The sequence below is a fragment of the Bacillus sp. UNC322MFChir4.1 genome (genome assembly GCF_000746135.1).
Lineage (GTDB): Bacteria > Bacillota > Bacilli > Bacillales > Bacillaceae_G > Bacillus_A.
In genome coordinates this window covers 57672-113786 of the sequence record NZ_JQKQ01000022.1, presented here as the reverse complement: position 1 = coordinate 113786, position 56115 = coordinate 57672, and the positions used below count along the sequence as shown (strand labels likewise).

Below are 56115 nucleotides of genomic sequence, written 5' to 3'. Positions count from 1 at the left end.
CAAACTTACATTACTGCTTTTAGAAGCTCTTGTACGAATGGGAAGATTCCGCTTAAAAATTTAAAAACTGCCATTGCGATCGCCATTTTATTTCCTCCTCTTTTTGAATAGTACGATGTGTTACGTCTTTATGCTTTTATTATAGTAAGCGCATATGCGTTTATCAATAAGTTTTAATATGCAATATTTCATATCAAAATTCTCGTTCTTGAATGAAAACGATTAAAAACAATATATATCTGTTCAGGTGAAAATCCTGTAAATATAAAAACAAGGAAAGTTACTCTCTTTCCTTGTTTTACGCTATCATCGAAATATTTCTTTATATTACATGTATTTTTTCAACTACACTCTCATCTCTTTCTTATAAGCGAAATAAGAATACAGCATTGTGACTACCACACCACCTAAAACAGCAGTCAATATGATATATGTTCTCCAAGTAACAGGCGCAAAAATACTTCCGCACATCATGATTCCTAAAACAATAAATACTTTTCCGCTAAAACGATGAGTTTTGCGCCATACTTCTTCATTGCTTAATGTCCACGGCGTACGAATACCGATGAAATAATTTGGTTTACATTGCGGTAAATAGTTGCCAATGATCAGAAATAGTAGTCCTACTATCATCCCGCCAACAGACCCTATCGGTATATCATATCCTAATCCAACAAGTAGTGCAGACATATTCATTACAAATAAAACAAATAAAATAGCATTACTCATGATAGTTACACTTTTTCTAAATTTTTCATAGTTATCTTTTTTAGGGTCAATCCTTGGAACAAGAGTAAAAACTACGTATAAAAAAATCATTATACCAATATCAAATATCATCGAGAACTGCTTAGAGGCATAATTATTTACTTTATCATCTGCACCCCAGTGAACCGGAACCTCAGCCGGTAACTTGGGCCAGACGATGATCCAAGCTATTATTGTTAAAAGAATTAGAGCACATGGAAATATGTGTTTTTTCATTCTTATCCCCCTATTCCCCTCTATTCGTAAATGTAAACACCCACGATAACAAATCTTGAAACACAGTCGTATTTAATGAATACACAACGAACTGTCCTTTTTTCTCATCTTGAATGAGCGCTGCGTTTTTGAGCGCATTTAAGTGATGAGAGATACTCGGCTTTGTCATATTGAAGTGATCAGCAATTTCTCCTGCTGTTAAGTCGCCTTCTTTTAATAAGTCTAAAATTTTGCGCCTTGTTGGGTCTGCTAATGCTTTAAATGCTTGATTCAATGCCTTTCTTCCTTTCGCTAATTAGACATTTAGATATTTATCTAAATGTCTAATTCATTTCTTACATTTGTCAATTGCTTGAATACCTAGCAAGCTAATATGTTAAAGCACCCCAAAGGAAAATTTTCTCAATATCAATCCCGAAAATCTTCCATAAAAACTATTCGAAATAATCAATCAATAATTTATAATAACTTTTAAACTCGTCATTGTAATTATAAATTCTCGTTATACCAGAAACTTCAATTTATTAAATGAAATGGGGGAGAGACAAAGTATATGAAAAAAATGCTTATTTTTGCGATCACTATCCTCTCGATACTTGTAGTGATTACCTTTCTCACAAATAAGGAAACAAACAGCGAGAAAACAACAAGTGTAGAAACAATTAATTATTATGAAAATCAAATTACACCAGAACAATTACAACAAGATATTTCGAATCACAAAGCAAAAATTGTTTATTTTTACAAGCCAGCATGTCCTCATTGCTCAAAAATTTCCCCAATTGTAGTTCCTTTGGCTAAAAGCATGAATATTGATATGCAAGTTATGAATTTAGAAGATTATCCAAACGGTTGGAATATGTTTCAAATAAAAGGGACACCTACAATTATTTCTTATAAAGATGGAAAAGAAATGAATCGAGTTTTAGGGGAACAATCTCGAGAAACATTTAAGGACTGGTTTGAAAATAATAAATAAATTCTTCAAGTCTTTATTCATGTTATGTAACTAAAAGTTAAAGTTGAGAAATAACAAATCATTACTTTTATTGTTGTTTTTACCATTTTTTATATGTATTTTATAATAGAGTCATATATTTTTAGGGGACACTCCCTCATGCTTACCAAGAAAAATTAAATATTTACCTATCTTAGTTTGATAGGCATGAGGGGGGGATCCCCTATTAAAATAAAAATATACTAGGAGGTAAGACATGTTTAAAAAGATTGCATTCTCAATAGCTTCAATAGCAGTAGCTGGTTCTGTTTTATTTGCAAATCAGGATGTCTCCCATGCTCAGGGGTACTATCCAGTTCAAAAGACTGGTGGCGCAGGTTTGGATCTTCGTAACACTCCAACAATCAATGGTACGCGGACTGAAACAGATATTCCAGATGGGAACAGCCTCTTTTTATACTGCTATGTTAATGGTGAATCCTACTATGGAAGTAAAGTTTGGGATTTGGTACATGATAATTATTGGCGCGGCGATCTAAATTATGGTTATGCTCCTGATTATTTTATTAAAACTGGTTCATCTAGTCCAGTTGTTAGCTATTGTTCATTTTAATTATAAAATAATAAAAAAGGAATGAACCAAGCCATGCAGGCTTGGTTCATTCCTTTTTTACTCACATTTTAATCTCTACGGTTTTCAGAGCGCTTACCTCATTATTGGTCGTTTTATCTCGCACTACATCTGTAGTCACTTTTACATCTTTTAGATCTTTCGGAGCTTGAGATAGAAAACAGATTAACGTAAATTTCATTTTTTCTCTTGCCTTTAAGCTCCGATCTTTCGGATCTGCATCCATTTTATACACATCTACTTGTTCTCCGTTACTTAAAACTAGTGTTTTTATGGGACCTTTCCCCAAATCGAGCGGTTGATCCGAAGTATTTTCTAAAGTGGTTGTTAGTTGAATTGCATTCATTTCCTCTGTATTCAATCCTCGTTCTTCTAAATTATACTTTCCGATATCACTTACTTCTGTGCCCCGTACGATTTTAATTCGCTCCACTTTGATATTAAGTGGTCCCAGTTCAATAGTCGTATTTGGTTCACTCAATTGGTTCAAGACAAACATTCCAAATGCATGCTGCGCTTTATCTCCTACTTGAGTTAATGGTTCTTTATAAGGCTTAACTTTTACATTTGGTTGAGACGTTGTGGAATTTTTTCCACTGTCAGATTTCATTTCTGTCTCTGATTTTGTTTGACTGGAACACGCAGATACAAATATACACACCGATACAATCATCAAGAAGGAAAATATTTTTTTCATTTATAGACTCCTCTACTATAAAATATTATTAAGGCATTTCATCTTGTTGTACAATTCATAATTAATTGTAAATTAGTAGTTTGTGTTTTTGAATATATTCATTAGAAATATATGTAATCTTTACGTTGAGAAAATTTATACATGGGGTATCGTCAACATAATGAAAACGAAGAAAACAAATGTTACACTATATATACTATATACACAAAGTTAGAGGAGGCATTTACATATGTATAAAATTTTAATCGTAGAAGATGATCCTAGTATTTCATCTTTACTACAATCTCACATTCAAAAATACGGTTACGAAGCAATTATTGCAGATAACTTTGATGATATTATGGCTTCATTTAATCATACAAAACCACATCTTGTTTTATTAGATGTAAATTTACCGAAGTTTGATGGTTTCTACTGGTGCCGCCAAATTCGTCATGAATCCACTTGTCCAATTGTTTTCATTTCTGCTCGCGCTGGTGAAATGGAGCAAATTATGGCGATTGAAAGCGGTGCTGATGATTATATTACTAAACCGTTTCATTATGATGTTGTAATGGCAAAAATTAAAGGGCAACTACGCCGCATATACGGTGACTATGCACCGAGTATGACAGAACGCATCGTTGAAGTGGACGGATTAAAACTATATCCTGAAAGACCAGAGCTTCACTTTAGAAATGAGAACGTATTGCTCACAAAAAAAGAGGCAATTCTAGCAGAGATGCTTCTTTCTAAACACCCTCGCACAGCAAACAGAGAAGATTTGTTGTCGGCACTTTGGGATGATGAAAGTTTTGTTGAAGAAAATACATTAAACGTAAATATTACGCGTCTTCGTAAAAAGTTCACTGAGCTTGGAATCGAAAATGCAATCGAAACTGTACGCGGCTTAGGCTATCGATTAAACGCAACTTGGAGCGAATAAAGTATGAAGTTATTTCTACGTGATCACATTGACTTCTTCCTTCTTTACATTTTAAACTTTGTTATCATCTTCGTTTTGTACGATACCGTTGATGGTTTTAAAAACAACAAATTTTATTTTATTGTACTAAGTTTGTACCTATTCATTTGTTTTCTCGCTTATCGCTACGTTCGAAATCGCAGATTATATAAAAGGCTAAGTCAACTGCCTGACAAAATAGAAGATGCGTTCATTGAACGAGCAACTGCCCCTATGCCGCATGGCGTAAATGAGCTGGTTCGTATACAATATCGTCTGTTTCAAAAAGAATTACAGGCATATGAAGTAAAACAGCAAGAGCATCAAATGTTTATTAACCAATGGGTACATCAAATGAAAACGCCTGTTTCTATTATGCAGTTAATGGTGCTTGAAATGGAAGATGAGCATCTTATTCCAAAATTTAAACAAGAGATTGAAAAATTAAACCAAGGACTAGATATGGCATTATATATGGCGCGGTTAAATAATTTCCATGAAGACTTTCATGTAGAAACTATTTCGTTAAAAGACGCAGTTACAAAAAATATAAATAGCTTAAAAGAACTATTTATCCGAAACGGTGTCTTCCCTGTTTTAGAAGTGCATTCTGATGTAATGGTTGCTTCTGATGCAAAGTGGCTGAAATTCATTATTTATCAGTTAATGACAAATGCGGTTCGGTATTCAGGAGAAAGAGGAAAAAAAGTATTCTTATCTGCTGTTCAAAACGGGAAAGATGTTATTTTAGAAGTGCGTGATGAAGGTGTCGGTATTCCGCAAGAAGATATTCGCCGTGTGTTTGAACCATTTTATACAGGAAAAAATGGACGAACGTTTGGAGAATCTACTGGTATGGGCTTATATATTGTAAGTAAAATTTGCTCTTATTTAGGTCATTCTGTCAAATTAGATTCTGAGGTTGGTAAAGGAACAAGTATTAAAATTATTTTCCATAATGCTGCACTAAATAAAACGGATGGAGAGTAACTTATATTGAAAAAACGACCTAAAAACCTTTTCTTTTAGATGAGCGAGAGCTTCTGCCACGGGCATGGTTTAAAACAAAGAGAGACAGACAGCAAGTGGTGGTCTTGTTTTGTTTGCATAGCCACGACAAATGGGTTTATATAGCTTTATGACAAAGTGTATGAGGAATCCTTTCCTTATACACTTTTACAACATATAAGAATGACTTTAAGACTGAGAGGATAAAAATATGACATTTTGGCAATTTGCATTTAAGAACGTAACACGTAACTCCCGTGCTTATTTTGCCTACTTTCTAAGCAGTTCCTTTTCCATTACAATTTTCTTTTCATTTGCCGTGTATTTATTTCATCCTCGTTTACAAAATGCTACCACAACTTCCGGTATCGACACCTTAATGAGAGTATCTGAGGCTGTTATTGTATTCTTTTCATTTTTCTTTTTACTATATTCTACCGGTACGTTTTTAAAAGTTCGAAAAAAACAATTTGGCATTTTAACTGTTTTAGGGATATCCAAAAAGCAATTAAAACGCCTCATTTTCATTGAGAATATGTTAATTGGACTTCTTTCTATTTTTATCGGGATTCAAGTTGGTATTGTATTTTCACAACTTTTCTTATTAGTAACAGCAAAAATTACGCACATGCCTGGATTATATTTATATTTTCCAAAAGGTGCAATTCTGTTAACAACATCAACCTTTCTTGGACTCTTTGTCTTCGTATCAGCTTTCACCCCTGTTTTAATTCGAACGAGAAAAGCTGTACGTCTTTTAAAAGAAGGAAAAATAAAGCAAAATGAAAAAAAACCATCTATCATCGTTTCCTTGTTTGGCATTTTATGCTTACTATCTGGATACACGCTAGCAGGATGTCCAAAGTACTTTCTCTCAATAAGTGATACGATTGGTATACTATACGTTCTCTCTAGCATTTTTGTCATTCCAACACTAGTGACCGTTGGGACATACTTTTTCTTTTCACAAACTAGCTTTCTGCTCATTCATCTGTTGAAAAAAAGACGGAAGTTTTATATGAAACGAATTAATATGCTGTGGATTTCTGACTTAGCAAGCCGTATTCGTACAAATATTAATATGCTCTTTGTCGTAACGATGTTGTCCACTCTCGCCTTTACGATGATTACTTTTATCTATGGATTTGGGAAATTTACAAAGGCACAAATTATGAATGATAACCCATTCGCATTCACTTATCTTTCTTATGATGCGAATCCGATCGCTTCGCCGCATATCAACTGGTTAGAACAACAACTAAAAAAGGAGAAATTTGAATACAACAAAATAAAAGTAGACTTGTATGGTGTATCGTTACAAAATGGTTCAGATTTTCCCTATCAAGATGAAGTATATGTATTAAAGCAAAGTGATTATAATCAGTTAGCTACTGCATTACATTATAAAAAGCTGGTCTTGAAAGATGATGAAACATATATACTCCCTGGGTACTCTTATGAACTTATGTTTGGGAAATGGGACCAATCGCGCCAAAAACAGCCGATTATCCTTTCTCCACAGTCCTTGAAATTACACGTGCAAGGTGTAGGTGATAAAATTGTGACACCCTCTGGGATTATTTCAAATGTAATCGTCTTATCCGACAATACGGTACAATCCCTATCCTATGCTATGAAACATATGACGTTATATAACTTTAAAGTACAGAATTGGGAAAATGCGCATACAATTGCAGAATCATTCATCAAAAAGCTTTATGCGGATCGCCAACAAATTCATTCGAAAGAGCGTTTATATGAAGCTTTTGAAAGAAGTAATTCACTATACGAAGCGAAACTCCAAAATGCTTCCTTTTTCTTTATTGGTACGTTCCTTGGTATTATATTCTTTATCGGGGCTGGAAGCGTGCTATATTTCCGAATGTATACGGATTTAACGAATGAACAAGACAAATATATTACGATTACAAAAATTGGTTTAACACAGTCAGAAATGAAATGGTCAGCTACCATTCAGCTTGCTATCTTATTTTTTGTACCCTATATAATGGCTTCTATCCATACGATATTTGCTTCAAAAATGTGGAAAGGCGTAACAACATTAACCTTGTTTACTGAAGTTAGTGTTGTCCTTATCATTTTTGGAACGGTTGAAATTCTCTTTTTCCTTTTAATTCGCTCATTATATATGAAAAAGTTGTCCAAGCATATTAAACTATAAAGAAAAGCGGAAGCGGCTCGTTCAGAACAAGAGGAGGATGGAGCTTCTGACATAGAGGCGCTTTTTGCCTCGGCGGAAGACGCGAAGCCACCGACTGTTCTAGCCGCTGGAGCTGGATCATAAAGAAAAGCGGAGCCGACTGTTTAGGCCCGTTGGCTAAGGTTCTTTCACACATAAAGTGTTTTTTACCTTCTTGTGTGGAAGGTTCTTAGACATGAGGGCCTAGGAGGTAGAGCTAGACAAAGATGTTGAAAAATTCAAGTTGATTTATAGCGTTAGAAAGGTGATTGATATATGGAGGAAGTACTGCATATTCAAAATGTATCGAAAGTATATGAGGGGAAAGTCCCTCATACTGCTTTAAAAAATATTAATTTACATGTAGATAAAGGAGAATTTGTTGCGATTATGGGCCCGTCAGGAAGCGGGAAATCAACGTTATTAAATGTTATTTCGACCATTGATTCTCCTACAGCAGGAGAAGTCTTTATTAACGGAAAGCAGCCTCATACGTTTCGCAACGAAAAGTTAGCGATCTTTCGCCGGCAAGAATTAGGATTTGTATTTCAAAGCTTTAACTTATTAGACACACTAACAATTGGGGAAAACATCGTTTTGCCCTTAACATTGGATAATGTTCCACTTGCTGAAATGGATGAAAAGCTAGCTACCATTTCAAACAAGCTCGGTATCGATCATATTTTAAATAAACGAATTTTTGAAGTTTCCGGAGGGCAAGCGCAGCGTACCGCAGTAGCCCGTGCAGTCATCCATAAACCTTCATTACTTCTTGCTGATGAACCAACTGGTAATTTAGATTCGAAAGCTGCAATTGATGTAATGGAACTATTTACAAAGTTAAATAAAGAAGAACAAGCAACAATTTTAATGGTGACACATGATCCATTTGCTGCTAGTTATTGCAACCGCGTCATTTTTATTAAAGACGGTGGGCTTTATAATGAACTGCACCGCGGTCTGCACCGTGAAAAATTTTATCAAGAAATATTAGATGTATTAGCACTGCTAGGAGGAAGACGTGGATGAAGTTTTGGCAATTTGCTTTAAAGAATGTCGTTCGCAATTCAAGAGCTTATTTTGCTTATTTTTTAAGCAGCTCATTTTCGATTACGGTATTCTTTTCATTTGCCGTGTATCGATATCATCCACGTTTGCAACATGTACAAAACTATAAAGAAACAGGACCTCTTTTCGATTTAATTGGTTTTACTCAATTTGTAATTGTCCTGTTTTCTTTTTTCTTTTTGGTGTACTCAATTGGAACATTTTTGACCGTACGCAAAAAGCAGTTTGGCATTTTAACGATTTTAGGTATTTCACACAGGCAACTTAAGCGACTTCTTTTTTTAGAAAATATGATTATTGGGCTTCTGTCTACTTTTATTGGCCTCCAAGCTGGTCTTGTATTTTCTAACTTTTTCTTATTAATTACATCAAAAATTTCAGGTATTAACGGCCTTTATTTATATTGGCCATCAAAAGCAATTCAGACAACTATAGCAACATTTCTCATACTTTTTATCATTGTCTCTATCTTTACACCTGCTTTAATCCGAACAAAAAAAATCGTCCACCTTCTAAGTGAGGGAGTTCGCAAACAGAAGGAGAAACCTCCTTCTGTTATCATTTCAATTTTTAGTTTACTATGTCTATTTTCTGGTTATATTTTTTCCGCTTATCCGCAAAGTTATATAACAGAAAAAAGTTTAACAAACGGGATTGGCCTACTCATTATTTTGGCCATTATCCCTCTCGTTACAATTGGGACGTATTTTCTATTCTCCCAAGCTAGTTTTCTTTTCATTTTGATATTAAAAAAACGGCGCCGCTTTTATATGAAAAAAGCGAACATGCTTTGGATCTCTGATTTAGCATCACGCGTTCGCATCAATATTAATATGCTTTTTATCGTAACGATACTATCTGTAATAACTTTTACGACGATCACAACATTATATGCTTTTAATAAATACACAAAAGCTTCTATACTAGAAAGATTTCCTTTTCCATTTACTTATGTATCTTACGAAGGAAATGCATTAGAAACAAAGCATATTGCAGCACTAGAAAATGAGCTACATACAGACAAATTTACATATCAAAAGCATAAATCACTCATTTATAAAGATACTGCTGCTAACCAAGATATTTGGATTATGAAGCAAAGTGACTATAATATTCTCGCTACATCCCTAGGACGTTCTCAAATTCAATTACTAGAACATGAAACATATGTTATTCCAAAATATTCACCTGCAACATTAGAATTATTAATTAATCCTTTTCTTAAACAAAGCAATATTACGTTGGAATCTAATAAAAAAGAATTTCATATAAAAGAAATGGCTAACGGACCGATGATACCGGAGGGAGCTTTCACATACTTAATCGTACTGCAAGATCATGCTGTCGATAACGAAATTCCACATCTCGAACCCATTATGCTTTATAATTTCCAGGTGGATAATTGGGAAGATACACTGCCGCTCACAAAGCGTATTTTGCATATGATTGCAGCGGATGAAAAAAGTGTATTGCCAAATGCAGATCAGCAAGCAATACATGATAAGAAAGCACCTTTCTACATTTTCACATCAAGCGATGAATTATATGTCGATAAGCGCTGGAACGTTGCGAACTTCTTTATCGGTACATTTCTTGGCGTTATTTTCTTCATGGGAGCAGGAAGCGTTCTTTATTTCCGCATGTATAGCGATTTAGCGAGAGAAACAGAAAAGTATAAAACCATTACAAAGATTGGATTAACAAAAGATGAAATGATATGTTCGGCAACCATTCAATTAGCGATCCTATTTTTTGTTCCTTATATTATCGCTTCCGTTCATACAATCTTTGCGATTAAATTTATACAAAGTACACTTTCTTTTTCTCTCTTAAAAGAAGAAATTTTAATATTAGGCCTCTTCGGCATAATTGAAATCATCTTCTTTTTCCTTATACGCTCATTTTACATTCAAAAATTGTCACAACATATAAAGCTGTGAATAAAATAGCCTTGTGCAGAGCACAAGGCTATTTTCAATAGTTTTTAACTTATTAACAACAGCCGCCGTAACCGTAGCCACCATAGCCACCAAAACCACCGTAGCCACCGTAGCCACCGTAGCCACCACCACAGAAACAGCTAGCGCCGATAATGATTAATAAAATAAACAATACGATTAAAAGCGCAAAACCATTACCGTGACGATGTCCATGTCCATGCCCATGTTCACAACTTTCATTCATTACTCTTTTCCTCCTTTAATAAAATCCTTATTCTTTGTCAGATCCTTTCAGTGGATTCCATTTATCCTATGTTTAGGAAAAAAATAAGAAGCTTGTTCTTTTTAAAAACAGGCTTGTTCTAACATAAGATCTTATAAGATTTCAAGTCGATCCCTAGGTAAAAAATCCCATGAAGAATTTCGAAAAAAGGTGAAAGTGGAACAATCCGTGGTAACGCTCAAAACAGTGCAGCAGGCTGAAAAGTAAGAAAAAGGATTTTCAACTGATCATGCTGTTTCATACAAAAAGAGCAGCGATATGAATAACGCCACTCTTTTTATCCCGCTATTCGTGGGTCAGTAAGCTCCCCACTGACAGAAGTTTCACTTTATATACGCTGTGCAATCAACCGGCCTTCTCGTAAAATATGACGCTTCAGCTCGCTATCAAACAATGTATTCAAATGAACCGCAGAAACTTTTCCCATTCCGCTTAACTCTTCCATTAATAGAAACAAAAGCCATTGAAACTCACCTACTGAAATATGCGTTGTCTCAATTGCTATCTCATAATGCGAAGAAGATGTTGCTTCTTTTTTTGCATGAGATCCGAAAATGTACGCCACTTTTACAAACGGTGCCTCTAATAAACAATTTTGGATATGGCGCAGCGCATGTTCATGCTTTTGCATCTGTTCACCTCTCACATACAATGCATTGCTTCGTTATTTCTTCTAGTCTTGCCCGGTTTATGTTATAACCAAACCCAGCTTGCTTAGGAACTATGACTTTTCCATGTTGTAATGTGACTTCCGGCGAGATAATATCTTGCTCCCAATGCCTGCTAGAAGCGGAAATATCACCGGGTATTGTAAAATTCGGAAGTGATGCGAGCGCGATATTTTGTGCCCTGGATATCCCCATTTCCACCATACCTCCGCACCAAACAGGAATGCGATGCTGCTGACAATAATCATGAATACGAATGGATTCTGTTAACCCGCCAACTCGTCCAGGTTTAATGTTAATGATGCGGCAGCTCCCAAGTCTTATCGCCATCCTTGCATCTTCTAAACTATGAATGCTTTCATCTAAGCAAATGCTTGTTTCCATTTGCTGCTGCAAATGAGCATGATCAAGAAAATCGTTATCTGCTAACGGCTGTTCAATCATCATTAACTGAAATTCGTCCAACCTTTGTAACTGCTTCACATCCGCCAATGTATAGGCAGAATTGGCATCTGCCATCAATGGAATCGTCGGAAACGCTTTGCGAATTTCGTGAAGCAAAGCATAGTCATTATCTGGTTTGATTTTCACTTTAAACCGTTTATATCCTTCTTCAGCATATGTTTCAATTCGTGTTAACATATTAGGAATGGTATCCAGACCGATCACGACACCAACTTCAATCTCCTCTTTTACACCGCCAAGTAGCGCAGCAAGCGATTGATTCTCACGCCTTGCATACAAATCCCATAATGCGGCCTCGATTCCTGCTTTTGCCATATTATTGCGCTTTATATGCTGAAAAAGAGACATAACATCAGAAGGATGAGAAAGCTTCTGCTCAAATAGTACCGGCAACAAAAAGTCTTGCAGCATATGAAACGCCGTTACGACTGTTTCTTCTGTATACCACGGTTCTGAAAAAGCAACCACTTCGCCAAAGCCGCTTCGCCCTTCTTCATCTATCAATTCAATCACAATACTTTCGCGCTTTTCATACGTCCCGTAACTTGCAGCAAACGGAATAACGAGCGGCATTTTTGTTACATAAAGAATCGCCTTTTTTATATACATTTACATTTCCTCCGCCAACTGTCGCAGTTCACGGCGCAATAATTTCTTGGAGGCACCCCGCGGCATATCAGAAAGAAAATGAACCGCTTTTGGCACTTTATACCGTGCAAGTTTCTCCGCGCAAAAAGCAAGCAATTCCTCTGCCGCTACATCTGTTGATTTCACAACAAATGCAACAGGAACTTGGCCCCATCTCTCATCACCCACTCCAACAACTCCCGCTTCCAAAACAGCAGGATGGGCTAGCAAGACTTCCTCAATTTGCGCTGGATATATGTTCTCTCCGCCGGAAATAATTAAATCACTGCGGCGATCTAGCACATAAAGAAAACCATCTTCATCTAAGTAACCAATATCCCCAGTATGTAACCAGCCATCATGAATACTCGCTTTCGTCGCCTCTTCACGTTTAAAATAACCACTCGTTACATTCGGCCCCTTCACAACAATTTCCCCGGCCGTTCCTACACTAACTTCCCTTCCATCTTGCTCAATACGAATATGACAAGGAAATAACGGTTTTCCAGCTGAACCAACTTTCGTTAACATATAATCAGCGGCCAACGTACAAATTTGCGAAGACGTCTCCGTCATACCATACGTTTGATACACTGGAAGCCCTTTTGTAACGCACGTTTCCAAAAGCGGTCTTGGAGCTGGCCCTCCGCCAAGCAATACGCAGCGAAGAGACGTCGGATACGTATCTTCTTGCAGCCGTTCTAACAAGTCTGTCAGCATTTTAGATACAACAGAAATCATCGTTACGCCTCTCGTTTGCAGCGCTTCATGAATAAAATCCGGATCATACTTCGGAACAAGTAACACCCTCATACCGTACATCATATTTTTCATTAACAGTGATAACCCGCCCACATGAAAAAGCGGTAAACATGCTAGCCAGCAATCATCATCACGAAGCCCTAAATTTAGCGAAGAACCAACTGCACTCCACCAATGATTCCCGTACGTAATCATCACGCCTTTTGGTTTTCCTGTCGTACCTGACGTATAAATAATCGTCATCGTCTCTTCTAACGCAAACTCACTTTGCACAGTTGCTTTTTCTTTCGGCAATTCTACAAGATCTGTAAATAAGTATACAGGCACCTCTGCTCCCTCAAACTCTTCATCTGTAAGCAAACAAGACACCTCTGCGTCCTCCATTTGCCAAAGTAGCTCTTCTCTTGAAAGACGTGTATTCAGCAACACAGCGACTGCCCCTACATAAGAAAGAGCATGAATCACGATCACCATCTCCATACTATTTTTCATCAGAACAGCCACTTTTGTCCCCTTTTTCACTTGCAAATAAGCAAGATGTTCACACATTGAAAGAACCTCTTCATGAAGTTGTAAAAACGTATACGTACGATCCTTCATTTCAATTGCGGTGCGATCCGGCGTTAAAAAAGCACGTTGCATAAGCCAATTCGGCATTGTTTCCATATCATGTTCTCCTTTCAAAGAATAGAAAGCTAACATATAGCTCTAATCCTTTTCCTTTACGTATAACTAGCGTTACTTTCATATTATCTATCTCTTACTCCTATAGCAAATACTAGCTCTTTGCCTAATTGTGTTCCATTCTTCTGAAGCATATTTATCATTCATAAAACATCTATATTCTTTACATGATGATTACATTAAGCCCACCTGCAAATAACAATATTTACCACAAAAACAAAATGAATAAAATTTCATTTTTCTATACAATTTTATTTTTCACTAAACAACCGTAATGTAAATTTTCGGAAAAATGACAATATTTTATTCAAAAACATCTATTCTTTTTCTACAATAGCATTTATAATAAAATATGTAATTTTACATATACATATTTTTCTATTTGCTTGTAAAGATACACTTTTATGTACCAACAGTTCTCTTTATAAACAAATACACAAAGTTTAACTTTATTCAAAAGGATGCAACTTATAATGCTATTTTAATTATTATTAACAACTGCATCTTAAATTTTCGCAAAAATGACAATTATTTAGTCAAAAAATATCTATCCTTTTTCTACAATAGCATTTATAATAAAATATGTAATTCTGCATATACATATTTTCCTATTTACTTGTAAAGTTTTACTTTTATGTACAAACAGTTCTCTGTATAAATAAATACACAAAGTTTAACTTTATTCAAGAAGATGCAACTTATCATACTAGTTTAATTTTTATCAAATACTTGCATCTTAAATTTTCAAAAAAATGACAAAATTAACCCGAAATATCTATTCTTTTTTTTTGTAATATCATTTACAATAGGGTTAAATTATTACAAATTTTCAAATTATTAAATCTTTTTCATAAAACTTTGATAAATGGTGGTGGATGAAGAAATGAAACAAAAAATGTTAGCAAAATGGATCTCTATGTTAAGTGTGCTTATTATATTGTTAGGAGTTTCTGTTCCACAAGCAAAAGCTGAAGTTGTACATAAAGAAAAATATCAAATAAAGTGGAGTTATAGTAAATCAAAAAATCGAGAAATTATAGCGGGAATGCTTAAAGGAGCATCAGGGAGTATCCAATATTGTTTATCACTAAACCTACCTTCTCCTAATGGACAGGATTTACCTGAAATGGGGAGAGCAACCGACGCGGTATATCGTGTACTACTAAACGGATATCCACAAAAAAGTCCAGCCGAATTAGGTGTATCTACACCAGAAGAAGCATATTACGCAACACAATTAGCGGTATGGATTACTCTTGGACAATTACAAATAGATGAATTAGTACCACAAAATCAACAGGTACATACTCTTATGCAACAGTTAGTCGAAAAATCTAAGAATGGGAAAGAATCCCAAGACGTATTTTTCAATGTAACTTCTCCTGATTCACAAAACGTAAAACAAAATGGAGACTATTTAGAAACAGATTTATATACAATTCAAACAAATGCTGTTTCTGGAACATATACAATTGAAGGTGAAAATGCACCTGCAGGAATTCAACTCTTAAATGAAAACGGGGAAAAGAAAACTACATTTTCTATTAATGAAAAATTCAAGATTTTGATTCCTAAAAATACAGCTAGCGGAGACTTTAAGTTCAAAATAAAATCAACACTAACAAATTTACAGGCAATTACTCTTGATGGAAAACGACGTATCCAAAATACAGCTACATTATTAGAAAGAAGTAAAGAAGAAATAAGTACAGAATTAGTAGTAAAATGGGAAACACTAGGATCTTTAAAAGTTATGAAATTCGACGAAAATAAACAACCTTTACAAGGTGCTGTATTTGAAGTGTCCAATGAAAAAGGTGATATCAAAACAAATATTACCTCTGATCATACAGGCGTTGCGGAATTACATCAACTTCCTATCGGTACTTACAACGTAAAAGAAATTCAAGCTCCAGAAGGATATGTACTAGATCCTACAGTTAAAAAAGTTGATGTACAAACAAATGAAAGCGTTTTATTAGGGGTGGAAAATAAACAAATGCAAGGTGAACTAGAAATCTCAAAAGTGGACTTTGCAGATCACAATAAGAAGCTTTCAAATGCTGAATTTACTATATACAATAAACAAGGTAATGAAGTTTCTAAAGGTAAAACAGATGTAAACGGTGTTATCACATTCAAACTACCTTACGGAACATATACATATAAAGAAACATTAGCTCCAGAAGGATACATACTCAGTAACGATACTTTCTCTTTTGAAATAAAAGAAGATGGTCAAATTATTAAACATACAGTGGAAAATAAAGAGACACCAGTACCTGAGACACAAAAAGAAGAGCTAGGATCTTTAAAAATTATGAAATTTGATGAAAATAAACTGCCTTTACAAGGTGCTGTGTTTGAAGTGTCCAATGAAAAAGGTGATATCAAAACAAATATTACCTCTGATCATACAGGCGTTGCTGAATTACATCAACTTCCTATCGGCACTTACAGCGTAAAAGAAATTCAAGCTCCAGAGGGATATGTACTAGATCCTACAATTAAAAAGGTTAACGTACAAGTGAATGAAAGCGCTTTATTAGAAGTGGAAAATAAAAAGAAACCAGTACCTGAAGTACCAAAAGAAATGCTAGGATCTTTAAAAATTATGAAGTTCGATGAAAATAAACAACCTTTACAAGGTGCTGTGTTTGAAGTGTCCAATGAAAAAGGTGATATCAAAACAAATATTATCTCTGATCATACAGGCGTTGCTGAATTACATCAACTTCCTATCGGCACTTACAGCGTAAAAGAAATTCAAGCTCCAGAGGGATATGTACTAGATCCTACAGTTAAAAAAGTGAATGTAAAAACAAATGAAAGCGCTTTATTAGAAGTGGAAAATAAACAGATGCAAGGTGAACTAGAAATCTCAAAAGTGGACTTTGCAGATCACGATAAGATGCTTTCAAATGCTGAATTTACTATATACAATAAACAAGGTAATGAAGTCGCTAAAGGTAAAACAGATGCAAACGGTGTTATCGCATTCAAACTACCTTATGGAACATATACATATAAAGAAACATTAGCTCCAGAAGGATACATACTTAGCGAAAATACTGTCTCTTTTGAAATAAATGAAGATGGGCAAATTGTTAAACATATAGTGGAAAATCAGAAGAAACCAATATCCGAAGTACCAGATCCATCAGAAACTTTGGAATACGAAATTACAGTAGACCCACAGCTTGTAGCGAAAACTGTGAGTACAATACAATCAGAAACTCTAGTTAAGAAAATTACAGCAGACCCACAGCCTGTAGCGAAAACTGTAAGTACAATAAAACAAAAGCAAGCAAAAACTCTGGTTAAGAAAATTACAGCAGACCCACAGCATATAGAGAAAACTGTGAGTAAGAACACAAAATCTCTACCATCTACTGGATCAAAGTTCCCATTCTTACCTCTTTTAGGAATTGGACTTATCATTGCTGGAGGTTACACATTAAAAATGAGATAATAAATATATTTTTTTTAACAAAGTGAGAAAAGCACCTTATTTAAGGTGCTTTTTCTGAATCTTTCGAAAATATTAAGCCGAATTTTATGGAACTTCGCTACATTACTTAAATACTTCTATTTTTGGACAGTAAGACCTCCACTGATAGAAGTTCACTTTATTGGTATCCATCATAACTTCAAAATGTTCCAATTAAAACGAATACTAGTGCTCAACCATTTGTAATTCCCATATAAATAATTGAAGCACACTATGTATAGAGGTGAAATTATGAATCCTTCTTCATTTTACTCGATTGTGATTATAGTTGCTGCGTTAGTCTTATGGCGCAGAACTAGGGCCATGTATCGTCCGATTAAAGGAAACGGAATCCGTCTTCTCATACCCATATTATTTCTACTATTACCTAGTATTCCCATAATCCTGAATCCAAATGTACATGCTGCTGCCTGGTGGTGGATTTGTGCAGCTATCTTGGGGGGCCTTTTGTCAATTCCACTTATTTGGACCACTAACTATGAACTCCGATCCGATCAGCATATTTATGCTGTAAGAAACAAGAGCTTTATCATCACCTTTCTCATCGTATTTATTATCCGATTTTTACTTCGTGATTATTTAAAATGGCTAGGTCCAGAAACAGAAGCAGCATTATTTATAACTGTAGCGCTGGGATATATTTTACCTTGGAGGATTATTTCTTTCATCAAATTTCGTCAATTATACAAAAGCCGAATCCAAACTAACGACAACATTGACCTCTGATCACACTGGTTATGTGAACGGAAAGTTCCTTCGGTTCTTCTGAAGGAACTTTTAAAGATTCTGTGATGCATTGGTTTTATGTTAACAAAAGGTGCTTTCATATACTGAAAACACTTTTTTAACAGAATACTAGGGTCATCTTCACGACATTTTCCTATTTCAGAAAATTACAAAAACTTACAAAAAAACCACCTATTCTCTTTTCCGAACAACAAGTACAATAAAAGTATAAGATTTTCTATCCATAAAATTTGATAAATGGTGGTGGAGAATGAAATGAAACAAAAAATGTTAGCAAAATGGGTTTGCATGTTCAGTGTGCTTATTATGTTGCTAGGAGTTTCTGTTCCACAAGTCAAGGCCGAAGTTATTCATCGGGAAAACTATCAAATGAATTGGAGTTATAGTAAATCAACAGGCAAAGAAGTTAAAGCGGCATTATTCAAAACTGGATCAGGAAATGTCGCCTATTGTTTAATACTAGGCTTACGTACCCCTAACGGTGAGGATTTACCAGAAATGGGGAACGCAAGTGATCCAGTATATCGTATACTCTTACACGGATATCCACAAAAAAGTCTTGCCGAATTAGGTGTATCTACCATCGCAGAAGCACATTACGCCACCCAATTAGCGATATGGATTGCTATGGGACAATTACAAGTAGATGATCTAGTACCCCAAAATCAAAACGTACATACTCTTATGAAACAATTAGTCGAAAAATCTAAAGATGAGTCAGAAACACAAAAGATTGTTTTTAATGTAACCCCCGCTGATTCCCAAACCGCAAAACAACATGGAGACTATTTAGAAACAGGTCTATATACCATTCAAACAAACGCAATTTCTGGAACATATACAGTTCAAACTGAAAATGCACCTCAAGGAACCCAAATCTTAAATGAAAAGGGGCAACAGAAAACTACATTTTCTATCAATGAAAAATTTAAAATTTTGATTCCTAAAAATACACCTAGTGGAGCTTTCAAATTCAAATTAAAATCAACATTAACGAATTTACAAGCAATTGCCTTTGATGGAGGAAAAATTGTTCAAAATATAGGCGTATTACTACAAAGAAATAGCGAAAACATGAGTACAGATTTAGTCGTAAATTGGGAAACACTAGGATCTTTACAAATTATGAAATTAGGAGAAAAGAAACAACCTTTAAAAGGTGCTGTATTTGAAGTTTCAAGTGAAAAAAGTGATATCAAAAAAAATATCACTACAAATGAGCAAGGCATCGCTGAATTGCATCAACTTCCGATTGGAACTTACATCGTAAAAGAAATTCAAGCGCCTGATGGCTATATATTAGATAATACAGCTAAAAAAATTGAAATAAAAACAGGTGAAACTGCTTTATTAGAAGTTAGAAATGAAAATATACAAGGACAACTAGAAGTATCAAAAGTCGACAGTGCAGATAACAATAAGAAACTTCCAAATGCTGAGTTCACGATCTATGATATACAAGGAAAAGAAGTGGCAAAAGGGAAAACCGATAAAAACGGTACTGCCACATTTAAACTTCCTTATGGCAAATATACCTACAAAGAAACTTTAGCTCCTGATGGCTATGTTATTAACGAGGAAACTTTCTCTTTTGAGATTAAAGAAGATGGGCAAATTATTAAACATACAGTAAACGATAAAAAGATTTCTGGAGAATTCATTATCTCAAAAGTTGACAGTGCAAATAACGACACGAAACTTCCGAATGCTGAGTTCACGATCTATGATATGCAAGGAAAAGAAGTGGCAAAAGGGAAAACCGATAAAAACGGTACTGCCACATTTAAACTTCCTTACGGCAAATACACCTTTAAAGAAACCTTAGCTCCTGATGGCTATGTCATTAACGATGAAACCTTCTCTTTTGAAATTAAAGAAGATGGGCAAATTATTAAACATACAGTGAAGAATCAGAAAAAGCAAACATCAGGAACACCAGGGACACCAAATCAACCACAAACTCCAAATAATGAAATTTCAACAAATACGCAACAATTTATAGATAAACCTATAAGTAAGAATAGAAGGTACCTCCCATCTACCGGAATGCAATTTCCGTCCTTACTTCTTTTTGGAATCGGATTTATTATTGCAGGAGGTTATCTGTTAAAAATGAGACAAAAAGTGTAATAGAAACTATGATACTATATAAAAAACAAAAGAAGATCATCAACGATATAGTAGTTGATGATCTTCTTTTCTCTTTCAATGGACTTTTTTAATGCCCTCAGATTTATCCCGCTATTCGTGGGCAGTAAGACCCACACTGATGGAAGTTTCACTTTATTAAGATGCTTTTAATCAAACTTTATTTCAAAGCAACAGTTTTATTTTTCGTATAGCCTTCATTATTAAGCAACTTTATTACCTCTACACATATTACTCGTTATAGTCGTACTTAGGATTTACTTCAATTTTCCCCTTGTATTTAATGACTTCGAATATGTCTCCCATTTCTGCTTTCTTAAACGTTCTGTCTCCTACGTATATCTCTTCCAGTTTTCCGTCTACCATGATTCTAAGACAGTTTTTCCTAAAGATTGTATCTTGGTATATTGTTTTATTTATCATGACCGCTTGTTTATGTTCACCGTTTCTAAGTAGTTGTCGGTCTATTAGCCCTTGACCTACAGTGGGAACAATGATTAAAAGAATGAATAACATTATGTATATATGTTTCTTGCTTTTCTTTTTGGTTTTTCTTTGCATACTCTCCACTGATATATTTTTCTTCTTCTTTTTCTTTTCCCTCTTTTTATACAACTTTAGCCTTTCCTGTCTTCTTTTTTCATGCTCTTCCCATGTAATATTGAATGATGGGAATTTGAATCGACAATATGCCAATAAGACAAATTCTGCCGATTCAATAGCAAATATATATAATATTATTGTTTGTATAACATAAAACTCCATGTTATCAAATGCATAATTAATGTTTATAAAAATTAATACAAGTAGAACCACTACATAGATTATCATGCCAGTCCATAAATATGATGTCGCTTTAGTAAAAAACGAGACAGCCCCTCCTTCCAACTTATATCCTCCATGTTTTGCCCGTTTAAAAACATCAATTGTTTCTACAATGTGAATACATATTGCCCCCAATAGTATTAAACCAATATAACCCAGTGTCTTATTGTTATATGGAAAATCAAATATTCCTCCAACCACCATAACCATAAATGGTAAGGTTGCTATCTGAAAAGAATAAAATAACATCACGATGGCTTGGAGTTTCTGTAATTTAAAAGCAACCTTCGGAGACATGTATAGCATTAAAAAAACGAATTCCAAAACGTATAAATTTAGCTCAGTTAGTAGAACTTTCTTCTCAAAAGGGCTTAAAAAAATCTTATCACCACTCAGCAAAAAACCTAAAAACACAATAAACATCGGTATAGAAGTATATATAAAAACCCCCAAAAAAAAGATTTGTACATTATCAGGACGAAATCGATTTCTATTTGCTATTTCGAAAAAATCTAAATCCTCTTCCTTCATTTTTAACATCCATTTACTACCTACTTTCTAATTTTGAGTGTTATTAATTTAATTTTAAAGTACAGTTAAAGCATATAAATCCATTTTATTTTTTCAACATATAAGTAGCTGCTGTGCAGAACAAAATATAAACTACACTTACCTACCTTTTCGAAACAATTATAACAAATACAACTATTATTAATTTTCTAAATCTGATAAACAAGAAAATAGATACTCACATGAGTACCTATTTTTGTGGCTATTTACCTTACATATAAAAAATTGTTCAACTTTCTTATCATCCTATTTACTAGGAAGTTGCGCCAGACGATCCTTATAATTTTTAGATAATAAAATGTTTAGAAGGCCTATCATATTATTTGTCTCTTGTCGCGCCTCCTCATATGCTTGGGAAAAGGCTGTTTTATTCTCTTTAGGGTTCTCTATGTTTGCTAACTTACTCCAACTTTTTTTCAGTTTGTCATTCTTTTGAAATAGCCCTTGGTCTACTTCACCTTGGGCGACAGGAGCCATATAATCAAACTCTCCACCTTTTCGAAGGTATGTAAGTGCCTCTGTAATCTCAGCGGTATTTGAGAAATCTCCCTTTCTCGCAGGAGTTTCCAGCACACGAAATACAGGAAGTGATGCATATACTACTTTTACAAGTGCTCTTTCTAAATTTGTTATTTCATCCCATGATTTATATTGAAAAGAAGAATCTTGTTGCACGGTTATAAATGCATATCCTTCTTTCACCAAATTTGATGATAAATTTTCAAGTGGTTCTTCTGTACGAATGTTAATAACCAAATCACCATAATTAGATATATCAGTCGTTCGATTATTTTCACTTGTAACACGGCGAATCGGATGATCAGTGTACAGTATGTAACCACGTTTATCAATATGTTGCTGGAGTTCTTCTACTGTTGTTTGTATACCAATTTGTCCTTCTTCTTTCTTTTGTACATTTTGTTTTTCTTTTTCTGTAGTGACTTTCTCTGTTTTATCAGATGCCACATGTTCTTTTTGAGACTCTTCTTTCTTCTCTACTGACTTTACTACTTCTTTTTCCTTACAAGCAGATAATGTAAATAACGAAGCTGCTAGCATTGCGCTTACTATTGTTTTTTTATAATTCATACAAATCCCCCCCTATCATTATACATAACTAACAAAAAGAGGGTAATGTTCTTTTGGAAATTGGACTTATCATTGCAGGGGATTATGTGTTACAGATGAAGCAAAAATATAAAAGAAAACACGCCTTGAATAAAGACGCGTTTTCTTTTATTCCCAACCCTTGTCTTGAGCTGGTTTATTAAATGACAAAATAACTGTTTATCATCATTCTAAGTTCTACCAATTAACTTCTGACCCCCTGGCACTTCTCTCCTTTAAATTTCCATTCAAATAAGTAGAGTAGTCAAAAGTACATCTTTAGAAAGCCATCCTTATTTTTCACCTGGATTATGGAATGGAAAAATATTATGTAATTCAAGTAACGACCGCCCTGTACGTTCTATGCTGAATGACTTCTCATTATGAGATTTACTGAATTCCTCTAACCTCCAAACCGGTAGTTCCTCTCCCTCGTTAGGTAAATCATAATCTCCACCACATGGATCAGATAAACGATAAAGAACTGCGTTAATAGCTGATCTAGCAATCCAATAAGCAAACACTCCTATTTGTTCTGGCGAAATCCCTGCATCTATCATTTCTCTCATAATCACATCGTCCAGATCCGGGTCCTTATTTTTATTGGCACGTTCAATAGAATGTTGAACCATCAATAAATAAGCATTTACAGCGTTAAAGGCATCTCATCTTATATATCAATGTCCATTAAACTACTCTCAATAATATATATTGCTAGACACACTTCTCTTATCTTCCAATGAATCACTCTTCAATTCCATAGACACTAAGGAAAATGACTTCGAAATACCGAAGTCATCTTTTTCATACATATTCTCAAAGTTCTTTTTATTAATCTATTTCTTTCATAAGATACAATTAAATATAATCTATTCTAAAAGGTTCTTTAAATAACTTCTTATATCCTTTTGTTCAATTCTAGTAAATTCTTCATCCATATCCCGGAATTTTAAGATAGGCTCCTTAATTTCTATTAGGGCATCTACTTCATCTATTGGAACCTCTTTTTTAAAAACAAACTGTTCCATCTTTTCAAATCCATAATTTCTAGCTTCTTTCTCATCATTGGTACCTAGCGAAATTTTATTTATTTCTAGTAAAAACTTACCTATTGCCCATGGAACAAATTCTTTTTCTTTATATATTACCTTGTATTTCAATTTATAAGCCATCTCTACTTCATTAATATCAACCTCTTTTATATATATCACTTTTGAAACGAATCCTTGTTCAAATTTTAATTCTTTAAATCCATATTTTATAGATTCATTTGAATTACTTATAAGCTTCAGTTTATTATCCGATACATTTAATCTATACAAATTATTTTTATAAATAGTATAGTCACTCATACTTTATTATATCTCCCTCTTAATTAGCCATAACCCATCCAAGTTTTGTTGCTACATTACCAGTTTTTGAATCAATATAACTCTCCTCTAACAATTGCATGTTCTTTTTCATTTATTATTCCCTCCAATACGCTACACTACTAGGTATTACTTTGTCGCAACCATCTACCAAATATCCTTGCCATCCATCTGGAATATACTCTTCATATGAACCCGGTTCTGTGTAAAATGAATAAAATATATTTTTATCAAAATCAATACAAAATGTAGGTAAAATTTCACGAATATCATCTTCAGGTTGTTGTGTTAATCGAAATAGTTCATAATAATCTTTCAATTCATTATAACTCACCTTATACTTCTCTATTTTATTTTTGTATATACCGTACTGTTCTCTTGTCAAAATATCAAATCCAGTTCTTTCGTCTTCAAAGCTACTTACGTTATATCCACTCTTTTTAAATGCTTCTTCTAATTTTCTTAAATCAAGAATCCATAATTCCTTGTCTGAAACATAATATTCATATTCTTCATTGTCTTTGACCAAAATAACTATATTCTCATAACCTTCAGGTTGTAGATACATATAAGTACTCCCCTCATTCAATATTTTAGAATTATATACTAGTTCTTCAAAAAATTTATCCCGCATTAACGGGTAGTAAGACCTTCACCTCAAGAGTGGGAGAGAATCGAAGAAGATAGGTGGGGAATAACTGCCCGTAAAAACCTGATTGGTTCAACTAACCATCAGTGGGGGATGAAGCCCCCCACTGATGGAAGTTTCACTTTATTTTAAATTGGTGGAAGTTCAGATGAAATGCTAGTAAATTCTGGCCATGATTTGAACAACTATTTTAGGAGCTGTTAAATCTTGATTTAACGGTGATTTCCTATATCCATAACCATTTCATGAAACCAATTATCCACTTCGAATTCTATAATGTATCCGTCTCTCTTTCTAATGTCATTAAGGAAACATTGTGAACGCTTAGCTGTCATCAAACCTAAAATCAAATTAGAACCCTTAATTAATACATGTATCATTCCATCACCACTAATTTGTACTGAATGAACCTCTCAAAAAACTGCACCGGCTTTTTCTCAGGCGCTGGTGCAGTTTCTACAGGTATTTTCTTCTCAATATTCAGTGAAATATTTTCACTCCCCCCCCCTAATCACCACTTCATTACAATTATGTAGTAGATTAGGACATAATTTTACATTGAAAAATTATTATTACCCTTCAAATTTATCCCAAATCACTGTTCCTTTTCCAAGAATGATATGATCAAATGCCTCCAAAGCATTATCTCCTACCCATCCAGTTGATTTAAATAGTCTTCCTGATTCTGATATGTATAAGTTTAATCCGAAATCAGATAGTGAACCTATAGGAATAACTTTTTCATCAATATAATCCTCTAAACCAAAACACGTACTATTTAACACACCTATTACTCCCTTAATGCAAGTGGTATGTTTAGATATTTGCTTAGACCCATCTCGCCGAATCTTTTCAACATTGATTCGTAATTCTCCAAACTCCTCCATAAATTTTTTGGCACTTTCAAAAACTTCAAATCCTCTTTCTTCAAGAAACTTTACATTTTCTGATATGTCTATTTTTCTACCCTCATACCATCCCGCTTTTTTTAATTCTTCTATTGTCTTATTTGATATTTCCATTTTCATTCCTCCTAGTAATCAATGTTATAAAATCCTATAAACATTCTATTATAATTATTACAAGTTTCAGCAAAACCACCTCGTAAGTTTTCCTTTCTAATCATAAATTTATCATGGTGGTCGTAAACAAATTGTTGGAAATGAAGATATTAATCATGTTTTCCTTTAACTTCTCATACTCTATGTCTACCTTTTCCGTTTAACTTATTTTACCATTTCCCTTTCTTCTTTTGATTTTTGACATATAAAAGACTCATTCCTCTTCACCTTCAAGTTGGAATGAGCCTTTGAAATTTCATCAAGTATGTTTATCAGTTTTCTAACGTTTTGGTTGTTAATTGTATTTAAAAATCTACATTCTAAGATGTAAACGTTTTTTATCTTTGGAAAATATCCATTAGATCCGTTTAAACAAAATTCTTGAAGGACTCGACTGGCACACTCTTTAATCAATAGAAAAATTATATCTTTCCAGAATCTTATCTAGTAATGTATCCTTATTAGATATAACATTTTCGATTTTTTTATAAGGTGTATCACCGTACTCTTCTATAATTTGTTCATTCACGTCAAGCAAAACTTGTTTAACTTCTTGATGTATGTTTTCTAGGCATCTTATCACAATTGCGTAGTACCAATCTTTTTTATTAAATTTAATCAAAATAAGGCTTTTTGGTTCTTTAAGACTCTTTATTAAACGAATCATCTCTGTTTCAGATTCATAATCTTGTATGTACCCCAGCTTATTTTCTCTTGTTAAATCAACGGGAATTCCCATTATTTCGCCTATCCGCTCTACTAGTTCATCAGTATATTCGTTAGGAAATTCATATTCGTATTGCACTAAAGAATCTTGTTTCATATATCCTCTATCCTTAATAAAATTAATCTGTAATGATCCTAACATTTCTCAATTTATATATATACCCTAGAGCATTAGTTTATTTATGTTCTTGCAGCAAGTTTCAATTAATAACTTCTATTATATGTCATTACCAAAACGTTTTAGGTACCTTAGGAAGACATAAACACTCTAGCATCTCTTCTGTATGATCGCCAAATTTAACTAAACATCCATCAGTATATCCATAGTATTTTTCGCTCGGTGTAATTAATAAAATTAAATTGCCTCTATCTGTTTCTCCAACTGGAATTACTTTTTCTCTAATTTCATCATTATGCTCTTCTACTAAATCCTGAAAATATTCACCATCTAAACAATCTCCAACGGACCATTTAGGATTAAAGTGAATGTATTCTTCCATATCAAATGATGAATTAGGATCTTGAAAAGTAATTTCTAGCATTGCAAATTCAGTTAGAAATTTTTCTGCAGTTTCAAATAAATCAATTCCTCTTTCCTTAAATAAATCTTTTATATCTTGTATATCAATCTTTCTACCTTCATACCATCCCGCATTTGTTAGTTTTTCCATTGTAATATCCGATAATTTCATAAAACCACCCCTCTTATCCTGTGGCCTTCATCAATTCTTTAACTTCTTGCTTATATATTTCCTCTAATAAACCAATTTCATTTTCAATCCAGTACCGAATAATTAATTATCATCTACCATTTTCATTATTTCTTCTTTAGTAATGGCCCCACTTTCCCAAGCACTATCAACAAGATAATTTTCTAATAAATAGTTTCTTAACTTTTCGATACATTCAACATAAAAGAAACCGGTATCAGTTGTATGTTGAATTAAATCTTCAATTAATTCATCCTTAATTATCTCAATCGCTTGAGGTACATACTTTGCATTTTCATTTTTATATGCTTGCCAAATAGTATAGGAAACAGCATCTACGAGAGCATACCAGACTTCTGCCCTATTCATATCATCTTCATCTTCTGCAAATTCAGTTATATCATAACAATCTCTGCTATCAATTAATTCATATAAATCATCTGCCAATATACCTTTACACTCAACCCATTGCCAACACTTATCTAGTGCTTCTCTACCATACGTATATTTTTCATCATTTTTATTTATTTTTCGAAACATTTTTTCTGCTATTATCAAATAAATTGTTGTTCTTGCTTCAATTGTAATTTGTTTCATAAACTTTATCATGTATAGTCTTCACCACCCTGAATGGAGTCAATATAATTTAGCTATTATTATTGACAACTTTAATATTGTAATCAAAACTAAAAACTACCCAATTAAACTCCTTGCTTTTTCAAGCTCTTTTAAGATTTCTTCTTTTTCTGACTCCTTAAATCTAGAAATCTTCTCTTCTAAACCATACTCTATTAATTTAAAAAACTCTTTATATTTTAAACATGATATCTCTTCTGGATAACCAGAAAATTCCACACTTAATACAACTTCATCCATCTCACATCTTTCAGAATCACCGTCATCATAGGTACTGTAAGTAGCTATCATACAAACATCATCAAAAATAACTTCTTCTTTTGTTAAAATTACATTTATACATTTTATTATTCTTGATTTATTAATAAAAATCCCTCTAATAAAATTCTTATTCCATTCATCATTCATAATCTTTTTTTCGTTCATAAACATTCTCCTAACATATATCTTAATCAAAACTAATTACTGGCTGGAAGTTTGTAATTTCCTCATCCCTAAAATATCCTATAAACTTCATTCCGTTTGATGCTTCACCACAAGTTAAGTACCCATCTAAATATCCATATTCTGCGAAAGATTTTCGAGTTTCTCCTCTAACTATCTTTCCACATTTTGCACCCATTCTGTCAGCAAATCCTTCGCCTGTTTTAAATTATCATCACATCAATGGTTGCTAAAGAAAATAAAACAAGAACAATGCAAGAGCACTGAAAAAATCACTCATGCGGAAAAAGAACTATTCTCATCTTCAATTATGTATGTGTTGAATTTCCTTACTATTATTATCATTACATTTATTCCTTCCTTTATTATTTTTGAGCATAAAAAAAGACTAACAAGGAAATCACCATCCAATGTTAGTCCATATTTTAGGTTGTATCTAGATCGCAGTTTGATTACATGTAAAAAAGTGCATTCCTTCTTATCGTTCAAGTTAGAATAAGCCTTTGGAAATGTATCAAGTAATTAGCAAATTGTTGAGCGTTTGGTTTGTTGGTTGTATTTTACGATCTTATTGCAAAGTCTGTAAACGTAAATCATAATCCGTTCAATTATTCTCAATATCAATATTATCTAAATTTTCATCTGAAATATCAGCCGCTTGTAACCTTACATATCGTTCCCGCCAATTATCTATAGGAAATGCTCCAAATCCATAGTCTAAATAGATACCCTTATCAATTCTAAGAGTACCTCCCCTTTCAAAGTACTTTATTAATGGTTCATAAACGTCTTGAAAATCACCGTTAAGTATCTTTCCATTCTCAACTAGGGCAACCCATTCTAAGTAACGCAGACAAATTGTTTTACATAATAAATTTGGTTTACCTGGCTCAGTAAAAATACTTGTAATAACATCCTCGAAATCCAGATTAATATCTAACACTTTTGCGGGGCTAAAAAATGGTCCACATTCAAATGGATAAACTTCTAAAAACAATGAGCCCCTTCTCAAATACTCAGCGATTAAAAGTTCACTAGATTTCTTTTTTACTTCAGAGGCTCCCCATGTAATCTGGGAAATACGAGTTATTGCCTGTTTCATTACATCATTCATATCATTCACTCCTTTTGAGATTATAAAATTAAGCAACACTTTCCTTCTATTCACTCTGCCTTTTTTTCTGTCGCTGTATCAATCTTTAATTTTACCTCTACAGGTACGTCCCAAGCTGCTAGTGGTCGTAGCTTTGAATCTAGATTTTCTGCAGTTTTTTTATGTTTGTGCATATCGTATCTATTTTTCTTGCTACATCCAAATACATTGTTATTATTCCTTTCAATTTCTTTGTATAACAATAGAACCAACGCTTCTTCCATTAGAAACATTGGTTCTATTGCTAGTTATAATATAAGTTTTTTCTTTTCATTACATCTTTCATTTAGAGCAAAAGGTGATTAAGTGGCAGAGCATTTTTAAACTATTTTTTAGTTTCATCAACTTAAAATCACTTTTTAATTTTATCTACCACTCTACCTCCTTCTCTCCTACTCACTGCTTAATTACAGTTATGCAGTAGGTTAGGGCATAATTTTGCATTGAAAAAAATATTATTACCCTTTAAATTTACTCCAAATCATTGTTCCTTTTTCAAGAATAATATTATCCAATGCTTCTAAAGCATTATCCCCTGCCCAACCTATTGCTTCAAATATTCTTCCTGATTCTGATATATATAAATTTATCTCAAAATTATAGAGTGAACCTATTGGAATAACTTTTTCATCAATATAATCTTCTAAACCAAAAAACGAACTATTTAACACACCTATCACTTCCTTAATGCAAGTGGTATGTTTACATATTTTCTTAGACCCATCTGAACGAATTTTTTTAACATTGATTCGTAATTCTCCAAACTCCTCCATAAATGTTTTTGCACTTTCAAAAACCTCAAAGCCTCTTTCTTCAAGAAACTTTACATTTTCCGATATGTCTATTTTTCTACCCTCATACCATCCCGCTTTTTTTAATTCTTCTATTGTCTTATTTGATATTTCCATTTTTATTCCTCCTAGTAATCAATATTATAGAAATCTAAAAACGTTCTACTACAATTCCTACAAGGTTTAGCAAAACCACCTTGTAAGTTTTCCGTTAATCATAAAATTATTATAGTGGTTGTAAACACATGTAACCGTCAAGGTAAATTTTACATTTTGTTACTCTCTTGGCATTCTCAGTTTGTTTATGCTTCCTTTTACATAAAAGTACACTTCGTATTTTCCTAAAAATGGTTTATCTCCTATATACTTGATGTTAGAAATACTTTGGCCATTTAAAACCATTGCGATGATTCCTTCCGCTTGTTTCCTTCATATTTTCATACATACAAATTAAGCGACATAATCTTTTTTCAGCAAAGTGAAGCATTCCTTTTCCTATATAGGAAAGGAGGAAGGCTTGCTTAATTGTTATATTGTTTTTCATACTCTAGATACTTTGTTTTCGCATTTTCAGTATTGTATTCTTTATCTCTAAAATTCACCAATATTTGTTGAATTTTTGATAACATCTTCCCCTCTTCATTTTGTTTGTCATAATTAATTACTACTGTTATTGCGGATACTTCCATAGGATTTTCTTTATAATCTTTAGCTCGATCAAAAGTTAAACTAATAGTTGCACTTCCAAATTTATTATATTGCAATTGCAGTTTATCATTAATTATTTCCTGAAATTGTGACTCTGTTAAGCTATAGTAAACCCCTTTCGGCTCATCAAATCCGGCTCTATCATGTTTAGGTTTTAGTTTTCCAATTCCTTGTAAACGATCTATAATGAATTTCACAGTTGAAACATCTAGATTTTGATTCGAGCTTATCCCTTGTCCCTTTTTATACAGAATATTTGTATTATATACATTTTCCTTTTTGTAATTTTTATTTGTCCATGCTTCCTTTTCATTCTTTATATCAGTAACAATGTTTTGCGTTGTGTCTCCATATAGACTTTTATCTTTCGTATTATACACACCTTCTGTAGTTTGATAGATTATTTTACTGTGCTCTCCATCTTCTTTTTCTTCATACGTACTGTATATACCTTGTTCTTGCACATATGCATACCCCTCATCACTCGGAGTCATTACTGTCTGCATATCCCCTTCATCTAACGCCTTTACTAATCTTTCATATTCAATTTTCGTTCCTCCTAAACTACATCCACCTAATAAAGTCGCTGTTATCGTCATAACAAGTATTGCCTTAACTTTTTTCTTCACAGATTTACCCCTTTTGTTATTTTCGTTTTATTAATATCGTAACTATTTTTTCATAGACAAACTAAGAGTAGCGCAAGGGAAAGCGTTTTCGACATTACGTATTCAGTTCATTCTTTTTTCTGTTTCTATAGTGCCTATACGCTTGTGTTGACGGGATTAAAAACAAGATGCATCTAATACACCCATGATTCTTATAATCCCTGCAATGATAAACACGATTGTCCGCCCAAAGAAACCTTTTGCCTTTGTTAAAGTTTTAAGATTTTTTACCCAAGGTATTTCATTCCACTCTATAGAAGATGAATTCATGGATAATTTTTTAATTCTATCTTCAAACGAAGTTTACAGCATGCATCAAATTAGCATTTGGTGCATGCTTGACTCAGTGTATTCCTTCATCTCTTTCGTTTTCCCTCTCTTTATAAAGCTTTATGAATTCCTGACGTTCTCTCTCATGTTCTTCCCATGAAATATAAAATGACGGAAATTTAAATTTACAATAAGCTGATAATTGGAATTCCGCTGCACTGATTGCTACTGTATACATTATAAAAGTCCCAACCACATACATAGCTAAAGTATCAAATTCATAATCATTGTGAAAATAAATTAAAACAAGAAGAACTAATGCGTATATTACACTCCCGATCATCGCATTCCATTTTGTGTTACTAAAAAACGAAGCGAATCTTTCATCCAGACTAAACGCACCTTCGCTAGCCTGCTTAAAAGTATCCAGCGTAGTCACAATATGAACAATTACTGCTCCTAAAACTAATAGTCCTACATACATTAATGTAATTTTATCAATTGAATAATCAGTCATTCCAGGAAGTATCAATATTGTAAATACTATCGTTCCTAATTGAAATGCATATAATAATACAACAAGCGTTTGTAACTTTTGAAATTTAAAACGTGCTTTCGGAAATGAATATAGAATCAAAAAGATGATTTGCAGGCTATATAGGACAAGCTCAATTTTAACAATCATTCTCTCAAAAGAAGTAGTATAATAGTTCCAACCAAATGTCACTAAAGTACCAATAAGGAAAAACATTATTAATGAAACAAAAATTATCGTTCCTATCATAAATCCCGTAACACTTTCAGGATCTAGCTGACCTCTACATTTCAGTCTAAATCCATCTAAATCTTCCTCTTGTATTTTCCACATCTAATTGTCCCACCTTTGACCACATTCTCTTAAATCATTTAAATTCATAATAAAAACCTCCTCATTTTGATGAAAAGAGAAGGTTTCCTTGCTGTGATACATGCTTATCATATTCAAAACTATCCCTTTTGCAGCAACTCATTATGTTTTGACATTTGATCACATAGTGTTTTAAACTCTAACATCCACTCTGATATTTTTTCTATCTCTTGATCAGTGGACTTTTTCTTATATATAAAACCAATTACTTTAATATCTGAAAACGGTAAGCCCCTTTCTACATCCGACGGGACAATGTAAATCAGCACTTTCGTTGTTTTTGATACTTTAATAAAAAAATTAAATCTTGCATAATCGGTCGTAATCATTGTGAATAAACCTGGCACAGGTAAAAATTCACGAATTTTTTCCCCACATTCAGGATATGATGATAAATTCGCAATCATTTCGGCGGTTATGACACAATCAGAGTCTGAAACTTTTCTCAATATTTTTTGCTTAATAAGCTCACCATTTTCATCTGCACATTTGTGCTTGAAGAACACCTTTCTTTCTCTCGAAAATAACCCCATGAAACCACTCCGAATTAAGATAATAGCAGAATTATTATTACGAAAATTAAAATAATAATCCTGATAAATTATCCTTAAATAAATACTGCACTTTTCCCGTCAATACATTGCAGGCTTTCATCACCGCTAAATATATAATAGATCCTAAAAATCATCTCAGCATATGTATACTCGGTTAATCTTTCAAATTTTATATTCAATATTAATTTAGCTCTATTTATTTCCCCTAAAAAACACCAAATATGCTAATCCTGATGAGATGAAAAGGAATACACCCGCTCCTATACTCTCATATGTTTTAAAGTAAATAGAAGCAACTATTACGAGAATCCCCATAATCATTATTAGAATCATTATATATTTCATTACAAATTCTACCACTCTATAGAGAGGTACTATTGTACTTTTAAAAAAACCTTTTTCTGTTTTTAAAGTTTTGGAATCTCTATTCAAAGTAACGCCTTCCTCTCTGTACAGATTAACTTATGAATAATTTTTAATTCTATCTTCAAAATTGTATCAGGAGATTGAGATACGCTATATGCAACTGATTAAACTTTTCAAAGTATCCAAATTACAAGACGTAACTACTGCCGATACAGCCTAATTCGAACGAAAAACCTTCTCATTCTAACGAAAAGAGAAGGCTTTCTTGATATCATATTTTATATCTTATTTGCTATTCCTTTATGTTAATAGCAAATAAGATATAACGCTCAAATCAATCTTCACTATATACCGCAATCTTCACTTCAACATACTGTAAAGACTCATCACCGCTAAACACATGATAAATCGGCGAAGCTAAATTCAGATTATTCTCCTCCATATATTGGAGCATTTCACCATACACCTGCTCTGTTAATCTTTCATAATCTCCTGTATATCGTTTCATGAGCATCTCATCAACATAGTAATAGCTTCTAAATTGAAGTGTTTCTGATGCTGGAATTTCATCTTCATTTACTGGCATAAATAATTCAATATACATATTTCCATCTTTTGGTATATTTTTTAAAGAATAAAACATTGGACCTTTTATAGTTAAATTCGCTTTTGCAATTTCTGACATAAAATCTTCAATTGCTTCTTTCATATCTGGGTAATGAAAAACATATTCTCTTGAAACAACATTTGTATATGCAATGCTTTGTTTTTCAATTAACATTTTACTGTTTCACCTACTTCTATAATAGGAGCATAAATATCTAACCATGTATCACCGTAAACATCTAAACATACGTGATAAAAACTAGTATCTAATTTCATATGATGCTGCTCTGCAACCTCATGTATTAAGTTATAAGCATCCTCAATGTCCCCATCTTCATCTGTAAATCGAACACATAGGGCATTCTTTATAATTAAAGCATCATAATACTCATATGCAGAGTTCTCATCTAAACTAACTCTTCCATTGACAGGGATACAATACGTATATTCCCCATATTCTGGTTCATTTTCTAATGGTGAATATTTATATAGAACAGGTCCTACTGCATATATTCCATTATGAACTACTTGATTTCTAAGTGCTTTAGCGGGTATCAACCAATCTTCTTTTTTTACAATTTGAGTAATACTAATTAAATTCAAAAGTGATAATGCTTTATGCTGAACTTTCACAAAATCTACCCCTTTTCATGGTATTAATTTATAAACAGTCATTAACTGTAAATGCAGTCTATTTGAATTTTTAGGATGTAAAACTTATTTTATTTCTTTGGATTTCTCTTTTTCTCTCTCTTTATAACGCTTTCTGAATTCCTGACGTTCTCTTTCATGTTCTTCCCATGAAATATAAAATGATGGAAATTTAAATCTGCAATAGGCTAATAATTGGAACTCAGCTGCACCTATAGCTACCGCGTACATTATTAGAGTCCCGCCCGCATACAACCCTAAAACCTTTGGCGTATAATCATTATGCACATAAATTAAAGTGAGGAGAGTTAACGCATAAATTACAGCACACTTAGTTGCATTCGCCTTTGTTTTACTAAAAAATGAAAACGCACTAAATGCTCCCTCACTTGCCTGTCTAAAGGTATCAATAGTCGATAAAATATGAACAATGACTGCACCTAAAAATAATAACCCAACATACATTAATGTAATTTGATCAATTGAATAATTTGATATTCCCGGGATTATCAGCATTGTAAATGTTATAGTACCAAGCTGAAATGCATATAACAGTACCACAAGTGTTTGTAGTTTCTGAAATTTAAATGGCATCTTGGGAAACAAATAAATAATTAAAAAAATTACTTGAAGACTATAAAACACTAACTCAAGGCTAACAATTATTTTATCAAAGAGAGTCGGATAGTAACCCCAACCAAATCTTATTAACCCTCCAACAAGAAAAAACATTATTAATGAAATAAAAAACATCGTTCCAAACATAAACCCTGTAGCCCAATCGGGACTTAAACGATCCTTGCATGTGCTTTTAAATTCATCTAAATCTTCTTCTTTTATGTTCCACATTTGATTCCTTCACCTTCACTCTGAATTAGTATTCTACCCCAAATAAAGATCCAAGTTTCTTAGTCACCGATTTTATACCTTTTTTTGTACTGCTAACCACACTTTCTCCTCCCAAAATGCCAAATTCAGTATTTACTGCCAATGAAGCAACTATTCCAACACCCGCTCCAACTGCAGTCCCAATAGGCGGAAGGAAAAATGAGCCCGCTACGGCACCAGCTGCAGCCGCCCCAGCAGTTGTTCCAACATCTACTGCTGAATCTGTTGCTATATCCCAAGCGTCATGTAATTGCCAACCATCTCTGCTAGCCTCTACAACATTATTTGCAACTGAAAGAACAGATCCAGCTATCCCAGCACTTTTCATTACTTTCCCTACTCCACCCAGTTCTTTGAGTGTATCCTTCCATTTCCAAGGCTTTAAATCATTAACACCTTTTCCGAGTTCTGTTTTGAGTGAACTCCAAGATTTTGTCCCAACAGCTTTTGCGAGTCCATTATTCTTCCAATCTAGTTTAAAATCTTTATACGCTTCAAATTCTGGTAATTCATTAATCTCTTTTATTGCTGATTCTATTTCTTTATTTGTTATTTTGGGATTAGTTACTCTCATCCAATCAGTTAAATACCCCTCTACCTTACCTTTGAAAAATTTAAAAATATGATCCTCATCTTTATCAGCCTTTAAAAATTCAAGAGCTTCTACCATTTGTTTCGGTTTTAATGTTTTTAATAAAAATTGTCCATCACCATCTACAATGTCAAACTTCACACCAAAACCTAAATTCTTTTTCATATAATGGAAGCGCAAGTATGAAGATATTAAGCCTTTCCCCCATTTATTCCCTTTATTAAAATAGCCTACATTAGCTTTTGCAGCAACAATTACTGATCCCAAAAATGCTCCATCTTCAGACATAATTTTCCCTATTGAATCACTAGAAAAATCTCCACTATTAGTTCGTATTCGATTCATTCCATCATCTAACCCACTCATCATTTCACGAAATGCTTGCAGGTCATTTTGTTGACTGTTATAAGTTTCTAATTTTTCTAATGTATCACTGATTTCTTTTTGACTTCTTACAGCTCCTTCCGTGATTCCTGATGATGATGGATATTGAATTGCAATGATGTCACTAATGGATCCCACCGTTTGTGTTGCTTCGTTGTTAGATTGGTTAAATCCTTCACTATATCCATTAATTTTTTTCTTTACATCATCCAAGTAAATTCCATAAATTTTCACATCAGCATCACTGTCAACCGTATTATTGAAATCATCAATTGTTTTTTGAAATTGTTCTTTTAATAAATTAGTTGCTTTTACATAAATAGAAATAACACTTTCATGAACCGTAGATAAATAATCTTTAATGCTATTAGCCGTTTCCCCTTGAAAAGAGTTAATTTCCTTAAAATCATCTATTTTTTTCATTAAAGACTCAAAATGTTGCTCCAACTCAGTGGCACTCGCTTGAAATCTACTTTGAAGTTCTTTCACTTCCTGTAACTCAATATTTTTATCCATGCTTCTCCCCCCCCTATTTTACTATTACCTATTAAGATAGACTGAATTGATGCTCATTTGTTTTTCAAATTGTTCATCTTGTTCAACAATTTTTTCCCCAGTTTGTTGAATTCTATTAATATCATTTTGTAGCACTTGTTCATACTCCTGCACCTTTTTAGATAACCGTTCTATCTCTTCACAATATTTAGTTAATCTATCCAAGTTGGTACGATTCAACTTCATATCATTAAACTTTGTTTTCCCTACATCACTCGCACCACTTTTTAGTTCACTTACTTTCGAATCAAAGACGGCCTTATTTAACTTAATTTCGCCCATTATCCATTCTCCTTCTTCTGTTTTTCAACTTGAATATTATCGTTCACAATTGAAACACTTTTATTTAATGAAGAAATCGCTGATTCACATGAAGAAATTTGTCCATCAATTTTTTGAATCTCATGTTCAATATCTTCTTTTACTCTATCTAACTCGCTTATAAATCTTCCTAAATTAGAGAGGACTTGTTCTTGATAGGTGGACTTGAAAGTAGTTGCTCTTTGTCCTTTCCACATACCATCATTAATTTCTAGTGATTTAAATTGTTGCTCGTTTTGCCGAATGGATTCAATATTATTTCCAAATTGTCCTTTTGCTTGTACTAATCGTTGTTTTTTTAGCTGCAGAGCCGCTAAATGGCTCTGCTGCTGACTAATGCTACTAAGTAAATTTGCTTTCTGACTATCAAGTTGCGATAATTCCATTAATATCCCCCCTGAATAGTTGGTACCTTAATTTTTGTCGCATATCTATCTTTTATAAAGTATCCTTCAAAAGGATTTAACTTCGTACTACTTGAATCCTTATTGGATACATCAAACGCCATTTGTCCAGATGATTTTCTTAACAAAATAATGTGCGATTGTGTTTTGACTGCTTTTGAAGCTGAATCGTAGCGGCTATCAATCGCATCGACATCACAACCAATGACAAAATGGATTCCCATATATGCACCATTCGTAATCAATTCTGCTAAGCGATATGTTTCACTATCTTCTACACTACTAACAACATCATTTAAGTCTGCGATGACGATAACAATTGGCTTGAACTTTTTAACATAGTCTGCTGGATTTATCGTGTCATTTGAAGCTTCTTGCTCTTCTTTAAATGCAGCTTCCCTTGATCTATAAGCACCTTCGATTTGCTGAATCGTTTTTTCTATTCCTGCTTTGTCAGCTACATATAAGGCTGTTTTGCCCTTAAAGTTTGAGAATGTTTGTGCTCTTGAATCTACAAGACCTACATCAAATCCCTGACTTTCAAGTAATTGGTGAGTAAATTGATAAATCATATTTTCAATTTGGTCTTTTTTTATTCCTGCTACAACAAGGTTTGAAGCTTCTACTAAATCTAATTTCATTGGTGTGACATTCTCAGTTTCAACCCCAAAGGATAGTTTACGAGCTTCCATAATTTTTCTCGTTTCTGGCCATGCAATAAATTCTTTATATTCCAAGATCTCTGGTACCATCGGAATAGCTTTTGGTTTTGGACCAGTCCAAAACTCGTTCATATCTCGCCCTTCAGCTTGTATATGCTCAATTACACCGAGCACATCCTCTCCTTCTGTTGGCATACAAGTTTGGAACACTGTTGGGTCTTCGATTTTTACTAAACCGCGCCCAGCTAATTCTTCAATTTTCAAATCAGTACGCCCTACAATTGCTCTAGGTTCTGTGTCATCGATCATGTAGAGAGCAATTTGCACCTTAATATTCGTATTCACCTGTATTCTCAATGCATTTTGACGCATAGCCGATAATAGTAAATGAATTCCTACTGCGGCGCCTTCACGAACAATTTGTGCAATCAGGCGTTCAAAGTTATCAACAAATGCGGCCTCTTTAACTCCATCATAATTATCTAATGTAATGAGTATTGTTGGCAATGTTTCACCACTAGCTCGTTCATACATTTCAAGATTAGCAACGCCATATTTACTTAACAGTCGCTTTCTTTCCTTAAGCGTTTCTTCTATACGACGGATAAATTTCTCGCATTTTTCTGCTTGGTCTAGCGTTATGATATCTGCTACGTGCGGTAGTGTTTTTAATGGCATTAATCCATTTGTTCCAAAATCAAGCAAGTACACATGCAAATGCTCCGGACTATGCTGACGCACCGCATCCATAACGACTGTTTGTAAGAAAGTTGATTTTCCGTATCCTGGACTTGAGTAAACTGCAACGTGACCGTCTTTACTTATGTCTAATGTAAGCGGTGTTTGCGCTTGTAATTCAGGCTGGTCTAGTAAACCAACTGTTGCTTGTAATGGTTTCTTTTCACCTGACCATGCTTCCTTAAAGTTTACTGGATGTAAGTCTTGCAGGAATATTTTCTCTGGAAGCGGTGGTAACCACGGTCTTGGTAGTGCTTCGATTCGGTTTTCTTCTGTGTAATCATGAATGTAATTGATAACCGCATCAAGTTCAGTTGGTACAGTTGTGATTTCTGTTTTATCTCCGAGTCCACTCAAGTCCTCACTCAAAATCTCATACTGTCCAAGCTCATTGATCGCATAAACAGTCGTATCTAGCTGTTCTTGATCATCTTTGTCTTCAATATAATCCGCCCCGCTCCATGCACTTTGGAACAGTTCATAAATTTCGTTATTTCCGACTTGTAAGTACGCTCGGCCTGGCAGTGTAATTTCTGCAGCGTCTGGCGTTTTTAAGATTTCATTACTGTCAGATGCGTTTTGTACTTTTAGTGCTAATTTGAATTTAGAGTTACTCCAAATTTGATCATTTACGACCCCGCTCGGTTTTTGCGTTGCTAGGATTAAGTGAATTCCTAGGGAACGACCGATACGTGCTGTTGATACTAATTCTTTCATAAAGTCAGGTTGCTCTGCTTTTAATTCGGCGAATTCATCCGAAATTAAGAATAGATGCGGCATTGCTTCTTTCACTTTGCCCTGTTTGTATAGTTTTTGATATTGGTTAATATGGTTTACATCATGTTCGCCAAATAAGCGTTGACGTTTTTGTAATTCTGCTTTAATCGATGCAAGGGCACGCATACTTTGGGCGCCGTCTAAGTTCGTAATTGTTCCTAATAAATGCGGTAGGTCCTTAAATAAGTTCGCCATTCCCCCGCCCTTATAGTCAATCAGTAGGAATGCTACTTCATACGGATGGAAGTTCACCGCAAGGGATAAGATGTACGATTGAATAATTTCTGATTTACCAGATCCTGTTGTACCTGCGACTAATCCGTGTGGTCCGTGCGCTTTTTCATGTAAGTTCAAGTTGACGATGTCATCTTTACCACGTAAGCCGAGCGGTACAGCTAAGCTCTTAAAGGTTTCGTTTTTCGCCCAGCGTCCCTTAATGTTTAGTTCGTGAACTTTTTCAACACCGTACATTTCAAGGAATGTAACACTTTCTGGAATACTGTTTCTTAAGTTTTGTAAGTGATTCAGCGGTGCTAATGCACGAGAGATATCTTCTTTGTTGAAGCCATCTGGGAAGTGATCAAGCGTAAAGTGGCGATTTACTAATTCCCCTTTTTCTAACATGATGTTCCCGTTTTTCGCATCGCGAATATCTATAACTGTTTTTACGTGTTCTGGTAAACTTTGCATCACATCTTCTACAAAGATGAGAGATACACCAAGTTCGCTTGGGTCTTCATTAAAGAATTCCATTACACTATGATCTAAAATTAGTTTTTCATCTGTAATCAATACAACGTAATGAGGTGCAAAATACACTTTTTCTTTGGAGTTGCCTTTCTCTTCCACAGCTAACTTACGTTCTTTCAAAATTTGATACAAACTGTTCAATACTTGATCTCGGCTTCGGTCATGATAAACGAACCCGCGAACATTAATATCTCGTAAACTCGCATGCGGTAACCAACGCATCCAATCCCAGCTTACTTTTTCTTCTTCTGGGAAAATCGTAATGAATTGTAGGTCATAATAACTATGAAACAGTGCTGTCTGCATAACGAGCATTTGCAGCTGTTCGATTACTAACTTTCGTTGTCCAATATAACCTACTGGGCCGTTTACTAAGTCGGTCACAACCGGTACATTCTTTAAACCCTCATATTGCGAACGTAGGTCTTTTGCAGCTTCTACTAATTCATCTTTGTTTTGCGTAAACTCTTCTTCGCTAAACTTAATCTCAAAACTAGAATCAACACGCCCGAGTCCAACGCGATATGTTAAGAAGTCATGGTGTAACATTGTTTTTTCATAGACTTGAGAATCTACTCTTACTGCCATATCACGAATTTGTTCAATGTTTGGATAGTGATAATCCAGAGCGTGCCTTTGTTCTTCACTTGCAGCATACAATTCTTGTGTTTTCTGCTTCAAATAATTTTGATAACTTTCGTTCCGCTCTTTCGTCTCAATTCTGTATTTCTTTAAATTCTTTAAATACGTGGTTAATGAAATAATTACCGTTACCACTGTCATCCCTAGTGAAGCGAGAATAAAAATTCCGCGCGGCTGAAAAATTGCAATGACTACAGTCAACACAATCATCACAATCGGCGGCACGATCATCTGCGCCAGTTGTTCACTTGGTTTTGACGGCAAATGAGATGGTTTTCCAATCGTTAGCTTTTCCTCTGGCTCACGGTAAATAATCCGCGGGGAACGATGATAATTTGGATATTCTTCCCCAAAATCATTATCAGCTTCGATTAAAGGTGTTAATTTTGTTGTAATGCGATTAGATGAAGCCAATATTTGAATATCTTCTTTTCCAACTTTAATTGTTACACCGTCAAAATAAAGCTGGTCACCTGGTTCAAGCATTTCCTCACCAGTCATACGGAAAAAGTTGTGATATACATAGCCGTCATTCACAATGACTTTAAAACAATCCCCTAATGTTTCACGGATGAACAGCAAGCTAGCTTTCATGTTCTTGATTATTACGTCATCGCGATCCGTTGCGCCAAACGAAATACTATATTTGGACGCTGTATCATACACATACTCTTCTTCTGCATCCGTCAAGTAAAAGTGCATTTGTTTTTCATTAGTGATATCTACTGTCACATGTTCATTTACATGTAAGGCTTCATTCTCAAGATTCCATACTTCGCCATCCCATTTCACCACTACACGCGTTTCTAAGTCCGTGTAAGTAACGGTATCGGACCATTCATTTCCGATTGTGACTAATTCACGTTTTTTCGGATTAAGATGACATTTATGCAGTTGATTGCCGTAACTAATTGTTAGTAGTTGTACCATCTCTATCTCCCGTTTCTTTTATTTTTATTTCGTATGATGTTTAGTTTGCTTTATTTCCTGATGGATTTTTATTTGATAAGTCACCTGAGGAATCCGTATTGTATTTCTTTTGGTAATCTTCCAACTCTTTTTGATATTTTTGTACTTTTTCTTCACGCGCCGAACCAGTTAATTTCGGATTGTTTTTCACTTGTTCGATTTGTTTAATTAACCCGTACATAATCAATTGCGGGTCATCTATATATTTCGCAAGATCTAAAGATTTAGAGAAATCTCCGCGCCCGTTGTAGATCCAATATAGTAAATAACTTTTATCACTTTTTAGACTCACATTCTTCATAATTGCTGCTTTTTGATCATCTGTTAATTTTTCTGCTTTCACGTATGAAGAAGCTAAAACATATTTAGAGGCATCTGGTAATTTCTCAGGATCTTGTTCCTTTAAAGTGCTAATTACTTTATCGTAGTCTGTCGCTAAGAAATTTTTATCTGCTTCTAACAATTTATTTTGATACGGCATTTTTACAAAGCTGAAATAGCCAAGCGGTACAGCAAGAACAACAGAAGCAACAATCATCGAAATAGATAATCGTTTAAATAAACGGAATCGTTTTTTCGGCACAAGTTGCATATTTTTCTCTGTAGTCGTTTGTTCTCTTCTGTACTGATCATTTAACAACTTTACAAGGTCATCAAATGTACTAACATCAACAACACTACGATCAAACGCTGTATCCTTCGCATTTTCCAATGAACCAGAATACAACTCATCAAAACTATATTTCTTCGAGAATAGCGCAACAACTAAACATTTATACTGGCGTAAAAATTTTGCATCATCTAAGCGATATGGTGGTACGATATCACGAATACCACGATAAACAAGATATGGCATATAATTGTCATCGAATACGATATTGTCTGGATGAAGAAAGAAAGTTTTTCGAGTTTGTAAACACTCTTGAAAGCGGGCAACGTTAAGCAATAGTCGCAGTTTATCGTTTTTACCTAGTTTTTGTACATCTTGCCATTCTCTTGTTTGTTCCTTAACGTTGAACTCAAATGTAAACATATCTTCATGATCTTCTACTGTAGCCGGTACAAAGAAATTAGATTTCTCCGTAATTAACTCCAATTGCCGTATATCCTTCACACGCGTCTGCGATTTTGATAACTTCAATTTCCGTACATGCTCAGTCGTTTCAAACAGATAATTCATCGAATCTAGCTGAATCGTTCTTTCTGTCATAGTCCTTTACTCCTCTTTGTCATGTTCTTTTCTATATAAATCCATTTTGATTTTCCCACATATAAGTCACTGCTATGTAGAAATGTCCTACTCTTGCCCTCTACCTTTGTTTCAAACACCGCACGTGGCAAAAACAGGCACTGACCGCTCCAACACACGGTCAGTTGCTCTTGTCCACCTAAAAGAAAGGTTTTTTTATCAATCACTTATGTTTCTATAAAACTTTCAATATATCCCCGTCCGTTACTTGATAATCACCCAACCGATCATCATCAGTTAATAACAGTTCTTTATTAACAACCTTAACAGCGCAGCGCGAAACTTCCATCACATCAAGCTTCAGCGCCTCAGCAATATTCATAAGCAGCTGCTTGATGGGCTGATGGGTAGGGATGCGCAGATCGTATAATCTGCCATCCCCTTTATTAAAGTCAATGGTGACATTAATATGTGTTTGTCCTGCCATACGTTCTTCTCCCTTATCGCCAAATTTTCCGTATTACAACATAAATGCCACAGCAAATTGCTAATACCACAGCAGCTAGGATTCCTATCATTTGCTTACTAATAGGATCCGTTTCTTGTTGATTCGTATTTTGGCTAGCGTTAACAGCTGTGCTAACCGTATAATTTTGCGCAAACAAGCTGTTCTGTCTGTCCTTCACAGTTGTATCCTTCTTGTTTGATGTCACAAATAATGAGTCATTTAATTCTTTCGCGATGCCCTCTATGTCTTTTTGCTTCTCTTTAATTGCATCTTTTGTTTGTTCTTTAAACAAGTCTGGTGCATATTTATCGAGTTCAGTTTCTTGGTTTTCCTTTTGTTCCTTTTCAATTTTTTCCTGGTTCGTCTGTTCAACACGATCCGTTTTCAAATCCATCTTCCCGTTATGTTCAAGATAGCTATCCGTCTCAGCGTGAATGGACACCGGTGTAAGAATAAGCAACAAAAAAGCGGTAATGAAACTAGCCCGCATGAGAATCAGCTTCATGTCCATCCCCTTCTTCTTTCCGGTATTTGTGTACGACAAGCAAGTTTGCCACAAGGCCAATAACAGCAAATGCAATTAAGCCATACATAATAGTCAGCCAATCTGCTCGGTCGTTTGCGAAACCAGTAAGCATACTCTCAATATATTGGAGCGGTGAAAATTCACGTATTTTAGCAGCAGTCGACATTTTATCAAGGTTCAATCCAACTGCATCTGTCAGGAACAGATACAGGCTAAATGTAGCTAGTAGAATGAACATTCCGATCATTTTCATTTGGCGTAATAAGTAGCCTGAAATGAGAACCAACACTAACATAGTGATGGTAAAAATGCTGATCCATACTAAGAATTTCGCATGACCAATTTTCAATAAATAGCCTGAAATGCCGCCAATTAGAATCCCTTCCACAATTCCAATACCAACTTGAACAGTCGTAGTTGGCACGTTTTTCAATACCAATGACAACTCTTCCTCAAAAGCGCTTTCTTCTATGCGCTTTCGTTCTTGATTTGAAATGACATAAGCTGTAAATAGAGAAACAATGAAGCAAATTAGTACTAATAAATATGGTGTAAACGTATCTGCGGCTACAACAACACCATCATTTTTTGTTTGCACTGGATTTGCAAGGAAGCTATATAAGTTTTCATTTTGTCGCTCGCCAACACGGCTATTCGCTAGAACCTTTGTGAAGTTTTTCAAGAAATCTTTATCGTCAAGCACTTTCTTACTAAAATCGATCGAAAGCCCTGTCGCCTGCTTCACTAATGTATTTCCACTATCTTGAATTGCCTTCGCTTGGTTATCGATATTATCAAACGTTTTATACACATCGTCAGCTGATATTAAGTTACCCTTCGATTGATCCGCCAGTGTTTGACTTTGTGCAAAAATAGACTTGAATGCCCCGTCTAACGCAAGCGTTGCCGTTTGCTCACCATCGCTATTTGTCACAACTTTTCCTTGCTGTTCAATTAGCTTACGGCTTGTTTCACGCCATGTTACTAAATCTTTTAGAGTCTGCGTAAGATCTGTATTTATTACACTCGCTTGCTTAGTTGTCTGCTCAATTGCATTTGTTAAGTCTTGAGATTTTTCACCTGCTTTCTCAACCAATTGACTGTAAGCATCTACTTTGGTTTTCAAATCTGTTTTTTGTTCACCTATTTTTTCTGTCGTTTGCTTAGCAACATATTCTGCTAGTAAGTTAATTGCATCACCTTTGTGGAACAGGTAGTATAATGGATATGGATATGTTTCTGGATTTTGATGTTCTTCACTAGCTATATCCGTAAGTTTTTTTTGACTAAAATCCTCTCGTAAATCACCTGATGCATCAATACCGTAATACAAGTTATACAAGCTGGATAGTTTTTGATAATTTTTAACCGTCTCTTCAACTGCTTGTATAAGTTTATTAGTAGCATTCTGATCTAACGGTGACATAACTTGGTGGGTGATGTAATTATTATTTACAGGTTTCCATTCATCTTCTGTACCCGTTTTTTTATCTTGTGTGGGAGGCGGTTCTATTTGTGTCTCGCCGTTATTTTTTCCTGGCTGACTAGTACCATTTTGCGTTTGACTGTCATTCCCCCCTGTCTGGCTATCACTTTTCTCTACCTTATTCAAGGAATTCGGATTAGCGATTGCACGTGATTGACTTAATATAGGCGGTTCAGATGGTGTTGGTTTTATGACAGGTGGTAATTGAGTTAGGACATTATCCGTATCCTCTTGTGTCAAATTCCAACTCCAAGTTACAGGTTCAAAGATAGAAATATCACTGTTAGCGTCTTTTAACCGTAATGTCACATTGATCACAAAATCACTTTTTTCTGTAGCTGGTAAAACAATTTTTTTATTTTCAAGGTACTCCTGAGTATAATCTTTTTCTTCTCCAATAGTCAGTTTCACACTTTTCACTTCATAATCGTCTGGTACATTTAATGTGATATATTGTCCTGATTTTTTCATAGCTGGTAGTACTGCTTTATCCGTTACGTCAATACCATTACTTGCCAGATTATCCTTCACATCTTTTACCATTTTCGTAAGCGGAATGCTATTCTCACTTCGGTTAGGTGTATAAGGTTTTTCCGAATTATATTTCTTCGTAATAGCAATAACATTTTCCAATTCTTTTTTAGTCCCATCTGATAAACCGATATTTCGAATATCATTTTCCTCTAGCGATGGCAACCCATCAATAAGCTCTTGGATTTTTTTATTCATATGCTCATCGGGTTTACTAAAAAAATTACCTTCAGAGTAATCTGGAATGTCCTTCTTCAGCTTTTCGGTTATTGCTGTCTCTAGGTCTGTCCCCAATTTATTGTCCAACTCTGTGCTATAATCACGAACTTTTTTACTGTTATCCTCAAAATACTTTTTAATAGCATCTGAATCCGATAAAATAGTAGGCTTATCTTCCTTCAACTGAAATTGATCATAGATTTCTTTATTCACTAATTCTAAATTAGTAAGTCGCTGCAGTATATCTGTCGTATTCATCCCTTGGTCAAACTGAGCCAGCTGCGTCGCGAAGTCCTTTAAGACAAGGCCATTCGCTTCCTTCGTTTTATTGAAATCACCAAAGGTTGTCTGATATGTTTGATTGGATTTCATACCCTCATTTAAATTGTTGCCAAACCCGTTTAAAATCTCTTGTAACCCTTTAAAACTGCCTTTCGATACACCTGTTTGATCTTGCACACTTTTAAACTGCTGTGTGTAACCAGCTAGTGGGCTCTGAACCTCATCATTGTACATATTGCTGTAAGTTTGTTCTTTTTTTACAAGAGTTGTAATGTTATCCTGTGCGTTTTGCAAGTTTCCAATAATACTAGCGAAATAAACATCGATAATTCGGCGGTTAAAATCTTCAAGAATTGAACTTGCTGTTTTTTCCGCTTCTGCTTTCACATCATTATTACCAGTTGCATTCACTTTGTAGTTAAGCGTCACTTTTTCCGGTGCATTCGACTCAATTGATAATGCTCTTTGTGAGAAATCGTTCGGAATAACGATCATCATATTATAAACGTTACGTGCTAGTCCGCTCTCCGCTACCCCGCGGCTAACTACATACCAATCATGGGTAGTATCTTTTTCAACACTCGTAATAAACTCATTACCAAATTCAATCTTTTTGCCACCCAGGTTTGCACCTTGATCTTCGTTAACTAGCGCAACCGTCATTTTTTGCGTGTCTTTATTATCCTTTCCTTTCTTCACTTGATTCAGTGCTAGAAAGGAGGTTCCGGCAGACAACGCAAGCGTCAGTATAATAAAAAATACTACGCTCCATTTTATTTTTTTCACACATCACCACTCCTGCTAGTAAAACTCTTTGTCTGTGTACTGTTATTCGTTTACTTCTAGTGGTCACTCTTTTCATGCCCACGATAAGGTAAAACTTTTATTAATAGGAGGCTTATTGTCCACAAATAGCGAGATAAATGCAGACAAACTTCAAGCTACCTTATACTTTTTTACTAAGCATTTATATTTATTTCTTAATATAATCCTAAGAAAAACTGTGGTACATACCTTTGTTTTACAAATAAATCCAAAAAAGCAAGCCACGCAGCACTTGCTGCGTGGCTCACTACTAGGAGAATTAACTCGCGCTCGTTAATATGTAAAGCATGAAAAATCCCCTAATCTACTAACATCACCGTAATTAGCTAAGTCCAAAATTACGAGATAAATCTTCATCATGTCGAGCCACAGCATCTGCTGTATCTTTCAATTGTCTTTCGATGTCATGTAGTAATTGGGCAAAGTTTTTTACCTTTGGTGCTAAGTCGATAAATTGTCGGTCAAAGCCTTCAAATGCACGACCTTCCCATTCTCCGCGTAAGTCGCTTTGTAAGCGTGTTAAATCATTTAGAATGTCCTCAATTTGATTACCACCATTACCATAACGAGCTGCTTTTGATTTCAGCTCCTCTGGGCTCATACGAATTTGTCCAGCCATTTATATTCCTCCTATCAATTTATGAAAATTGTAAAATCAACTATAATTTTACTAATACTATTATAACAATAGTCACAAAAGTATAAAACCCTTTTTGTATACAAAATATCAAATATTGGTAAAATTCTTTTATAATTATGGGACCCCATGCCCCTTATCCCCCAGCAGGAGGGATTATGTATCTTCTTCAAGAGATACTGAGCATAAATAATAGTAGGTTTATATAATCTTGTTACTTCATTATTTTAAACAAACAATCAGGAAATTATAGGATAAAGATGACTTCTCTTTTATCGGTAACGTAAACAGATTGCACTTGATTTCTTTCTGCCTTGCACACGTTTTTGATACATACGAAGTTGATTTTCATTCATGACTTCTATATATACTTGTAATGTATGGAGAATTTCTTGTTGAAGTGGTTGCAATAGTTTTTCAGTACGCATGGCCGTATATAACTAGCAAATATAGAAGTTTGTTGTATTGTAGAGATTTTTTGCGTTTTAACACATTTCTAGGAAGTAAGGGTATAACTTATAACCTTTCTTGATCTTAATTAATTAGGTTACATATTCCTTTTTTAGATTTAATTTCCACCTCCTCCTTTCCTTTATTATACCATAAAACACCAGGAACAGAACATATATTCGTATTTATTTAAAAATATTTTTACGGATATAACGGCAATTTATCCCCACCTTGTCTTACACGCTTTGAAGATAGATTTTTCTTGCTCAGTTTCCGATAAGTGAAAATTATATTGAGAACTATAGCAAAACATAACTAAATTATTGAAACTCTCAATAACTTGTTAGTTGAGACCTAACTTTCCCATCTACCTCTTCTAGCTTTTTCTTTGATTCTAATACCCCTTTTACTACTAATCTTGTTTCCCCTTTATCGTCATAACAACTTATCAACGTTACTTCATTTAGCCCATTCTTATCATCCATTACATGTGTTTCTTTTGGAGAAATAACATCTTTTGAAGTTGTTTTATACGTATATACATACTCCTTATCTGTTACATATATTAAATCTCCTTTATCCATATTTCTTGTAGGTGTAAATAATAACTCTTTATTTCTCATACTATGACTACCAAGTACATAGTTTCCCACACCCATTGTCATATTTGGTTTTAAAGTACCTGCACCTAGCATCATTGTCTCATAATTTGTACCGTATAAAATGGGGAGTTTAATATGTACATTCGGAATGTAAATCAACCCGATAATCAGATTTGTATCTAATTTACTTTTTACAGAATTAAAATCCAACTCGTCTACGCTTTGTACACTATCGTAATCAAAAGCATTTACCTTTTTACTTGAACTGTCTAAGTTCTCTTTTATCTCATTTGTAGTTATTTTGTTATAGTTTTCTTCATACGATTTTTCTAGTTGTTTAGGGATTACATAATAATTAAAAAGAGGTTGGTACACAATCAAACCAATACCAGTTACAAAGATTAATCCAATTAACACATATAAGAATTTTTTTCTCATATTAACTCTCCTATTAAAATATAGTTCACCTGTAATAAAGAAACCTTCATACTTATGCATGAAGGTTTCTTTATTACTATATTAAGTATTCTTCCTACGTCTTACAATAAAGAATGAAACTAATGCCCCACATACTAACAATGTACCAATAAGAGTAACTGTTAAATTATTAGTTTGATTCATCTTAGGAATTTCTTTTTGTGGTTGCTTAGGCTCTTGCTTAGAAGATTCTTCTTTAGTAGATTCCTCTTTTTTAGGTTCTTCTTTAGTAGATTCCTCTTTTTTAGGTTCTTCTTTAGCAGGTTCTTCTTTAGTAGGTTCCTCTTTTTTAGGTTCTTCTTTAGTAGGTTCTTCTTTAGTAGGGATTACCGTTACAACATTAGAATCTGCCGAAGCGTTATCGTTTAATTGAATAGTTGCTTTGCTACTTATAATTTCAATAGGTGCGTTTTCGTTAATCTTGGATGTAACTACAACTTTAATCTCTTTACCTTTGATAACTTCTAATTGCTCACGAGTTAATTTTAATGTTACCAACTGTTTATTAACATTAGCTTTTAATTCTGATTCTTTTCCATCAACAAGTACTTTTGTACCTACAATTGTTAAATTGCTATCTAATGTATCAGAAAGAGTTAAAGACTTATATCCCTCTAAGTTTTCTGGTACTACTGTTTTTAAATTGTAATTAAACTCTTTACCTTTTGCAATTTCTAAATGGTCTTTACCCTCAACATCTTTTGTTACTTTAGGGGGTACAGGTTCAGAAGAAACCTTAAACGATATATCATTAGCAAAAGCTAAATTTTCTTCTGTGTCTGACTGTAATGTTGCACTTAGATTTACTGTATAACCGATAGGTGCACGGTTAAAAAAATTAAACTTGACAGGAATCGTTAATTTAGTATCATTAGGTACTTTTGATAGTGAAATAATCGCTACCCTTTTACCGTTTTTTACAAAACCTTTTACGTCAGTAATATAACCTTGATGTTTTGGAATCTCAATAAGATGAGCGTTAACATCCGCTAACTCTAATCTAACTTTGTAGTCTAGAGCAACACCAGCATTAGGGGCTCCTTTAATTTCTACGTTCATATTATAAGTAACTTGTTCATCTCTTTTGAACTCTACTTTTGGAGTTCCATCTGGGTTCTTAATTACATACTCTTGATTAATCTTAGAACCATTTACATTATCGTTACCAGCACCTAAAGTTACCATTGGTTGCATAAACGCGGTTAACGAGATAAGAAATGCTACGACTAATGACAATAACTTCTTCTTTTTCAATACGACAACCCCTTTTACTTATTGCAATTTTTTGAAATTAATTGATTATATTATAACAATAATTATAAAACCTTGAGAAGAGATATTTACTTTTTTGTATATTTTTATCACATATTGTTGTTTTTTCCATTTAGACATGTGAATAAAGAAATAGGGCAACACCTCTAAATTGAGCGCTTGAAAAGTAGAGCTTACCGCCCACGAATAGCAGGATAAAAAATGATTTTGGGAACTGTAGCTACTATGCAAAAAAGAGACTTAATGAAAATTCATCAAGTCTCTTTTTGCGTTTTTATCTTATCCAGCTACAGCGGCTAGAATCTCCAGTCGTTTCGCACCCTCGGACGAGGCAAAAAGCGCCTCTCTGTCGGGTACTCCAACGCCCTGCGATTCTGAGCGAGCACTTTCGCTTTTATCCTATCCAGCTGCGCCTCCTAGACCCTTCCGTCTAAGAACCTCCCCCGCGAGAAGACAAAAAGCGCCTTCTGCGGGAGAGAACCTTAGCCAACGGGTCTAAACAGTCGGCTCCGCTTTCATCACGGAAAACGAGGGAATTGTCCAAAGTCCGGACTGCGTTTTTCTTTGAACGCATCGCGGCCTTCTTTTGCTTCGTCTGTTGTGTAGTATAGTAGCGTTGCATCGCCAGCTAGTTGCTGAATACCTGCAAGGCCGTCTGTGTCTGCATTAAATGCAGCTTTTAAGAAGCGAAGTGCCATTGGGCTGTTTGCTAAAATTTCTTCTGCCCACTTCACAGTTTCTTCTTCTAGTTGTTCTAATGGTACAACTGTGTTAATTAAGCCCATATCAAGCGCTTCTTGTGCGTTGTATTGACGGCATAGGTACCAAATTTCGCGAGCTTTTTTATGACCAACCATACGAGCTAAATAACCAGCGCCGTATCCTCCGTCAAAGCTTCCTACTTTTGGACCTGTTTGGCCAAATACTGCGTTCTCTGCTGCGATTGTTAAATCACATACGATGTGAAGTACATGTCCGCCGCCGATTGCATAACCTGCTACCATTGCGATAACTGGTTTTGGAATTGCGCGAATTAAGCGTTGTAAGTCTAATACGTTTAGGCGTGGAATTTGATCTTCCCCAACGTATCCACCATGGCCGCGAACTTTTTGGTCGCCGCCAGAACAGAATGCACGTCCACCTTCACCTGTTAAAATAATAACGCCAACATTTTGGTCATCGCGTGCATGTGCAAACGCATCGATTAACTCCATTACCGTTTTTGGACGGAATGCATTATGTACTTCAGGACGGTTAATCGAAATCTTTGCGATTCCATTGTATGTGGAGTAAATAATATCTTCGTAATTGCCTTCTTTTACCCATTCAATCGTCATGTATTTCTACCTCCTTTTATGTTTTGCAAAAAGCCCATTACTATTGTATCAAACTTTTGCGGTTGTTCCACATGAATTGCATGGCCAGATCCAATAATTTGCACAAATTCAGCATGAGGGATCTGTTTTTTCATCGTTGTTAAAATGTGAAAGAACTTTTCATCATATTCTCCGCTCATGAGTAAGACGGGCATTTGCAAGTGTTCCAGTTCATTCCACCAAGATGGCTGCGCTCCTGTTCCCATACCTCGCAGGCTATTCGCAAGGCCTCTTGGATGATTCGCTAATCTTTCTTCACGTACACTTGCTTGTACATGAAGAGGCAATTTTTTTTGCGTAGCAAAGAGCGGAATGTTTTCCCACTTTTCAACAAACGCCGCTACGCCTTCATGTTCAATCTTGTTTGCAAGCAGTTCATCCTTCTGTCTGCGCTCTTTACGTTCTTCTTCCGTTACAAGTCCTGCTGTGCAGTTTTCTAATAAAAGCGACGAGATGCGCTTTGGATATAAACAAGCAAGCGTAAGTGCCAGACGTCCCCCCATAGAATACCCTAACAAATGTGCTTTCTCAATTTGTAAATGATCAAGCACCGCAATGAGATGCGCAGCTACCGTTTCGATATGATAGTGCTGAACTTCTTTTGGACTGTCTGTTTTACCGTGCCCGATAAGATCAACTAAAATAACTTGAAACTGCTCGCTCCACGCCGGAACAAACGAACGCCACGTTTCCATACTGCCAGTGAAGCCATGAAGGACAAGAAGCGGCTCGCCGCTTCCGATCACTTCATATTCATAAGAAACTCCATGTACATGTACTTTCAATTTTCTTCACCTTGCAATGCTTGTGAAACAACTACTGCTGCTTTTGCCATCATGTCACGGTGAAGCTGCAAGTTTTCTTCACGATCTGTTTTTATTTCAATAACGTGTAGTCCCTTTTCTCTCGTCCCTTTGTTCACCTCGTGACGAAAAGCTTCCCACGTATGGACACGCTCGAATGAACCATTATACATTTTCACGACATGTTCATAATCAAGTCCGAGCGGCGTGCCAAATAGCGCTTCAAAATGTTCTTTTTGTTCATACTGTGGTAAAAATGAGAAAATACCGCCGCCATCATTATTTACAACAACAATCGTCGCATGTAAATCATGCAGTTTCGCCGCTAATAATCCGTTTAAGTCATGGTAAAATGATAAATCTCCTACAACTAATACGAGCGGCTTGCGAGCTACACTTACGCCAAGCGCTGTTGAAACAATGCCGTCAATACCGTTTACGCCGCGATTAGCTACTACTTCAATATTCTTCTCATTTGTGAAGAAAAACGTATCTGTATCGCGAATTGGCATACTGTTACTTACAAATAAAGTTGCTTCCTCCGGCAAAACATCTACAAGTTCTGTAATGACTTTTCCTTCAAAAGCATGCTCATACGATTTTATATCCGCAAGCTTTTCTTTTACTACGGCATTCATATGCTGCCACATATGGAGCCATTCTCGCTTGCTTTGCTGCTTCGTACCATTTACAAGTTGCTCACAAAATGCAGCGTCATTTGCATACACAACTTCTGTGGATATAAGCGCTGGATCTCGCCAGTTTCCGGATTCGTCAACGACAATGTGCAGTGCTCCCGTTTGCTTTTTCAAATACTGCATAAGTGCTTTGGAAACCGGCATACCGCCGAAGCGAATAATTACATCGGGCTTCCAGCTATCACGAAGCCTTTCATTTCGTAAAAAAGTATCATAGCAATCGATAATCGTCTCTTTATCATGAAGACCGCTGCGAAGACCAGAAAGCGGATCTGCAACAATTGGATAACCGTATGCTTTTGAAAACGCCACGACAGCTTCGGCAATATCCGGATGACTATCATCTCCACATATAATAAGCCCCTTTTCCATATGCGAAAGGCGCTCTCGTAAAGATGCTGCATATTCATCCGTCACCGCTATTGTGCCTTGATGAACAGTTGCTCCGTATTCTCCGCGGCCTTTTTCCCATAATTCCTCTAAAGAAAAGTCAGGAATTAGCGGCTCACGAAGTGGAAAGTTTACATGAACAGGTCCTTTTGGCGTTTGCAACGCCCCTGCTACTGCTCGCCCAGCTGTCATCCGTGCATACCGATACATTGGTTCTGCTGCTTCTGGAAGTGCCATTTCGATAAATTGTTTTGCAAACGAACCGAACAAATGAAATTGATTCATCGCTTGCGGTGCCCCAATATCTCGTAATTCATGCGGACGATCCGCTGTCAACACGAGAAGTGGCACCCGCGAATGAAATGCTTCGCATACAGCGGGATAATAGTTTGCTGCCGCTGTTCCTGACGTACATAACAAGGCAACAGGACGTTTTTTTGCCTTGGCAATGCCAAGCGCAAAAAAGGCCGCTGATCTTTCATCTACGTGTAAATATGTGCGAATTTGTTCATGCTGCGCCATTAATAAGGCAAGCGGAGTTGACCGCGAACCAGGGCTAATGACGATATCCTCTACATGAAGGCGCGCCAATTCATCAACAAACGCGCCTAAGTAATATGATAATGCTTCTATATGATTGCTCATCTAGATAGTCCCTCCAAAGCAGAAAGCATCGGCTTAAATTTCAATCTTGTTTCTTCATACTCTAAATGCGGCTTCGAATCGATGACAATACCGCAGCCGGAAAATAATGAAACATGTTTGCCAGACAATAACCCGCAGCGAAGTGCTACCGCAAACTCACCGTTCCCTTGCTCATCAATCCAGCCAATTGGTCCTCCGTATAAACCACGGTCTAACAGCTCTACTTCACGAATCAGTTTTAAAGCTTCTTCTCGCGGCGTTCCCCCAAGAGCTGGTGTTGGATGAAGCTCTTCAACAATCGACAGCAAATCACCGTTTCCCTTTGCCTCTACTGATGTATATAAATGAAGTAAATTTTTCGTCTTCAATAAACTCGGTTCATATGGAATTTCAACGGTTTCACAATGCTTTGTTAACACAC

General features: G+C 34.9%; 52 protein-coding genes and 1 pseudogene (1 of these 53 cut by a window edge). 10 read left to right on the top strand and 43 right to left on the bottom strand.

The window, feature by feature from the left end; genetic code table 11:
- Positions 1-345: 345 nt before the first annotated feature.
- Complete coding sequence (locus BR72_RS10190) at positions 346-984, bottom strand: SdpI family protein (protein WP_035432605.1); 639 nt, start codon at positions 982-984, stop codon at positions 346-348.
- A gap of 10 nt (positions 985-994) precedes the next feature.
- A complete protein-coding gene (locus BR72_RS10185) occupies positions 995-1258 on the bottom strand; it encodes an autorepressor SdpR family transcription factor (protein ID WP_035432604.1) in 264 nt (87 codons plus the stop codon).
- Positions 1259-1537: 279 nt separating this feature from the next.
- Between BR72_RS10185 and BR72_RS10180 the strand changes: the two genes are divergently transcribed.
- Positions 1538-1963, top strand: a complete 426-nt coding sequence (locus BR72_RS10180; protein ID WP_035432603.1) for a thioredoxin family protein — start codon at positions 1538-1540, stop codon at positions 1961-1963.
- A gap of 235 nt (positions 1964-2198) precedes the next feature.
- Positions 2199-2555 (top strand): hypothetical protein, encoded by a 357-nt coding sequence (locus BR72_RS10175; RefSeq protein ID WP_035432602.1) that lies wholly within the window; start codon positions 2199-2201, stop codon positions 2553-2555.
- A gap of 61 nt (positions 2556-2616) precedes the next feature.
- Here the strand turns inward: BR72_RS10175 and BR72_RS10170 are convergent, their stop codons facing one another.
- Entirely contained in the window at positions 2617-3270 is a 654-nt protein-coding gene (locus tag BR72_RS10170; protein ID WP_035432600.1) for a hypothetical protein, read from the bottom strand.
- A gap of 229 nt (positions 3271-3499) precedes the next feature.
- Between BR72_RS10170 and BR72_RS10165 the strand changes: the two genes are divergently transcribed.
- From BR72_RS10165 to BR72_RS10140, 5 genes are all read left to right on the top strand, one after another.
- A complete protein-coding gene (locus BR72_RS10165) occupies positions 3500-4195 on the top strand; it encodes a response regulator transcription factor (RefSeq protein WP_035432598.1) in 696 nt (231 codons plus the stop codon).
- A gap of 3 nt (positions 4196-4198) precedes the next feature.
- Complete coding sequence (locus BR72_RS10160) at positions 4199-5203, top strand: sensor histidine kinase (protein ID WP_035432596.1); 1005 nt, start codon at positions 4199-4201, stop codon at positions 5201-5203.
- Positions 5204-5432: 229 nt separating this feature from the next.
- The gene (locus BR72_RS10155; protein WP_035432594.1) at positions 5433-7403 is read left to right on the top strand and encodes an FtsX-like permease family protein; all 1971 of its coding nucleotides are present in this window, start codon (positions 5433-5435) and stop codon (positions 7401-7403) included.
- Positions 7404-7697: 294 nt separating this feature from the next.
- Positions 7698-8450 carry an ABC transporter ATP-binding protein gene (locus BR72_RS10145; protein ID WP_035432591.1) on the top strand — a complete coding sequence of 251 codons (753 nt, stop codon included), beginning with the start codon at positions 7698-7700 and terminating at the stop codon, positions 8448-8450.
- Entirely contained in the window at positions 8447-10429 is a 1983-nt protein-coding gene (locus BR72_RS10140) for an FtsX-like permease family protein (protein WP_035432590.1), read from the top strand. The genes BR72_RS10145 and BR72_RS10140 overlap by 4 nt, the downstream gene beginning before the upstream one ends.
- A 52-nt stretch (positions 10430-10481) precedes the next feature.
- On the opposite strand, the gene BR72_RS10135 is transcribed toward BR72_RS10140, so the two are convergent.
- From BR72_RS10135 to BR72_RS10120, 4 genes are all read right to left on the bottom strand, one after another.
- Complete coding sequence (locus BR72_RS10135; protein WP_035432587.1) at positions 10482-10673, bottom strand: YjcZ family sporulation protein; 192 nt, start codon at positions 10671-10673, stop codon at positions 10482-10484.
- A gap of 367 nt (positions 10674-11040) precedes the next feature.
- On the bottom strand, positions 11041-11343 hold the full coding sequence (locus BR72_RS10130; protein WP_035432585.1) for a nucleotidyltransferase domain-containing protein: 303 nt from the start codon (positions 11341-11343) through the stop codon (positions 11041-11043).
- Between the two features lie 4 nt (positions 11344-11347).
- Positions 11348-12454, bottom strand: coding sequence for an o-succinylbenzoate synthase (gene menC / locus BR72_RS10125; RefSeq protein ID WP_035432583.1), 1107 nt, complete (start codon positions 12452-12454; stop codon positions 11348-11350).
- On the bottom strand, positions 12455-13900 hold the full coding sequence (locus tag BR72_RS10120; protein WP_035432581.1) for an o-succinylbenzoate--CoA ligase: 1446 nt from the start codon (positions 13898-13900) through the stop codon (positions 12455-12457).
- A 901-nt stretch (positions 13901-14801) separates the two neighbouring features.
- On the opposite strand from BR72_RS10120, the gene BR72_RS10115 reads away from it, so the two are divergent.
- The 3 genes from BR72_RS10115 (at position 14802) to BR72_RS10105 (ending at position 20306) form a co-directional block, all read left to right on the top strand.
- Positions 14802-17390, top strand: coding sequence for a SpaA isopeptide-forming pilin-related protein (locus BR72_RS10115; protein ID WP_051957285.1), 2589 nt, complete (start codon positions 14802-14804; stop codon positions 17388-17390).
- 270 nt (positions 17391-17660) lie between these two features.
- On the top strand, positions 17661-18155 hold the full coding sequence (locus BR72_RS10110) for a CcdC protein domain-containing protein (protein ID WP_035432579.1): 495 nt from the start codon (positions 17661-17663) through the stop codon (positions 18153-18155).
- Positions 18156-18431: 276 nt separating this feature from the next.
- Complete coding sequence (locus BR72_RS10105; RefSeq protein WP_035432577.1) at positions 18432-20306, top strand: thioester domain-containing protein; 1875 nt, start codon at positions 18432-18434, stop codon at positions 20304-20306.
- 594 nt (positions 20307-20900) lie between these two features.
- Here BR72_RS10105 and BR72_RS10100 read toward each other — a convergent pair.
- From BR72_RS10100 to BR72_RS09915, 36 genes and pseudogenes are all read right to left on the bottom strand, one after another.
- Positions 20901-21689: pseudogene (locus tag BR72_RS10100) on the bottom strand (hypothetical protein); the annotation flags it as partial.
- A 276-nt stretch (positions 21690-21965) separates the two neighbouring features.
- The gene (locus tag BR72_RS10095) at positions 21966-22808 is read right to left on the bottom strand and encodes a hypothetical protein (RefSeq protein ID WP_035432575.1); all 843 of its coding nucleotides are present in this window, start codon (positions 22806-22808) and stop codon (positions 21966-21968) included.
- Between the two features lie 311 nt (positions 22809-23119).
- On the bottom strand, positions 23120-23395 hold the full coding sequence (locus BR72_RS10090) for a hypothetical protein (RefSeq protein ID WP_231559701.1): 276 nt from the start codon (positions 23393-23395) through the stop codon (positions 23120-23122).
- Between the two features lie 300 nt (positions 23396-23695).
- Positions 23696-24178 carry a hypothetical protein gene (locus BR72_RS10085; RefSeq protein WP_035432574.1) on the bottom strand — a complete coding sequence of 161 codons (483 nt, stop codon included), beginning with the start codon at positions 24176-24178 and terminating at the stop codon, positions 23696-23698.
- Positions 24179-24293: 115 nt separating this feature from the next.
- On the bottom strand, positions 24294-24764 hold the full coding sequence (locus tag BR72_RS10080) for a hypothetical protein (RefSeq protein WP_051957284.1): 471 nt from the start codon (positions 24762-24764) through the stop codon (positions 24294-24296).
- Between the two features lie 653 nt (positions 24765-25417).
- Positions 25418-25867 (bottom strand): SUKH-3 domain-containing protein, encoded by a 450-nt coding sequence (locus BR72_RS10075; RefSeq protein WP_035432572.1) that lies wholly within the window; start codon positions 25865-25867, stop codon positions 25418-25420.
- 445 nt (positions 25868-26312) lie between these two features.
- Positions 26313-26729 (bottom strand): hypothetical protein, encoded by a 417-nt coding sequence (locus BR72_RS10070; protein WP_035432569.1) that lies wholly within the window; start codon positions 26727-26729, stop codon positions 26313-26315.
- A gap of 130 nt (positions 26730-26859) precedes the next feature.
- Positions 26860-27324, bottom strand: coding sequence for an SUKH-3 domain-containing protein (locus tag BR72_RS10065; RefSeq protein WP_035432567.1), 465 nt, complete (start codon positions 27322-27324; stop codon positions 26860-26862).
- 102 nt (positions 27325-27426) lie between these two features.
- Entirely contained in the window at positions 27427-27939 is a 513-nt protein-coding gene (locus BR72_RS10060; protein ID WP_197059938.1) for an Imm6 family immunity protein, read from the bottom strand.
- A gap of 96 nt (positions 27940-28035) precedes the next feature.
- A complete protein-coding gene (locus BR72_RS10055; RefSeq protein ID WP_035432562.1) occupies positions 28036-28404 on the bottom strand; it encodes a hypothetical protein in 369 nt (122 codons plus the stop codon).
- Between the two features lie 22 nt (positions 28405-28426).
- Complete coding sequence (locus BR72_RS26380) at positions 28427-28600, bottom strand: hypothetical protein (protein ID WP_156107932.1); 174 nt, start codon at positions 28598-28600, stop codon at positions 28427-28429.
- Positions 28601-29026: 426 nt separating this feature from the next.
- Positions 29027-29536, bottom strand: coding sequence for a hypothetical protein (locus BR72_RS27065; RefSeq protein WP_231559700.1), 510 nt, complete (start codon positions 29534-29536; stop codon positions 29027-29029).
- A 50-nt stretch (positions 29537-29586) separates the two neighbouring features.
- Entirely contained in the window at positions 29587-29799 is a 213-nt protein-coding gene (locus BR72_RS10040; protein ID WP_156107931.1) for a hypothetical protein, read from the bottom strand.
- Between the two features lie 234 nt (positions 29800-30033).
- On the bottom strand, positions 30034-30483 hold the full coding sequence (locus BR72_RS10035) for an SUKH-3 domain-containing protein (protein WP_035432558.1): 450 nt from the start codon (positions 30481-30483) through the stop codon (positions 30034-30036).
- Positions 30484-30887: 404 nt separating this feature from the next.
- The gene (locus BR72_RS10030; RefSeq protein ID WP_035432624.1) at positions 30888-31673 is read right to left on the bottom strand and encodes a DUF3952 domain-containing protein; all 786 of its coding nucleotides are present in this window, start codon (positions 31671-31673) and stop codon (positions 30888-30890) included.
- Between the two features lie 412 nt (positions 31674-32085).
- A complete protein-coding gene (locus BR72_RS10025; protein WP_035432556.1) occupies positions 32086-32880 on the bottom strand; it encodes a hypothetical protein in 795 nt (264 codons plus the stop codon).
- Between the two features lie 119 nt (positions 32881-32999).
- Positions 33000-33452 (bottom strand): hypothetical protein, encoded by a 453-nt coding sequence (locus BR72_RS10020; protein WP_035432554.1) that lies wholly within the window; start codon positions 33450-33452, stop codon positions 33000-33002.
- Positions 33453-34173: 721 nt separating this feature from the next.
- Positions 34174-34620, bottom strand: coding sequence for a DUF5085 family protein (locus BR72_RS10010; RefSeq protein WP_035432549.1), 447 nt, complete (start codon positions 34618-34620; stop codon positions 34174-34176).
- On the bottom strand, positions 34614-35078 hold the full coding sequence (locus BR72_RS10005; RefSeq protein ID WP_035432547.1) for a DUF5085 family protein: 465 nt from the start codon (positions 35076-35078) through the stop codon (positions 34614-34616). Before BR72_RS10005 ends, BR72_RS10010 begins: the two co-directional genes overlap by 7 nt.
- Positions 35079-35162: 84 nt before the next feature.
- On the bottom strand, positions 35163-35945 hold the full coding sequence (locus tag BR72_RS10000; RefSeq protein ID WP_035432545.1) for a hypothetical protein: 783 nt from the start codon (positions 35943-35945) through the stop codon (positions 35163-35165).
- A 25-nt stretch (positions 35946-35970) separates the two neighbouring features.
- The gene (locus BR72_RS09995) at positions 35971-37476 is read right to left on the bottom strand and encodes a T7SS effector LXG polymorphic toxin (protein WP_035432542.1); all 1506 of its coding nucleotides are present in this window, start codon (positions 37474-37476) and stop codon (positions 35971-35973) included.
- 24 nt (positions 37477-37500) lie between these two features.
- Positions 37501-37797, bottom strand: coding sequence for a TIGR04197 family type VII secretion effector (locus tag BR72_RS09990; protein ID WP_035432540.1), 297 nt, complete (start codon positions 37795-37797; stop codon positions 37501-37503).
- On the bottom strand, positions 37797-38222 hold the full coding sequence (locus BR72_RS09985; protein WP_035432538.1) for a YwqH-like family protein: 426 nt from the start codon (positions 38220-38222) through the stop codon (positions 37797-37799). Before BR72_RS09985 ends, BR72_RS09990 begins: the two co-directional genes overlap by 1 nt.
- Positions 38222-42739, bottom strand: coding sequence for a type VII secretion protein EssC (gene essC / locus BR72_RS09980; protein WP_035432536.1), 4518 nt, complete (start codon positions 42737-42739; stop codon positions 38222-38224). Before essC ends, BR72_RS09985 begins: the two co-directional genes overlap by 1 nt.
- Before the next feature lie 40 nt (positions 42740-42779).
- The gene (essB, locus tag BR72_RS09975) at positions 42780-43988 is read right to left on the bottom strand and encodes a type VII secretion protein EssB (protein ID WP_035432533.1); all 1209 of its coding nucleotides are present in this window, start codon (positions 43986-43988) and stop codon (positions 42780-42782) included.
- Positions 43989-44202: 214 nt separating this feature from the next.
- Complete coding sequence (locus tag BR72_RS09965; RefSeq protein ID WP_035432530.1) at positions 44203-44454, bottom strand: EsaB/YukD family protein; 252 nt, start codon at positions 44452-44454, stop codon at positions 44203-44205.
- 13 nt (positions 44455-44467) lie between these two features.
- Positions 44468-44980 carry a type VII secretion protein EssA gene (gene essA / locus BR72_RS09960; protein WP_035432528.1) on the bottom strand — a complete coding sequence of 171 codons (513 nt, stop codon included), beginning with the start codon at positions 44978-44980 and terminating at the stop codon, positions 44468-44470.
- Entirely contained in the window at positions 44955-48305 is a 3351-nt protein-coding gene (gene esaA, locus BR72_RS25525) for a type VII secretion protein EsaA (protein ID WP_035432526.1), read from the bottom strand. The genes essA and esaA overlap by 26 nt, the downstream gene beginning before the upstream one ends.
- 361 nt (positions 48306-48666) lie before the next feature.
- The gene (locus tag BR72_RS09945) at positions 48667-48963 is read right to left on the bottom strand and encodes a WXG100 family type VII secretion target (protein ID WP_035432522.1); all 297 of its coding nucleotides are present in this window, start codon (positions 48961-48963) and stop codon (positions 48667-48669) included.
- 290 nt (positions 48964-49253) lie between these two features.
- Complete coding sequence (locus BR72_RS26375) at positions 49254-49409, bottom strand: hypothetical protein (protein ID WP_156107930.1); 156 nt, start codon at positions 49407-49409, stop codon at positions 49254-49256.
- A 354-nt stretch (positions 49410-49763) separates the two neighbouring features.
- On the bottom strand, positions 49764-50471 hold the full coding sequence (locus BR72_RS24950) for a class A sortase (protein ID WP_051957283.1): 708 nt from the start codon (positions 50469-50471) through the stop codon (positions 49764-49766).
- Between the two features lie 81 nt (positions 50472-50552).
- Positions 50553-51764: an isopeptide-forming domain-containing fimbrial protein gene (locus BR72_RS24945; protein ID WP_051957282.1), complete on the bottom strand. Its 1212-nt coding sequence runs from the start codon at positions 51762-51764 to the stop codon at positions 50553-50555.
- Between the two features lie 536 nt (positions 51765-52300).
- Positions 52301-53119: a 1,4-dihydroxy-2-naphthoyl-CoA synthase gene (gene menB / locus BR72_RS09930; protein ID WP_035432520.1), complete on the bottom strand. Its 819-nt coding sequence runs from the start codon at positions 53117-53119 to the stop codon at positions 52301-52303.
- Positions 53116-53943 carry a 2-succinyl-6-hydroxy-2,4-cyclohexadiene-1-carboxylate synthase gene (gene menH, locus BR72_RS09925; protein WP_035432518.1) on the bottom strand — a complete coding sequence of 276 codons (828 nt, stop codon included), beginning with the start codon at positions 53941-53943 and terminating at the stop codon, positions 53116-53118. The genes menB and menH overlap by 4 nt, the downstream gene beginning before the upstream one ends.
- Positions 53940-55694 carry a 2-succinyl-5-enolpyruvyl-6-hydroxy-3-cyclohexene-1-carboxylic-acid synthase gene (menD, locus tag BR72_RS09920; RefSeq protein WP_035432516.1) on the bottom strand — a complete coding sequence of 585 codons (1755 nt, stop codon included), beginning with the start codon at positions 55692-55694 and terminating at the stop codon, positions 53940-53942. Before menD ends, menH begins: the two co-directional genes overlap by 4 nt.
- Positions 55691-56115 carry the 3' end of an isochorismate synthase gene (locus BR72_RS09915; RefSeq protein WP_035432514.1) on the bottom strand. It continues 970 nt past the right edge of the window, so the window shows 425 of its 1395 coding nt (coding positions 971-1395); its start codon lies beyond the right edge, outside the window; it ends in the stop codon at positions 55691-55693. Before BR72_RS09915 ends, menD begins: the two co-directional genes overlap by 4 nt.

What these genes read in the sequence shown, in the direction of transcription:
- BR72_RS10190 (WP_035432605.1), bottom strand. Translation starts at nt 984, where the DNA reads ATGAAAAAACACATATTTCCATGTGCTCTAATTCTTTTAACAATAATA.
- BR72_RS10180 (WP_035432603.1), top strand. Translation starts at nt 1,538, where the DNA reads ATGAAAAAAATGCTTATTTTTGCGATCACTATCCTCTCGATACTTGTA.
- BR72_RS10175 (WP_035432602.1), top strand. Translation starts at nt 2,199, where the DNA reads ATGTTTAAAAAGATTGCATTCTCAATAGCTTCAATAGCAGTAGCTGGT.
- BR72_RS10170 (WP_035432600.1), bottom strand. Translation starts at nt 3,270, where the DNA reads ATGAAAAAAATATTTTCCTTCTTGATGATTGTATCGGTGTGTATATTT.
- BR72_RS10165 (WP_035432598.1), top strand. Translation starts at nt 3,500, where the DNA reads ATGTATAAAATTTTAATCGTAGAAGATGATCCTAGTATTTCATCTTTA.
- BR72_RS10160 (WP_035432596.1), top strand. Translation starts at nt 4,199, where the DNA reads ATGAAGTTATTTCTACGTGATCACATTGACTTCTTCCTTCTTTACATT.
- BR72_RS10155 (WP_035432594.1), top strand. Translation starts at nt 5,433, where the DNA reads ATGACATTTTGGCAATTTGCATTTAAGAACGTAACACGTAACTCCCGT.
- BR72_RS10145 (WP_035432591.1), top strand. Translation starts at nt 7,698, where the DNA reads ATGGAGGAAGTACTGCATATTCAAAATGTATCGAAAGTATATGAGGGG.
- BR72_RS10140 (WP_035432590.1), top strand. Translation starts at nt 8,447, where the DNA reads ATGAAGTTTTGGCAATTTGCTTTAAAGAATGTCGTTCGCAATTCAAGA.
- BR72_RS10135 (WP_035432587.1), bottom strand. Translation starts at nt 10,673, where the DNA reads ATGAATGAAAGTTGTGAACATGGGCATGGACATGGACATCGTCACGGT.
- BR72_RS10130 (WP_035432585.1), bottom strand. Translation starts at nt 11,343, where the DNA reads ATGCAAAAGCATGAACATGCGCTGCGCCATATCCAAAATTGTTTATTA.
- menC (WP_035432583.1), bottom strand. Translation starts at nt 12,454, where the DNA reads ATGTATATAAAAAAGGCGATTCTTTATGTAACAAAAATGCCGCTCGTT.
- BR72_RS10120 (WP_035432581.1), bottom strand. Translation starts at nt 13,900, where the DNA reads ATGGAAACAATGCCGAATTGGCTTATGCAACGTGCTTTTTTAACGCCG.
- BR72_RS10115 (WP_051957285.1), top strand. Translation starts at nt 14,802, where the DNA reads ATGAAACAAAAAATGTTAGCAAAATGGATCTCTATGTTAAGTGTGCTT.
- BR72_RS10110 (WP_035432579.1), top strand. Translation starts at nt 17,661, where the DNA reads ATGAATCCTTCTTCATTTTACTCGATTGTGATTATAGTTGCTGCGTTA.
- BR72_RS10105 (WP_035432577.1), top strand. Translation starts at nt 18,432, where the DNA reads ATGAAACAAAAAATGTTAGCAAAATGGGTTTGCATGTTCAGTGTGCTT.
- BR72_RS10095 (WP_035432575.1), bottom strand. Translation starts at nt 22,808, where the DNA reads ATGAATTATAAAAAAACAATAGTAAGCGCAATGCTAGCAGCTTCGTTA.
- BR72_RS10090 (WP_231559701.1), bottom strand. Translation starts at nt 23,395, where the DNA reads ATGAGAGAAATGATAGATGCAGGGATTTCGCCAGAACAAATAGGAGTG.
- BR72_RS10085 (WP_035432574.1), bottom strand. Translation starts at nt 24,178, where the DNA reads ATGAGTGACTATACTATTTATAAAAATAATTTGTATAGATTAAATGTA.
- BR72_RS10080 (WP_051957284.1), bottom strand. Translation starts at nt 24,764, where the DNA reads ATGTATCTACAACCTGAAGGTTATGAGAATATAGTTATTTTGGTCAAA.
- BR72_RS10075 (WP_035432572.1), bottom strand. Translation starts at nt 25,867, where the DNA reads ATGGAAATATCAAATAAGACAATAGAAGAATTAAAAAAAGCGGGATGG.
- BR72_RS10070 (WP_035432569.1), bottom strand. Translation starts at nt 26,729, where the DNA reads ATGAAACAAGATTCTTTAGTGCAATACGAATATGAATTTCCTAACGAA.
- BR72_RS10065 (WP_035432567.1), bottom strand. Translation starts at nt 27,324, where the DNA reads ATGAAATTATCGGATATTACAATGGAAAAACTAACAAATGCGGGATGG.
- BR72_RS10060 (WP_197059938.1), bottom strand. Translation starts at nt 27,939, where the DNA reads ATGAAACAAATTACAATTGAAGCAAGAACAACAATTTATTTGATAATA.
- BR72_RS10055 (WP_035432562.1), bottom strand. Translation starts at nt 28,404, where the DNA reads ATGAACGAAAAAAAGATTATGAATGATGAATGGAATAAGAATTTTATT.
- BR72_RS26380 (WP_156107932.1), bottom strand. Translation starts at nt 28,600, where the DNA reads ATGGGTGCAAAATGTGGAAAGATAGTTAGAGGAGAAACTCGAAAATCT.
- BR72_RS27065 (WP_231559700.1), bottom strand. Translation starts at nt 29,536, where the DNA reads ATGAATGATGTAATGAAACAGGCAATAACTCGTATTTCCCAGATTACA.
- BR72_RS10040 (WP_156107931.1), bottom strand. Translation starts at nt 29,799, where the DNA reads ATGGAAGAAGCGTTGGTTCTATTGTTATACAAAGAAATTGAAAGGAAT.
- BR72_RS10035 (WP_035432558.1), bottom strand. Translation starts at nt 30,483, where the DNA reads ATGGAAATATCAAATAAGACAATAGAAGAATTAAAAAAAGCGGGATGG.
- BR72_RS10030 (WP_035432624.1), bottom strand. Translation starts at nt 31,673, where the DNA reads ATGACGATAACAGCGACTTTATTAGGTGGATGTAGTTTAGGAGGAACG.
- BR72_RS10025 (WP_035432556.1), bottom strand. Translation starts at nt 32,880, where the DNA reads ATGTGGAAAATACAAGAGGAAGATTTAGATGGATTTAGACTGAAATGT.
- BR72_RS10020 (WP_035432554.1), bottom strand. Translation starts at nt 33,452, where the DNA reads ATGGGGTTATTTTCGAGAGAAAGAAAGGTGTTCTTCAAGCACAAATGT.
- BR72_RS10010 (WP_035432549.1), bottom strand. Translation starts at nt 34,620, where the DNA reads ATGTTAATTGAAAAACAAAGCATTGCATATACAAATGTTGTTTCAAGA.
- BR72_RS10000 (WP_035432545.1), bottom strand. Translation starts at nt 35,945, where the DNA reads ATGTGGAACATAAAAGAAGAAGATTTAGATGAATTTAAAAGCACATGC.
- BR72_RS09995 (WP_035432542.1), bottom strand. Translation starts at nt 37,476, where the DNA reads ATGGATAAAAATATTGAGTTACAGGAAGTGAAAGAACTTCAAAGTAGA.
- BR72_RS09990 (WP_035432540.1), bottom strand. Translation starts at nt 37,797, where the DNA reads ATGGGCGAAATTAAGTTAAATAAGGCCGTCTTTGATTCGAAAGTAAGT.
- BR72_RS09985 (WP_035432538.1), bottom strand. Translation starts at nt 38,222, where the DNA reads ATGGAATTATCGCAACTTGATAGTCAGAAAGCAAATTTACTTAGTAGC.
- essC (WP_035432536.1), bottom strand. Translation starts at nt 42,739, where the DNA reads ATGGTACAACTACTAACAATTAGTTACGGCAATCAACTGCATAAATGT.
- essB (WP_035432533.1), bottom strand. Translation starts at nt 43,988, where the DNA reads ATGACAGAAAGAACGATTCAGCTAGATTCGATGAATTATCTGTTTGAA.
- BR72_RS09965 (WP_035432530.1), bottom strand. Translation starts at nt 44,454, where the DNA reads ATGGCAGGACAAACACATATTAATGTCACCATTGACTTTAATAAAGGG.
- essA (WP_035432528.1), bottom strand. Translation starts at nt 44,980, where the DNA reads ATGAAGCTGATTCTCATGCGGGCTAGTTTCATTACCGCTTTTTTGTTG.
- BR72_RS09945 (WP_035432522.1), bottom strand. Translation starts at nt 48,963, where the DNA reads ATGGCTGGACAAATTCGTATGAGCCCAGAGGAGCTGAAATCAAAAGCA.
- BR72_RS26375 (WP_156107930.1), bottom strand. Translation starts at nt 49,409, where the DNA reads ATGCGTACTGAAAAACTATTGCAACCACTTCAACAAGAAATTCTCCAT.
- BR72_RS24950 (WP_051957283.1), bottom strand. Translation starts at nt 50,471, where the DNA reads ATGAGAAAAAAATTCTTATATGTGTTAATTGGATTAATCTTTGTAACT.
- menB (WP_035432520.1), bottom strand. Translation starts at nt 53,119, where the DNA reads ATGACGATTGAATGGGTAAAAGAAGGCAATTACGAAGATATTATTTAC.
- menD (WP_035432516.1), bottom strand. Translation starts at nt 55,694, where the DNA reads ATGAGCAATCATATAGAAGCATTATCATATTACTTAGGCGCGTTTGTT.